Source organism: Paenarthrobacter sp. GQ52, assembly GCF_059759005.1.
Window position 1 is genome coordinate 113,742 of record NZ_JCAXEJ010000008.1, and the last position, 56,925, is coordinate 170,666.

Here is a 56,925-nt window from a genome sequence, read left to right on the forward strand (position 1 = left end):
CGACGGCGGCTTCCACGCCTTCTGCTGCACACCAGGCGAGGAGCCACTCAAGTTCCTCGGGAGTGTCGGTTCCAAACTTGTTGATGGATACAACGGGCGAAATGCCGAACTTCGCAACGTTGCCCACGTGCCTTTTCAAGTTCTCGACGCCTGCTGCCATGGCCTCGACGTTTGGCTCGCTGAGTTTCTCCTTGGGAACCCCGCCCTGCATTTTGAGGGCGCGGATTGTTGCAACCACCACGACGGCGGATGGCGCCACGTCGGCGATGCGCGCCTTGATGTCCATGTACTTCTCAGCGCCGAGGTCTGCGCCGAAGCCGGCTTCAGTGACCACGATGTCCGCAAGCTGCATGGCGGTGACGGTAGCGATCAGGGAATTGCAGCCATGGGCAATGTTCGCGAAGGGTCCGCCGTGCACCAACGCAGGGGTGCCCGCGATGGTTTGGACGAGGTTCGGCTTGATGGCGTCTTTCAGGAGCATTGTCAGTGCACCCTCCACGCCGAGGTCTGAGACGGTGACAGGGGTGCGATCGTAGGTGTACCCGAAGGTGATGCGCCCCAGCCGGGCCCGAAGGTCGTCGAGGTCCGTGGCGAGGCAGAAGACCGCCATGATTTCCGAGGCGACGGTGATGTCGAAGCCGTCCTGCCGAGGTACTCCTTGTATGGGTCCGCCGAGACCAATGACAACTTCCCGTAGCGAGCGGTCGTTCATGTCCAGGACGCGTTTGAACGTCATGCGCCGGGGATCGATTCCGAGTTGATTGCCTTGGAATATGTGGTTGTCCACGAGTGCCATGAGGGCGTTGTTCGCAGACGTGATGGCGTGGAAGTCCCCGGTGAAGTGCAGGTTGATGTCATCCATGGGCAACACCTGGGAGTACCCGCCGCCGGTAGCCCCACCCTTCATGCCCAGGATGGGGCCTAGAGAGGGCTCACGCAGGGCGATCATCACTTTGTGCCCTGCACGGGCCAAGGAGTCTGCGAGTCCCACTGTGGTGGTGGATTTGCCTTCGCCTGCCGGGGTGGGAGACATGGCAGAGACCAGCACCACCTTGCCGGGGGCTTTTCCCTGGGGGAGTACCAGCTTGGCCCGGTTGATTTTGGCCTTGTAGGGCCCATACAGCTCGAGGGCGTCCACATTGATGCCTGCGCGTTCGGCGATGTCTTCAATGGGAAGCATGGTGGCGTGGTGGGCAATTTCAAGATCACTCAGGACCTTGTTTTCAGACATCCTTGTCCTTCGGCTCTGCCCGCAGCGGGGATGCGGCTGCTGGGGTTCTTTCGCTGTGCGCGACAATCTATCAGCCCGGGAGCGGATACGAGCGGAGACTCAGCGCCGGGGAAGCAGCAGGCCGCCGACGGCCTCCCGATAACTTTCCAAGGTGATCGCTGCAGTGCGCTGCCATCCAAAGGACTCGGCGTGGGTGGCAGCGAGCCGGCCCATGTCCTCCCGGGTTTGGACGTCGTCGTAAAGATCCTCAAGGGCGTCGGCCCAGTCGGAGGAGTCGTGTCCGTCCACCAGCAGGCCGGTTCTTCCGTCCGAAATGGCTCGGGAGAGGCCACCAACGTTGGTTGCCACCACGGGCGTACCGCACGCCTGTGCTTCCAACGCCACCAAGCCGAAGGATTCGCTGAAGGACGGCATCACCACCACGTCAGCGGACCGGAACCAACTGGCCAGCTCCGGTGCCACGACAGGCGGCCGGTGAGTGACGACGTCGGCCAGTCCGGCGTCTTCGATGAAGTGCTGGAGGTTGAAGTCCTTGGCGCCGCTAAGGGAACCCAGAATAGTCATTTCCAGATCGATATCAGGCCTGCGTTGGCGCAGGATCCCGGCCGCCTTGACGAAAACCTGCGGGCCCTTGAGTCGCTGGATCCTTCCGGCGAAGAGGATATGGAAGCTGTCGGGCCTGACTCCCCGCAGGGAACGGGACTTCTTCCGGAATGACGGGGTGAACACCTGCAGGTCCACCCCGGGTGGCGCGACGTCGATCCGGTCAAGGTCTGCTCCGTAATGGGAAACCAGTTCGTCCGCCTCGGCAGGAGTGTTGGCAACCAGCCGCGAGGCACCGTCAACAATCCGTTGTTCGCCTTCTTCGCGGCGCCGTGGCTCAGGCCGTTCTCCGGACTCCAGGACGAGATTCTTGACCTTTGCCATGGTGTGCATGGTGTGGACCAGCGGGACACCCCAGAGTTCTGACAACTCAAGCCCTGCCACCCCGGAAACCCAGTAGTGGGAATGGATCGCGTCGTAACGCCCATGGAGCTGTCGGTGGCGGATCTTGTCGATTTCTTCCACCATGTGGTGCAGGAGCGCCGGTAGTTCTTCCTTGGGCAGCTTGCGGCGCGGTCCAGCCATGACGTTATGGACGCAGACGCCCGGCCCGGGATGCTCGACGGCGGGCTGTCCGGTTTTCGTGGAACGGGTGAAGATCTCCACCTCCACACCGGACTCGGCCAGTGCCATGGCCAGGGCGCGGACGTAGACGTTCATTCCGCCGGCATCTCCCGCGCCGGGCTGCTCCATGGGGGAGGTATGCAACGACAGGAACGCCACACGACGGATCAACGGCACCCGGTCCTCCTCACGATCACGGCAATAATCAGCTTTGCCCTGCAGAAAACACTACTCCTGCGCTCGAGTCCCGGGCCGAGCAAGCCCCGCTATGTGGACAAGGCTGCTAGCGTGGCGGCTGTGAGCCAAGAACAAAACTTCCAGATCCGCAAAGCAACGCCTGAAGACTGGCCCGGAATGTGGTCCATCCTGGAGCCTGTGATCCGCAGCGGCGAGACCTTCACCTGGGACCGTGACACCACGGAGGAAGCAGCCAGGACCAAGTGGATCAAGGAAGCTCCCGGTCAAACGTTCGTGGCGGCGCGCCAGGACACGGGCGAGATATTGGGAACGGGGGAGTTCCACGCCAACCAAGCCGGCGGCGGCAGCCATGTTGCCAACGCAGGGTACATGGTGGGGGCCAACAACTCGGGCCAGGGCATCGCCCGGGCGCTCTGTGCCTACTCCCTGACCGAAGCCAAGGCAGCCGGGTTCCTGTCCATGCAGTACAACGCCGTGGTGGAGAGCAACGTCAGGGCTGTGTGGTTGTGGCAATCCATGGGGTTCAAGATTTTGGCCACGGTTCCTGAAGCCTTCAACCACCCGGAGATCGGCTACGTGGGCCTCCACGTCATGTACAGAAAGCTCTAGGCCCACAACTGGCTTAGCCCGGGAAAAGCTGCCTCGTACCCTTCCAGCAGCTGCCGGCCCAGGGGGGCCGAACCTACCAACGGGTGAGCGGCAAAGGCTTGGACGGCGGCCTCGCGCTCGCCGGCGACTACGGCCCGGATGGTCAGCCGCTCAACCTCTTTCACATGCTGCATCAAGGTGAGGAACTGCCCGTCCGGCCGGTCCTGCGGAAGTGGCAACGCGCCGTCGGGCGTTACCTCGCAAGGAACCTCGACGACGGCGTCTGCCGGCAACCCCGGAACGGCCACCTCTGCGGTAGACGCGGCGTGCAACACCGGCGAGTTGGGCACGTTGAGGATCAGCTGGGCGGTCCCGCCCCCGGACAGTGCGCGCATAACGGACAGGGCAACGCGTTCGTAGCCGCCCCCCGCCAGATCAGACTCGTCGCGCTGCTCCCCATGCGTCCGCGCTTCGGCCAAGTAGCCTTCCTCGCGGGAGCGCCGGGCAGCATCCCAGACCTTATAAGGATGTGGGGCCTGAAGAAGCGACGGGTAGAGCGACTGTTGCTGGTCGTGGATGGACGCCCCGCGCGTTTCGCGTTGCTGTCCGATGGCTTCAGTGGCCTGTGACGTTTGGTAGTAGTAGTACAGGTATTCGTTGGGCAGGCAGCCAAGTTGCAGCAGGGTGTGCTGGCCGAACAACCGCCCCTCCTCCATGGTTTCGAGAGCAGCGTGATCGGACAGCAGAGCAGGTAGCAGATCCGTTCCACGAGGAGCCAGCCGGTAAAGCCAGCCGAGGTGGTTCAGCCCGTAGTAGCCAACGCCGTCGAGCGTTCCTTCTTTGAGGGGCGCCCCGGCAGCCCGGGCGGCACGCTGGACCAAACCACCGGCGGAGTCGCAGATGCCGATCACCTTGCGTCCCAAGACGGGAACCAGCGCTTCGGTGACCATGCCGGCAGGATTGGTGAAGTTGATGAGCCACGCGTCGGGGCAATGGCGACGCATCGCCTCAGCGAGCTGCAGCATGTGGGGGATCGAGCGGAGCGCATACGAGATGCCGCCGGCGCCGGTGGTCTCCTGTCCAAGCAACCCCAGCCTCAAGGGAATCTGCTCGTCCGCGATCCTCCCCGCAGTACCGCCTGGGCGGATTGCGGCGAACACCATGTCTGTTCCCGTGAGTGCCTGCTCAAGGTCTGTGGAAACCACGACGGCGGGTGCGGAACCTCTGTCTGCGGGCATGTCGCGGAGTACCGCCTCAATGGCCGCCAGCCGCGAGCCGTCCACGTCAAAAAGGACGAGTTCATCCACCAGCCCGGCGAACGGACCGGCGCACAAAGCCCGGTATACAAGGGGAACCCGGAATCCGCCGCCACCGGCAATCATGAGCCGCATGGTCCGAGTCTATGCAGGCCCGCAAGTCTATGCAGCCCAGTACGTGCAGCGTAGTCTGCCGTGCATGGACGCTAAACCCCAGCGACGCTTCGATCCCCTGGCTGCGCTGCGGTCGGATGGGGACCACCAGTGCGACCTCCTCCTCACTGGAACGGTTTTCCAGGACATCATCTTCACCGGGCTCCCGCACGCGCCGGAACCCGGCACGGAGGTCTGGAGTGAGGGCATGGGCAGCTGCCCCGGTGGTGTAGCCAACCAAGCCATTGCCGCCGCGCGCCTCGGCTTGCGGACCAATCTCGCGGCAACCTTCGGGGACGACGGCTACGGTGACTACAACTGGCAGATCCTGGAAAGCCAGGAACACGTCGACCTTTCGCTCTCGCAGAAGGTTCCCGGCTGGCACTCACCGGTCACGGTATCCATGTGCGTGAACCAGGACCGATCCATGGTGACCCACGGCCACCCCGCCCCGATCAGTTCCTCCGAGCTGATCGGGAAGCCACCCAAGGCGCTCGCCGCCGTCGCTGACCTGGGGGAGGAGCTGGAACCGTGGATGCTCGCAGCGAAGGAGGCCGGAACCAAACTCTTCGGCGTGGTGGGCTGGGACCCTACAGGGGAGTGGTCGGAGCGCCGGCTGAACCAGCTGGGGAACTTCTACGCCTTCCTGCCCAATGCCCCGGAAGCGATGGCGTTTACCGGGAAGGCCGACCCCTGGGCGGCCCTGTACTCCTTGGCTGACCGGGTTCCCGTGGCCGTGGTAACCCTTGGCCCCCAAGGCGCGGTGGCAGTGGATTCGGAAACGGGTGAAGAGGAGTGGGTGCCGTCCCTGCCCGTATCAGCTTCCGATCCCACGGGCGCCGGGGACTGTTTCGGGGCGGCCTTCATTGTGGGATGCCTGGCAGGGTGGAGGTTGGGGGACCGGCTCCGGTTCGCGAACCTTTGCGCCTCCTTGGCGGTCCAGGAAGTGGGCGGCTCACTGGCAGCACCGGGTTGGGGTGACATCGCCGACTGGTGGCAACGGGCGAATGCGAGGAAGGAGCGTCAGTCAAGTCAGTGGTTGAGGCGCTTCGCCTTCCTGGAACCGATCGTCAAGGACATTCCGGCGGAAGCACAGCGTCGGGCCCGGGCGACCATCGCGCATTTGTCGGACGCGCAGTAGCCGTGAGAGCCCCACAGCTAACCGCGCAGTTAACCCGAGTTCACTGACAGCACTAGAATCTCTAGGGTGACTTACGAAGCAGCTGCAGATATCGGTATCGGGTCGAAGGCCTCCATAGCAAAGTCAGCGGTGCTGGAACGCTCCGCCGTGATCGACCTCGACGCCGTGCGGCACAACGTTCGTCAGTTCGTCGGCATCGCCTCCCCGGCCGCTGTGATGGCCGTGGTGAAGGCAGACGCTTATGGCCACGGTGCCGTGCAGGTTGCCCGGGCAGCCCTCGACGCCGGAGCGGCCTGGCTGGGTGTCGCCCACATCTCCGAGGCGCTCGCCCTGCGTGCCGCCGGGGTTGATGCCCCGCTACTCGCCTGGCTGCACACCCGCGAAAGCAACTTCCAAGCGGCAGTGGCCGCCGGCATCGACGTCGGAATTTCCGGTTGGGAACTCGAAGCCGTGGTGGCTGCCGCCCGGGAGCAGGAGCGGCCGGCGCGTGTGCACCTCAAGGTAGACACGGGACTGGGCCGGAACGGCTGCACCATCGCTGACTGGGACCAGTTGTTGGGCCAGGCCATGGAATACCAGGATCAAGGCCTCTTGCGGGTGGTGGGCATCTTCTCCCACCTCGCCGTTGCTGACGAACCCCATCGCCCTGAAACCGATGATCAACTGGCTGTCTTCCGGGAAGCCATCGCCATGGCCGAGGACGCAGGTGTGGATACCGAGGTCCGGCATATTGCCAACACGCCTGCAGCGTTGTCCCGCCCGGATTCACACTTCGACCTCGTCCGAGTGGGCTTGGGCATCTACGGATTGTCGCCCTTCGACGGGGCTACGTCTGCGGAACTTGGCCTGCATCCCGCCATGACGGTCCGGACCCTCCTGTCCAACTGCAAGAAGGTGCCCGAAGGCCAGGGCGTTTCCTACGGACTCAATTACCGGACCAGCCAGGAAAGCACGCTGGGCCTGGTGCCGCTGGGGTATGCAGACGGTGTCCCGCGGATCGCCACGGGAGGTCCTGTGCGGGTGGACGGCATCAACTACCCGGTGGTTGGCAGGATTGCCATGGACCAAATGGTCATTGACCTGGGGCCGCTGTCCCCTGAAGCGGCGGCAAATCTCAAGGGCGCCGAGGCTGTCATGTTCGGCAACGGTGCCGACGGCGGGCCCACCGCCGATGATTGGGCGGCCGCCGCGGGGACCAACAACTACGAAATCGTGACGCGCATCAGCCCCCGGGTTCCGCGCAGTTACGTCAATGAGCTGCCCGCCCGGATCGAAGTCAACAACGCAGCAGATACGGCCGCGCTGTGAGCGAAGCCCAGTGGGAGCGCACGCTGACGGTCACGACGGCGGAGCAGACCCATGCGCTCGCGGCAGCTTTGGGTGGGGTGCTTGAGGCCGGGGATCTTCTGGTCCTGACCGGCGAACTGGGTGCGGGCAAGACGACGTTCACCCAAGGACTTGGCGAGGGCCTGGGAGTCCGTGCCGGCATCATTTCGCCGACGTTTGTCCTGGTACGGATCCACCCCAATCTCGCTGATGGACCCAGGCCCGGGGGCCCGGACCTGGTCCATGTTGACGCTTACCGGCTGGACTCGGCAGCGGAGATTGACGATATCGATCTGGAGAACACCATGGATACAGCGGTCACCGTGGTGGAATGGGGCCGGGACCGGGTGGAACACCTCTCGGACAGCCGCTTGGAGGTTGACCTTCTCAGGTCTGTTGGCGGGGATAACACGGCAGCCACAAAGGACGGCGACGTCATGGACTTTGATACCGATGACGACGACGAACCCCGCACCATTGTTTTCCGTGGATTTGGTCCCCGCTGGGCCGAGGCACCGAAGCTCTTGGAGACCAGCGAAAACGGAGGCTACTGATGCTGATACTGGCCATTGATACCTCAGCGGTTGCCAGTGCGGCCCTGATCTCGGATGATGCCATGGAAAGTGTGGTGGACTCTTTCGCTACGGAGGACACCCGAAGCCACGCGGAAGTGCTGGCTCCCGGGATTGAAAAACTCCTGGCTGGTGCCGGGGTCACCGGCGCGGACATCGATGCGATTGTCACCGGTGTGGGACCTGGCCCGTTCACCGGGCTCCGCTCCGGTATCGCCACCGCCCGCACTCTCGCCTTCGTGTGGGACAAGCCGCTGTATGGGCTCATGAGCCTGGATGCCATCGCCTTGGAAGTGGCGGAGTCCACCGCGGCGACCCCCGAGTTCCTGGTGGCTACGGATGCCCGACGCAAGGAGGTCTACTGGGCTCGATACAGCCTGGCCGACGGCCAGCTTCCGGAGCTCGTGGACGGCCCCCACGTTGGTTTCGCCTCGGAGCTTCCGGACTTGCCGGTGTTCGGCGCGGGGGCAGGCCTCTACGCCGATGTCCTCAAGGCGGATGAAGATTTCGCCACCACCCAGCCGGATGCAGCCTCGTTGGGCCAATTCGCCTTGGCCAAGCTCACGGCCGGGCAGGCTTTGCTTGACTCAACACCCTTGTATTTGCGGGAATCGGACGCCCAGGTGCCTGGCCCAAGGAAGCGTGCACTGTGATGGGAGGGACACTGTGAAACTGTCACCCAAGCTGGAACTCGCAGGAGTTTCCCTGCGCGACATGACCGAGGCCGATGTCCCGGCCGTGGAGACGCTGGAGCGCCGGCTATTCCCCGTGGACGCGTGGCCCTTGCAGATGTTCTTCGACGAGTTGGCCCAGCCTGACACCCGGCGCTACGTGGTGGCAGAGGTTGCAGGGGAGATCGTGGCTTACGCCGGATTGATGTGCATCGAGCCGATCGCGGACGTCCAGACGATCGCCGTCGTGCCTGAATTCGAAGGCAAGGGCATTGGCTCTGCTGTCCTGACAGAACTGATTGACGAAGCGCGGCGCCGCCGTGCCGAGGACGTCCTGCTGGAAGTGCGGGCGGACAATCCCCGCGCCCAGCAACTGTACTTGCGGTTCGGTTTCGAGCAGATCCACGTCCGTCCCCGCTACTACCGGGACGGCACGGACGCCCTGATTATGCGCCTTGAACTGAACAAACCCCAAAAAGGAGCCACAGCGTGAGCGGGCCGAATCCGGAACAGCCAAAGCAGCCGCTGGTGCTTGGCATTGAGTCATCCTGCGACGAGACCGGTGTGGGAATCGTGCGGGGGACCACCCTGCTGACCAACACGGTGTCATCGTCCATGGATGAGCATGTTCGCTTTGGCGGCGTTATCCCGGAGATCGCGTCACGCGCACACTTGGACGCCTTTGTGCCCACCTTGCAGGAGTCGCTCCACGAGGCCGGCGTCACCTTGGATGACATCGATGCCATTGCCGTCACGTCCGGTCCGGGCCTTGCAGGGGCGCTGATGGTGGGTGTTTGCGCTGCCAAAGCCCTTGCCGTTGCCACCGGCAAGCCGCTCTACGCCATCAACCACTTGGTGGCGCACGTTGGCGTGGGGTTGCTGGATAGTGGGGCACCTTCGGAAAGAGCGTCCGACGCCGTTGCTGCCGCCGGCCTGGGTGCCGGAAAGCTACCGGAGAACCTCGGCGCATTGCTGGTATCGGGAGGGCATACGGAAATCCTGCGCATCCGGAGCATCACGGACGACGTGGAGCTGCTGGGTTCAACCATCGACGATGCCGCCGGCGAAGCGTACGACAAAGTGGCCCGCATCCTTGGCCTCGGGTACCCGGGCGGGCCTGCCATCGACAGACTGGCACGCCAGGGCAACTCCAAGTCCATCCGTTTCCCCCGTGGACTCACGCAGCCCAAATACATGGGCACCGCGGAGGAGAAGGGACCGCACCGTTACGACTGGTCCTTCAGCGGCCTGAAAACAGCCGTGGCCCGGTGCGTCGAGCAGTTCGAAGCCCGGGGCGAGGAAGTTCCCGTGGCAGATATCGCGGCAGCGTTCCAGGAGGCCGTGGTGGACGTCATCAGTTCAAAGGCGGTCCTGGCCTGCAAAGAGCACGGCATCACTGACGTCCTGCTGGGTGGGGGCGTTGCAGCGAACTCAAGGCTGCGGGAACTGACTGGGCAGCGCTGTACCTCCGCAGGTATCAAATTGCATGTTCCGCCGCTGGATCTTTGCACGGATAACGGAGCCATGGTTGCCGCGCTCGGAGCGCAGCTGATCATGGCCGGCATTGCTCCCAGCGGAGTTTCCTTCGCGCCGGATTCTTCCATGCCGGTGACTACGGTCTCAGTGCCCGCCTAGCGCTCCTTGGGCTAGTACAGCTAGGCGTCCGGACCCTTGCGCATCTGCTGTACGAGGTCCATGACCACTGCCTGCAGGTCGCCGTTGTGTTCAGCGGCCACCCGGCGCTGTCGTTGGTAGCTTGCTCCGCGCTCGATGATCTTCAGGACGTCCGAGAGTTCTTCGGAGCAACCGAGCTTGGCCGCTACAGGTTCCAGCCTGGCGACGGTTTCAGCGAGGTGCTCTGTGACCAACTGCTCGTTGCCCTCGGCGTCGAGAATGATGATGGCTTCCATGCCGTACCGTGCGGCGCGCCATTTGTTCTCCTGGACATGCCACGGTGGCATGGTGGGGATGCTGCCGCCGGCATCAAGGATGGAGGAGAACTCGTCCACAAGGCATTGGGTCAGCGCAGCAATGGCGCCTACTTCTTCTAGTGTGGCCAAGCCGTCGCAGATGCGCATCTCGATGGTGCCCAGGTTCGACACGGGGCGGATGTCCCAGCGGATTTCGGAGGTCGCGTCAATGACACCTGTGGTGAACATGTCCTGGACGTAGGACTCGTAGGCCTCCCATGTTTCGAACTGGAAGGGCAGCCCGGCGGTGGGAAGCTGCTGGAACATGAGCGCACGTTGGGAAGCGTAGCCGGTTTCTTCGCCGGCCCAGTACGGGCTGGAGGCGGACAACGCCTGGAAGTGCGGGAAGTAGTTGACCAGGCCGTCCAGGATGGGGAGGACCTTGTCCCGGCGGTCGATGCCCACATGGACGTGAACGCCGTAGATCACCATCTGGCGTCCCCACCATTGGGTCCGCTCGATCAGCTTGGCGTAGCGTTCCTTGTCCGTGACGGGCTGGAGCAGGGGAGGGCTGAACGGGTGGCTGCCTGCGCAGAACACCTCCACGCCCATGGGGTCGGTGACTTCACGGACGGCGGCCAGGGATCGGCTGAGGTCTTCCTTGGCATCCTTGACGGTCTCGCAAATGCCGGTGACCAGTTCCACAGTGTTGAGGAGCAGTTCGCGCTTGATATGGGGGTGTTCGTCGTCCTCATTGAGGTCGGGGTGGTTCGCGGCGACGCCCTTCAGGACATCGTTGGCCACTGATACCAATTCCCCGGTGCGTGCATTGACGAGCGCCAACTCCCATTCCACACCCAGTGTCGATTGCCTGGATGGCGCAAAATCAATCTGCACGTAGTCCCCTCATAGTCTGTCTCAGCCGGACACGGTTCCCCGCTGTGGGGCCGCCAGCGGTCGGATCAAGTCTAATGCAGCCGGAACACAGGTGGCTGCTGGGGACTTGCGTAAACAAAGACCGTTATTTGCTAATGATAATGATTCGCAATAGAATCAACGCATGCATCTTACAGTCCTCAGTTCCCTGGACAGCCAATGCCGGGAGTCAGCCGCCGCCAGGCTCGGCCAGACCCACGCCAATTCCGTAGTGGTCCTTCACGATCTTCTGGATGGTTCACTGGTCCTGCGGCGCGTCTATCGGAACGGCCAGTTGTTCGAACGCGAAACCACGGTGTTGGAGCATGGTTGCCTTAGCTGCACCGTCAGGTTGGACGTTGTCCCGACGGCGGAACGCCTCGGCTCATGCGGCTTCGACCACGTTGTCCTGGGCCTCCCACCCGGCGTCGCAGCAGGGATGGCTGTTGCCGGGCTTCGGCGTGGATTGAGCCGCCCGGCGGTGATCGACAACGCCGTCCTGGCCTTGGACCCCGCAGACCTGGACGACCATATCTGGGATCGTCACACGTTGTTTGAATCAGGATTCACGTCCATGCCCACTGATGATCGAACCAGTGGAGAATTTCTGATCGGCGAGTTCGGGCAGGTGGACACCGTGATGGTGCACCCCGGACTGGGTGCCGTGCTGACCGGCGAGCCCCGCGAGGGCTCCGCCCAGTGGCTGCTGGGTGTCGAATTACTCGGCCAGTTGGCGTCCCATGCCGGAGTTGTTGGCGCGGCTGACGACTACCGGCCGGGATGCTTCGACGACGCCGAAGCAGCGGCCCGTAACCGGCCCGGCGTCGTGCGTGTGCCCGTCAGCGAAGCCAAAGGTTCCTTCCGGACGGTGCTCCGGAAAGCGGGTCGACCACTGCATCCTGGGCGCTTCCGTGATGCGCTGCCACAGCTGGCGGCCGGCACGCACTGGATGCGTGGCCGCCTCTGGATCGCATCGGCGCCTAAAACGCGGATCGCCGTCCAGGGAATCGGGCCGCGTGTGTGGCTGGAAAGCACCGGAAAGTGGCTGGCTGACACTGTTGAATCAGCGCCCGGCCTCGCGCGCCCGGGGGAGGCAGGTGCCGACGTCGACTCCCTCCTTGACTGGCACCCCAGCCATGGCGACCGCGGAACTGTGCTGGCCATCACCGGAAGGTCGGAGGACATTGATCCCCAGGAAATCAGCGATCTGCTGGACGGCTGCCAACTAACGGAGGCGGAGATGGAGCAGGATTTCGGCGTCTGGGACGACCCCCTGGAACTCAGCGACGCCCTCTAAACCGAACACCCACACAAAGGAGAAACACCATGAAAGTCAGGAATTCGCTGCGTGCCCTCAAGAAGATCCCCGGCGCCCAGATCGTGCGCAGGCGGGGGCGCACCTTCGTCATCAACAAGAACAACCCGCGGATGAAGGCGCGGCAGGGCTAACAGCACGGCGTTGTTTAATGGGGGAATGCCAATCCTGAACAAAGACATGTCCCTGTGCATTTCGCTTGCGGCCCGGCCCAGCAATATCGGGACCAGGTTCCACAACTATCTGTACGATCTGCTCGGCCTGAACTTTGTCTACAAGGCATTCGCCCCCGCGGACATCACCCTTGCGGTGGCGGGCATCCGCGGCCTCCCGATCCGGGGCGCCGCGGTGTCCATGCCGTACAAAGAAGCCGTCATCCCGCTGGTTGACGTCATGGATCCGTCGGCCAAAGCCATTGATTCGGTGAATACCATCGTCAATAACCACGGTGTCCTCACTGCCTACAACACGGACTACATCGCGATCGCCCGGCTCCTGAAGGACCACCAGGTTCCCAGCAGCCACACGGTGCTGCTCCGCGGTGCCGGCGGCATGGCCAAGGCCGTAGCCGCAGCCCTTCGGGACGCCGGGTTCACCGCTGTAACCATCGTGGCACGCAATGAGGGCACCGGCCGTGCGCTCGCAGACCTCTACGGCTTCGGATGGCAGGACGACGTCAACGGCTCAACCGCGGACCTCATCATCAACGTCACTCCCTTGGGAATGGCAGGTGCGGATGAAACCGCCCAGTCCTTCGATGACGCCACTATTTCCGCTGCCCAGGTGGTGTTCGACGTCGTGGCATTGCCGTCGGAGACGCCGCTCATCACCGCTGCCCGGCGAGCCGACAAGAAGGTGATCACGGGCGCCGAAGTGATCGCTATCCAAGCCGAGGAGCAGTTTGTCCTATACACGGGCGTGCGTCCGAGCGCCGAGCAGGTGCGTGAAGCTTCGGAGTTCTCCCGCCGCTAGCTCTTGTGACACATCAGGCCGTCACTGGCTCCACGACAACAGCCACTCTTTCCTCGCCGATCCGGGTGAGGACCAAGGTGGCTGTTTTCGCATCCTTGCCCTTGATGGGTTTGGCGGGAAGCAGTTGCTTCCGCAGCTCCTCCGGGGTCACTGCCGTGCCGCGCTTCTTGATATCCAGCACCGTGACGCCGTTGTTCTTCACCCATGCCTTGAGCGCCTTGACGTTGTAGGGCATCACTTCAAGCACTTTGTAGGCACGGGCGAACGGGGTGTCATGCAGCTCGGGGGCGCAGATGTAGGCGATGTGCTCGTCCACCAGATGCCCACCGAGGCGTTCTGCGACGTCGGCCACCAGCCCTGCCCGGATCACCGCCCCATCGGGTTCGTAGAGGAAGCCCTCGACAGGTCCGACGGCGGCTACCGGGCCGCCGTCGAAATCCGCACCGCTGGTGATTTCAGCGGCGCCTTGGCTGCCGATAACCAGCGCTGCGCGACGCACGCCGGGGCGGGCCACCGCGTTGAACCATAAGGTCACTTCGGTAACATCGCCGCCCACTGAGACCCATTGGGCCTCGCAGCCTGACGGCACGGAATCATGGGGGATGCCGGGACCCATTTTGACGCCGATTGCGCGGCCGGTGGCTGCCAGGCGTTCAACGAAGGACAGCGGGGGAGAGAACGCTTCAGGGTCCCAGATCCGCTTGGTTCCGGAGGTGGACGTGGTTCGCCGGGCAGGATCCAGCCATACACCGTCGATCCCGTCCAGTTCCACGGACGTGGCATCCGAGTGCACCACAGTGGCGTGCGGGAATGGCATGAGGTTGATCGTGGCGCAGGCGGCAGTGGTTTCATCCATCTCAACGGCGGTCACCGAAATGTCCATGGAAGCCATCGCCATGGAATCGGCACCAAGGCCGCAGCCGAGGTCGGCAACGTGCGGGATGCCCGCCTTCGCGAAACGCTCGGCGTGCCGGGCCGCGACGTTCAAGCGCGTTGCCTGCTCCAGTCCCGCTTGAGTGAAAAGCATCTGCCGGGCGAACTCGCCGAACTTGGCCTCGGCACGTGTCCGCAGGCGGGATTGCGTGAGGACCGCGGCCACGAGTTCGGGGGAGTGGCCCGCTTTCCGGAGCTCGGCATTGACGCTGAACGAGTCGGCTTCCCGGTAAGGCCCCAAGGAGGCAAGAAGTTCCCATCCTTCAGTTGTCAGCAAGGGCGCGATCTGTTCCTGCGGTGCGTGAGGCATGGGATCAAGCCTAACGGCGCGGTGCTTGACAACGTGACCGGCGAATCAGCCCGATAGGGTTGTTTTCATGGAAGACAACGCAGCCCCGCATCACTCCACCATGACAAAGTTCGCTCGTCCGGCCCTGATAGCGGGGGCAGTGATCGCGGTGGTTTGCGTCGGCCTGCTAATCATTATCTTCGCGCTGGATTCCTTCAATGCCGCCACCTACTCCGTCGCCGGCAAGAGCGTTAACGACGCCACCGAGGAAGCGCGGGGCATCCGCGAACTCTACAGCGGCGCCAGAACCGGTGGAATCATCACCTTGGTGATCTCCGGCGTCGTTGCTATTGCCGCTGCCGTAGTGCTGTATCTGAACCGCGGCAACGCTCCGCTGGACGAGGATGACGACGGCGAAGACTACGATCTGGACGACCTCACCGGCCGATGACGGAGGTTCACTCATGACGAAATTCTGGCACTCGCCTTGACCGAGTGCTAACGCTTACATAGAGTCTTGTTAGCACTCTCCCCCGGAGGGTGCTAATCACGCCAAGCGTCTTCCGGCACCGCGACGACGGTTGTACGCTCCGGCACCCTAGTTCTTAGTCCATGAATCAGCTCATGAAAAGGAGAGTCCGAGTGTCGGTCTCGATTAAGCCTCTTGAGGATCGTATTGTTGTTCGCCCGCTCGAAGCAGAGCAGACCACGGCTTCCGGCCTGGTAATTCCGGACTCCGCACAGGAGAAGCCGCAGGAAGGCGAAGTTGTTGCAATCGGCCCCGGCCGCTTCGATGACAACGGCAACCGCGTACCGGTTGACGTAGCTGTTGGCGACGTCGTCATCTACTCCAAGTACGGTGGAACCGAAGTCAAGACCGGCGGCAACGAGTACCTCGTTCTGTCCGCCCGCGACGTCCTTGCGATCGTCGTAAAGTAACTTCCTGGAGCCCCGCACCGCCGCCGCGTTGGAATCATTCCGACCGTCAGCGGTGCGGGTTTTCTGTCTTGAAAGGACACAACCATGGCAAAGCAGCTTGCTTTTAACGATGCTGCCCGCCGGTCTCTTGAGGCCGGTATCGACAAGCTCGCCAACACTGTCAAGGTGACGCTTGGCCCGCGCGGCCGCAACGTCGTGCTGGACAAGAAGTGGGGCGCTCCCACGATCACCAACGACGGTGTGACCATCGCCCGCGAAGTTGAGCTTGACGACCCCTACGAGAACCTTGGCGCACAGCTGGCCAAGGAAGTAGCAACCAAGACCAACGATGTCGCCGGCGACGGCACCACCACGGCCACCGTGCTGGCACAGGCCCTGGTCAAGGAGGGCCTCCGCAACGTTGCTGCCGGCGCCGCTCCTGGCGAGATCAAGCGCGGCATCGAGGTTTCCGTCGAAGCCATCGCAGCCCGCCTCCTGGAGAACGCCCGCGAAGTCGAAGGCACCCAGGTTGCCAGCGTCGCAGCCATCTCCGCGCAGAGCGACGAGGTTGGCGAACTGCTGGCCGAAGCGTTCGGCAAGGTTGGCAAGGATGGTGTCATCACCATTGAAGAATCCTCCACCACCCAGACCGAACTGGTGCTCACCGAGGGCATGCAGTTCGACAAGGGCTACCTTTCCCCGTACTTCGTCACCGACGCAGAGCGCCAGGAAGCAGTTCTTGAAGACGCCCTCATCCTGATCAACCAGGGCAAGATCTCCTCGCTGCAGGACTTCCTGCCGCTGCTGGAAAAGGCCCTGCAGGCCAACAAGCCGCTCTTCATCATTGCTGAAGACATCGAAGGCGAAGCCCTCTCCACGCTGATCGTCAACCGTATCCGCGGCACGCTCAACGTTGTTGCCGTCAAGGCTCCGGGCTTCGGCGACCGCCGCAAGGCCATGCTCCAGGACATCGCGACGCTCACGGGCGCCCAGGTTGTTTCCCCGGACCTCGGCCTGACCCTGGACAGCGTTGGCCTCGAGGTACTTGGTACCGCTCGCCGTATCACGGTGACCAAGGACAACACCACCATCGTTGACGGCGCCGGCACGGCCCAGGACGTTGCCGACCGCGTGGCGCAGCTGCGTGCTGAGCTCACCCGGACGGACTCCGACTGGGACAAGGAAAAGCTGCAGGAACGCCTGGCCAAGCTGGCCGGCGGCATCGGCGTGATCAAGGTTGGCGCAGCCACCGAGGTTGAGCTGAAGGAAAAGAAGCACCGCATCGAGGACGCTGTTTCCTCCACGCGTGCAGCCCTGGAAGAAGGCATTGTTTCCGGTGGCGGTTCCGCTCTCATCCACGCCCTCAAGGCGCTGGACGAGTCCCCGGCCGTCAAGGCCCTGGAGGGTGACGCGGCAGCTGCTGTGGGCATCGTCCGCCGCGCTTTGGTTCAGCCTTTGCGCTGGATCGCCCAGAACGCCGGCTTCGATGGCTTCGTGGTTGTTGCCAAGGTTTCCGAGCTGGAAGCCAACCACGGCTTCAACGCCAAGTCCGGCGAGTACGAGGACCTGATCGCCGCTGGCGTGATCGACCCCGTCAAGGTCACCCGTTCGGCTCTCCGCAACGCCGCTTCCATCGCTGCCCTGGTTCTCACCACCGAGACCCTGGTTGCCGAGAAGCCGGCTGAGGAAGAAGACGCACACGCAGGCCACCAGCACTAAAAGCCTGTTATACAGAAGCCCCGGTCACCTTGACCGGGGCTTCTGTTGTTTCCGGGGTGGTGTCGTGGCCTGTGTCGCTCAGCTATTGTGAGCGCACGACGGCGGCGGTAACCTGACGCTAATACGGCGGCTTGGGTGCGTCAACGGGGCGCATCGACGCCGACGGGTAAGCCATGACGATGCCTGCCACAGCTTTGGACCTGGGACGCTCGGCATTCTCCGAGCACCGCTGGAGCGATGCCTTCGAATTCCTCGCACGCGCCGACACCGCAGGGGGCCTGCCTGCTCAAGACATCGAGTTGGTGGCCTCCGTAGCGATGCTGTTGGGCAAAGACACCGAGGGCGTGGCCTACTTGACCCGGGCGCACGACGAATTCATCACGCTGGGCGACACGGATAGTGCCGCACGCTGCGCAGCGTGGCTGGTGCTGTACTTGATGGATCTCGGTGAGCCCGCCCGCAGCAGCGGCTGGATGTCCCGGGCCAAGCATCTGGTGGAAGGGCTGGATAGCCCTACCGCAGCGGAGGGCTACCTGTTGGTTCCGGAGGCACTTGGTGCCCTGTACGGAGGAGCTCCGGAGGCGAGCTTTGCGATTTTCAGCCGGGCGTTGGAGATCGGCCGGCACTTCCAGGACAAGGACCTCATGGCGCTGGGCCAGCTCGGCGTCGGAACCGCCAGGCTCACCCTCGGATTCCCTGATGAGGGCCTTCAACTTCTTGATGAAGTGATGGTCTCGGTCATCGCGGGCGAAGTTTCGCCCATCCCGTCCGGGATCATCTACTGTGCGGTGATCGGCAACTGCCGTTTGGTGTTGGATGTCCGCCGTGCCCAGGAGTGGACGGCCGCGTTGGAGAAATGGTGCGGGGACAGGCCGGACATGGTCATGTTCAGCGGGCAGTGCCAGTCCCACCGGGCGGAGTTGTTTCTCCTCCATGGCGCATGGGATGACGCCCTTGCCGCGGCGCGGATTGCCCAAGACCGTGCGCGGCGGGGCGATCCGGAAGCCACTTACGGCGCTTGGTACCAGCAAGGGGAAATTCTCCGTCTCAGGGGAAGCCTGGCCGAAGCCGAAGCTGCCTATGCAAGGGCAGGGGAGACGGGTTTCGAGCCTCTTCCCGGTATGGCCCTGATGCGATTGGCCCAGCAGAACGGCCCCCAGGCCCAGTCCATGATGCGTCGGGCAGTGGCAGGGTCGGATCCTGCCAACCGGCGAAGACTTCTTCCGGCTCTTGTTGAGGTGGAACTCGCCTCCGGTGACCTGGCAGCGGCAAGGTCCGCTGCCAACGAATTTGCGTCCCTTGTTGACCCGGAAAAGCGCCCTCTGGAAGCTGCCCTCGCTGCCCACGCGGAGGCGAGCGTGCTCTTGGCTGAAGGCAGCGCGGAAGCTGCCCTGATGGCGGCACGGACGGCATGGAGGCTGTGGTTCTCCCTTGAAGCACCGTATGAGGCAGCCCGTTGCCGCGTGCTCGCGGGCAGGGCCTGCGCGGCGCTGGGCGACCCTGATTCGGCGACCATGGAATTCGAAGCGGCCCGGGCGGAATTCGTGGAGCTGGGTGCCGCTCCCGCGGCCTCAGAAGTAGTGGGCATCAGTGGAGAACGCGATCAAGGCACCAGCTCGCCGCTTACTGTCCGCGAACTGGAGGTCCTGCGTCTGGTGGCGGAGGGCAACGCGAACAAAACCATTGCCCGATCCCTTTACCTCAGCGAAAAGACCGTTGCGCGGCACGTGAGCAATATCCTCACCAAACTCGCTGTGCCATCGCGCGTGGCTGCGAGCCGGTATGCGTTCGATCACCATCTGTTGAGCTAACGCCATCTGTTGAGGTAACGCCCGTTCGCCTGTGCGCATAAGTACCCATGCAGCGTGGGTGGGAATGGGTCATTTTGCCGACGCGGTGGATGGGGCTGGACTCATAGCTTGGCTGTATGAACATTCCACTGCTTGCCGGCACCGTATCCACCGTGCTCTTCGCCGCCAGCATGCTCCCCATGCTTCTGAAGGCCGTGCGCACCAAAGACCTTGAGTCATACAGCGTCGGCAACATCGCCACCACCAACGTGGCCAACGCAGTGCATTCGTTCTATGTCTTTGATCTTCCGGCAGGCCCCGTATGGCTGCTGCACTCCTTCTATGTTGTGGCGTCTGCCCTCATGCTCCTGTGGTGCCTGCGCTACCGGAAGGTTCCTGAAGACACACACAAAGAACCCATCGGAGAACCAGTAATTGAAGGGAAAAAGTCATGAACTGGAGCCAGAACCCAGCAGTAGACACGCTCATAGTAGGAGGTGGACAGGCAGGCTTGGCGATTGGATATTGGCTGGCACAAGAAGGCAGCAGCTTCCTGATAGTGGATGAAAATGCCAGGACGGGAGACTCTTGGCGGCAGCGATGGGATTCCCTGCGGCTGTTCACTCCCGGCAAGTACGACGGCCTTCCCGGGGCGCCGTTCCCCGGCGACAGGTTGAGTTTCCCCACCAAGGATGAGCTGGCTGACTACCTTGAGGACTACAAGCGTCGCTTCGACCTGCCGATCGAACACAATGTGCGTGTCGACGGCCTTGTGAGCGACGGGGATGGATTCCAAGTCACCTCGGGGCAGCGATCATGGCATGCCAGGAACGTGGTTATTGCCACGGGGGGATACCGCGTGCCCAAGACCCCGGCCTTCGCCGGGGAGCTGTCGGCAGACATACTCCAACTCCATTCCCAGGACTACAAGAATCCTTCCCAGCTCCAGCCCGGCCCTGTCCTGGTGGTGGGACTGGGGAACTCAGGGGCGGAGATTGCCCTGGAGGTCAGCGGGAGCCATCCGACCGCTGTGGCGGGAGCCCCCGGTGGCGAGCTCCCCGTGCGCCACGGACGTGCAGCAGCGCGCTTCGTGCTTCCGGTCATCCGTTTCGCGGGCCTGCACGTGCTCACACTCGACACCCCTGTTGGCCGCAAGGTTGCTCCAAAGTTCATGCAGAAGGCTGCGCCGCTGATCCGGACCAGGACCAAGGAACTGCGCGCTGCAGGTGTTGAATTGCTGCCCAGGGTCACCGGTGTCCGGGACAGCTATCCGGAAGTTGGCGGAGACATCCAAACGGTCAAACCCGCCAACGTTATCTGGTGCACGGGCTACCGGGACGACTACTCGTGGGTCCGGGTGCCCGTGGTGGACGGGGCGGGCAGGCTGCTGCAAAAGCGGGGAGTGGTGGCCGACGTTCCAGGTGTGTTCTTCATCGGCCAGGAATTCCTGTTCGCTGCGGCTTCGGCGACCCTTCCGGGTGTCGGACGGGACGCACGCTACCTCGCCCGTCGGGTGGCCGCACCGCGTTCCAGCGGACTGGTGAACGTGTAATGGGTCACGTTAGCGAGGGGCGTGGCCGGCTGCAGTGTTAACGGGAGCAGGGAGTATCAGCACAGGTCACGCACAGGTTCGGGTGGCACAATGTATGGCTGGACCTGTGCTGATGGGGCTTCGGATGGCGGCCAGGGACACCCTTCCACATCGGTTGCGCGACTGAAACCGCGTAATATTGATGCTTTGTGCCAGAGCTTTGAGGAACTGCCTAACGTGACGACGCCAACGATTCCAGCCCCTGCCCACCACGGTAAGCGGGCTGCCGGACCCGTTGCAAAGTCTAAGTTCCGCCCCGAAATTCAGGGCCTTCGATCCCTCGCAGTCCTGATGGTGGTCAGTTACCACATCTGGATCGGCAGGGTCTCCGGAGGCGTTGATGTCTTCCTCCTCATTTCAGCGTTCCTCATGACCCTCCAGTTCACGGGACGTTACAAACAGGGCCGCCCCATGGACCTTGTGCGCCACTGGCTGCACCTGTTCAGGCGGCTGCTGCCCGCCGTCGTCGTTGTTCTGGTGGGCACTCTCGCAGCAACCTTCGTTTTCCTGCCAGCCACGCGTTGGGTTGAAATTGTCCAGCAAACCTGGGCTTCGCTGTTTTACTTTGAGAACCGGCTGCTGCAGGAGCTGGCGGTTGATTACTATGCCACCGACCACAGCATGGCGAGCCCCGTTCAGCACTTCTGGTCCTTGTCCATCCAGGGCCAGGTATTCATTGTGTGGCCCATCATCTTTGCGACGGTTGCGCTGGTGTGCCGCCGCTTTGCCCTCCGCTACCGCGCCACTCTGGTGTATGTTTTCGCCATCATTTTCCTGGTCTCGTTCATCTACTCCGTCATCTTCACAGCCAACAACCAGGCCGTGGCATACTTCGATACCTTTGCCCGTTTGTGGGAGTTCGCCTTGGGCACGCTGGTGGCGTTGGTGCTACCGGGCCTGGACTTCTCCAAACCCGTCCGTGTGATCTTGGGATGGGTGGGGGTGGCAGCGATGCTCACTTGCGGAATCCTGTTGCAGGTACAGACTGCGTTCCCGGGATTCGTCGCCTTGTGGCCCACGCTGGCCGCGGTCGCGGTGATCGCAGCCGGTCAGACCGGGAGCCGTTTCGGGCTGGACCGGATCCTGAGTTCCAAATTCCTGGTCCGGCTCGGTGACAACTCCTACGCCCTATACCTCTGGCACTGGCCCATCCTGGTGATTGCCCTGGCCTGGAGCGGCAGGGGTCAGGCCGGTTGGCTTTCCGGCACGGCCATCATTGTGCTGTCACTCGTTTTGGCGTTCCTGACCACCAAGTTTGTGGAGAAGCCGTTCCGGGAATGGAAATGGCCCGAGATGAAGCGCCGCCGCTCGGTCATCGCAATCGCGACGTGCCTGGCAGTCGTTTCCGCACCCCTGCTCGCTTTCCAGTACAAGCTGGACTTGGACCAGCAAGCTGCAGAGGCGCGAATGGTCTTCGACAATCCCGGGGCAAAGGCACTCCTGCCAACGTACGTGAATGAAGCGGCTCCAAATGCGCTCACTCAGCCCACCGCGGAAAGGATCGGGCGTGACTGGGCCCAACTGCCCGAGGGGTGCTCCGGAGACACGAAACCCGAGTCGCAGTTGCTGCGGGACAACTGCCGGCAGAACGGTGTGGGTTCCGACGCCACCAAGACAGTCCTGGTGGTAGGCAACTCGCACTCCCAGCAGTGGCTTGCCGCCATGGAAGTATTGGCGGAGCAGCATCATTGGCGTCTCTACTCGCTGCTGTACGGGGCGTGCCCCTTCATGACTGAAGACCCCGAGTCGGAGCCTGGCTGTAACGAGTTCAACCGTGAAGTGCGCAGCCACATCCGGGACCATACGCCGGATGCCATCTTCATGGTGGGCACAGCGGCTGTGTCGTCCTTGCCTGACGAAAGACTGACCCACGGCTTTGAGGACCTCGTTCCCGAGGTCACGGCACTGGGCATCCAAATGGTGGCAGTGCGGGACAACCCAAGGTTTACTTACAGCCTGACGGACTGCGCCCTCGCCAAAGGGGTGGACAGCCCTGATTGCCGTCCGCTGAAGTCGGACGTCCTGGCTGAACCCAGTCCTTTTGACGCCGTGGCGGGTAAATACCAGGACCTGATCCTGCTGGATATGACCGACCTTGTGTGCCTGGGGATCTACTGCCCGCCCATCATCGGTAACACCTTCGTGTACCTGGATGACAACCACCTGACCAAAACGTACGTCAAGAGCATGTCGGGCATGCTCGATGAAAGGTGGTTTGCCGCGACAGGGTGGCAACGATGATGGACACACGCGCAAGAACGGCTGCCCCGCCAAGCAAGGAATCCACGACGTCGAAACCCGGCTTCCGCCCGGAAGTCCAGGGCCTGCGTGCCCTGGCAGTGCTCATGGTCGCGGCCTACCATATCTGGCTCGGCAAGGTCTCGGGCGGCGTGGACGTTTTCCTGCTGATCTCGGCTTTCCTGCTGACGCTGTCCTTCACGCGCAGGCTCGAAAGTCATAAGCCACTTCGACTCCTGCGGCATTGGCTGCACGTGTTCAAGCGGTTGCTGCCCGCCGTCGTCGTTGTCTTGCTGGCCGCCCTGGCAGGCACCTGGGCACTCATACCGCAGAGCCGGTGGCCCGATATCCTCACCGAGGCCTGGGCATCCCTCATGTACCGGCAAAACTGGCAGTTGGCCGCTTTCGCGGTGGACTACTACGCCCAGCAGCACGTTCATGCCAGCCCCCTGCAACACTTTTGGTCGCTATCCGTGCAAGGCCAGGTGTTTATTCTGTGGCCGTTGATCTTCGCCGGAGTCGCGCTTCTGCAACCGCAGCTGGCTAAGCTGTCTCCGCAGCGGAAGGCCGCAACCCACAGGCAGTTGCTGTTCATCGCCTTCGGCGCGGTCTTCCTGGCATCACTCGTGTTCTCCATCGAGCAGACCGCCAACAACCAAGCCCACGCTTACTTTGACACCCGTGCACGCCTATGGGAATTCGCGCTGGGTTCCCTTCTCGCCCTGGCGATCCCATACCTGAAACCGGGACGCCGGTTCCGTGTTTTCCTGGGATGGGCAGGAATTGCAGCGATGCTCGCCTGCGGGCTGATGCTCACGGTGGACCGCTCCTTCCCTGGATTCGTAGCCCTTTGGCCCACCCTTGCGGCTGCAGCAGTCATCATCGCGGGTCAGAGCGGTAGCCCCTTCGGTGCCGACCGTCTCCTGGGCTCACGCCCACTGGTCATGGTGGGTGACAACTCGTACGCCCTGTACCTGTGGCACTGGCCGGTTTTGGTGTTCTTCCTCCTGGCCACCGGCACTACCGCGCCCAGCCTCCTCCAAGGCCTGGGAATCATGACGGTTTCCATGCTGTTGGCGGTAGCCACCACAAGGTATGTGGAAGTTCCCCTGCGCCGCTGGAAGTGGCCGGACGTGCGGTCCTGGCGGGCCGCCGTCGTGATTGCCACGTGCGGTGCGCTGTTGGCGTTGCCGGTCACGGTGTGGCAAAGCGCCATCACCGCTGAAGCTGCAGCGATTGCGGATCAGCCCCACGAACTGACGCCGGGTGCTGCCGCGTTGTCCCCGGAGTACGCCGGTGAGCCGAGCGAAGAAGCCCTCATCATCCCCGCGCCCGCAGCCATGAAGGACGAGTGGGCAAACGTCGACGGCAAGTGCACCGGCGACAACGTACCCAGCGATCCGTTGCTGCAGGACTGCCTGCAAAATGAGGAACCGGCGGTGGTCACCAAGAGGATCGTGGTGCTCGGTGATTCCCATTCCCAGCAGTACACGGCTGCTCTTGGCCCGATTGCCAAAAAGCACGGCTGGGAAGTGGTGACGCTGCTTAAAGGTGGCTGCCGGTTCGGTGCCCAGTCGCCGGAGCGCCCCGATTTCTGCAACGAGTTCAACAAGGCAAGTTCCGCCTACGTGATGGAGCACAAGCCCGACGCAGTTTTCACCGTGGCATCCAAGACGCACGTCGATGCTCCATTTGAAACCGAAGTGCCCGGATACCTCGAAGGCATCAAGCCGTTCACGGACCTGGGAATCGATGTGGTGGGTGTCCGGGACAACCCGAGGTTCAGCTTCAATATGCCCGAGTGCGTGCAGAAGAAGGGCAAGGATTCGCCCGACTGCAATGTGCCCCTTGAAGAGTCCTTGGCGGCGTCATCACCTTTGGACGACTATGTAGGCAAGGTGGAGCGGCTCTACCTGATGGATATGAGCGACTTCATCTGCGAGCAAGGGACCTGTCCCGCGGTGGTTGGTAACGTCTACGTGTACAAGGACGACAACCACCTCACCAAGACCTATGTTCAAACCATGATCCCCATGTTTGAACAGCGGCTGCTGGCCGCTACCGGTTGGTCCGCAAGCTAGGTTCCGCGCTCGCCGGCGGTTTCAAACGTACGACGACGGCCTGCCGCCAGTGCTGTTGCTCACAGTCAGGCGTCGCGGAATATGGCGATCGGCGCGGAGGTTCTAGTATTTATCCAATACCTTCTGCACAGGTAACTTTTGCACAGGTACTCTCTGCACAGGCCAGTCCCGTAATGACGGGCTGGTCATCAGTTGCAACCCCTACCAGTTAAGCCCCCGGAACCCAGGTAAGAGGCGCACACTCATGACCCAGCCCGAACACGATCCCTTTGGCTTTGTTGGCCTGACGTACGACGACGTCCTGTTGCTCCCCGGCCACACGGACGTCATCCCGTCCGACGCTGACACGTCCTCCCGCATTTCCAAGCGCATCTCCGTACAGACCCCTTTGCTTTCAGCAGCAATGGACACCGTGACCGAATCCCGCATGGCCATCGCCATGGCCCGGCAGGGTGGTTTGGGCGTGGTTCACCGCAACCTGTCCATCGATGACCAGGCCGAGCACGTAGACCGCGTCAAGCGCAGCGAATCCGGCATGATCACCAACCCGCTGACCATCGGCCCGCAGGCCACGCTGCAGGAGCTGGACGAGCTGTGTTCCCGCTACCGCGTTTCCGGGCTTCCCGTTGTGGACACGGACGGACGCCTGCTGGGTATCGTCACCAACCGCGATACCCGCTTCATTCCCGAATCTGAATTTCCGCTGCGCAGCGTCAGCGATGCCATGACCAAGATGCCGCTCATCACCGGTCATGTGGGTATCAGCCGTGACGAAGCCTCCCACAAGCTGGCCACCAACAAGATCGAGAAGCTCCCGCTCGTTGATGAGCAAGGCCGCCTGATGGGCCTCATCACTACCAAGGACTTCACCAAGGCTGAGCAGTACCCGTTGGCCACCAAGGACGACGAAGGCCGCCTCCGCGTAGGTGCCGCCATCGGATTCTTCGGTGACGGCTGGGAACGCGCCATGAAGCTCGTCGACGCCGGCGTGGACGCACTGTTCGTTGATACCGCCAACGGCCACTCCCAAGGTGTGCTGGACATGATCCGCCGCCTGAAGTCGGATCCCATTGCGGCGCATGTGGACATCATCGGCGGCCAGGCAGCCACTCGTGAAGGTGCCCAGGCACTGATCGACGCCGGTGCTGATGGCATCAAGGTGGGCGTGGGGCCGGGATCCATCTGCACCACCCGCGTCGTCGCCGGCGTGGGCGTGCCGCAGATCACCGCCATCTACGAATCCGCCAAGGCAGCAATCCCCGCCGGTGTTCCCCTGATTGCCGACGGCGGCCTCCAGTACTCGGGCGATATCGGCAAGGCACTGGTTGCCGGAGCCGACACCGTGATGCTGGGCTCCCTCCTCGCCGGCTGTGAAGAGTCCCCGGGCGAGCTCATCTTCGTCAACGGCAAGCAGTTCAAGAGCTACCGTGGCATGGGCTCCCTTGGCGCCATGCAGTCGCGCGGCAAGAACACGTCCTACTCCAAGGACCGCTACTTCCAGGCCGACGTCTCGGGCGACGACAAGCTCATCCCCGAAGGCATCGAAGGCCGCGTTGCCTTCCGCGGTCCGCTGGCCTCCGTGGCTTACCAGTTGGTGGGTGGTCTCCGCCAGACCATGTTCTACACGGGCGCCCCCACCATCCCGGAGCTGAAGGCACGCGGCAAGTTCGTCCGCATCACGCCCGCAGGCCTGAAGGAATCGCACCCGCATGACATTCAGATGACCGTCGAAGCGCCGAACTACGGTTCCCGCTGATCACCCATCTGCTCAACAGCTGTTCCCCGTGGAAGTTTCCACGGGGAACAGCTGTTTAACAGGACGCGACATAAATGTCGGTCCCGAAGAATAGGCTGGGCACATGTCAGAAAAGCCCGCACAATCGCGGCACCCGGAGTCGGTCCGGCTGAACTCGGTCCCACCGGGGGCGCCGCCCCGCAAGCTCGCCTTGCGGCCATACGCGCGCGCCGTTGGGCAGGTCCTCAAGGTGAGCTTCAAAGCTTCACCCGGCGCAGTCATCATGAAGGTGGCAGGGTCCCTGATTTCGGCCACGCTGCCGCTGGTCACCACGTATTTCGCTGCGCTGACCACCACAGCACTGGCGGCCGGGTACGCGGGAGACCCCGACGCCGGTCCCCGGGCCATTCTGTACGTCATCATCACCGCAGCGCTGGGATTGTTCTGGGGCGCCTTCAGCAGCGTTGACCGCTACATCCAGCAGCTGATGAGCTTCAAGGTGGGCGCCATCGTGGGCGACATGATGTACCAGCGCTTCCTCGCACTGGAATTCTGGCGCTATGACGACAAAGAAACGGTGGATCTTTACGACCGCGCCAAGCGGTTCTCCGATTCGTATGCCCGCGTCCTGGACCGGATAGCCGCCATCTTTACACAGTTCGTTTCCGTGGTCCTGGCTATCGGTGCTTTGCTCCTGGTCAGCTGGTGGATCGCAGTCATCGTACTGGTGGCCATCGTGCCCAGCGTCTACCTGCAGTTCAAACTGTCCCGCGAACAGATCGCGCACTGGAATACGCAGGTGGATTCGAGGCGGCAACGCCGGATGATCGAACAAAACCTGCTCCGGCCCCAACACATTGCCGAGATGCGGCTGTACGGGATCGTCGGATACCTCATGGATCTGCGATCGAGGCTGCGGGATGCTGACGAACGCAGGCGCCTGGACTTCCAAAAGCGGTACATTCCCAAGCAGCTTGCCGCCGATTCCCTGCAGTACGGGGCCGAGGTTGTGTCCCTGATCTGGGTTGTTGGCCAGATCATCGCCAGGGCGCAGCCAGTTGGACAGTTCCTGTACGTGCAGCAGATTGTGAGCCGCGCGCTGTCTACCGCCAACAGCCTTGTCTCTTCGCTGAGCTCCATTGACGAGGACCTCGCCAACCTCAAGGACTATGAGCTTTTCATGGCCCTCCCTATCCCAAGCGGGAAAGAAAAGCCGCTGTCGTCGTCGCCCGCAACTGTGGAGCTGCGGGACATCCGGTTCAGCTACACGGGGAGCGACATCGAGGTCATCAAGGGCATCTCCATGACCATCAGGGCAGGTCAGCACATCGCCATTGTGGGGGAGAACGGTGCAGGCAAATCAACGCTGATCCGAATCCTGGCTGGACTGTACCGCCCCGACTCCGGCCAAGTGCTGCTTGACGGCGTGGACCTTGCCGGGATCGACGTCACCAGTTGGCACCGGCACCTTGCAGTGCTGAGCCAGGAGTTCCTGAAATACGAGTTCGCCACCGCGGCGGAGAACATCTATCTCGGCGACGTGGACCAGCCCCGGGACGACGACCGGATCCGGCGGGCGGCCTCGGACGCCGAAGCCATGGAGTTCATCAACAAGTTGCCCAACGGCCTGGAGAACCACGTCAGCAACTGGATGGAGGACCCCCGGGGACGCAAGGGAAGCGGGCTGTCGGGTGGCCAATGGCAGCGCCTGGCCATGGCACGCAACTTCTACCGCGATGCCTCGTTCATGGTCATGGACGAGCCCACGTCAGCCATCGACGCTTTGGCGGAACATCGCATTTTCACCCGGCTTTTCGCAGACCGGAGCAGCACCATCATTGCCATCAGTCACCGCCTGGCCACCATCGAGAAGGCAGATATCGTGTACATGCTGGAGGACGGCCGCATTGCCGAGCAGGGAACCCACAAGGAACTGGTGGCACTGAGGGGACGCTACTTCCGGATGTTCGAATCCCAGCTCTCGGTGGATGAAACCAGCCGGAACACCTAGGGGAAAACGGGGCCTTCGTTTTGGTGGGATAAACTCGAGCAGTGACTTATGAGATTGAGATTGGCCGTGGCAAGCGTGGGCGTCGTGCCTACTCCCTGGATGACATCGCGATCGTCCCGAACCGCCGGACGCGTGACCCGAAGGACGTCTCTGTCTCCTGGCAGATCGACGCCTACAAGTTCGACACCCCCGTTATTGCGGCTCCCATGGACTCCGTCATGTCCCCGGATACTGCCATCGCTTTTGGTCGCCTCGGCGGCTTGGGCGTCCTTGACCTCGAAGGTCTCTGGACGCGCTATGAGGATCCCCAGAAGGTGCTTGACGAGATCGCGGACTTGGCCGACGAGACCAACAGCCCAGCCGTCACGCGTCGCATGCAGGACCTTTACCAGGCACCCATCCAGCCTGAACTCATCAGCTCCCGCTTGGCGGAGATCCGCGCCGCCGGCGTGACTGTTGCAGGGTCCTTGACCCCCCAGCGCACCCAGGAGCACTACAAGACCGTGGTGGCTGCCGGCGTCGACATCTTTGTCATCCGCGGAACCACGGTTTCGGCTGAGCACGTCTCCAAGAATCATGAGCCCCTGAACCTCAAGCAGTTCATCTATGAACTGGATGTTCCGGTGATTGTTGGCGGAGCAGCCGGCTACACGCCTGCCCTGCACCTCATGCGCACCGGCGCTGCCGGCGTCCTGGTCGGTTTCGGCGGCGGAGCAACCACCACCACGCGTCGCGCCCTCGGTATCCACTCACCCATGGCTTCAGCAATCTCCGATGTCGCTGCCGCCCGCCGCGATTACATGGATGAGTCCGGTGGACGTTACGTCCACGTCATTGCCGACGGCGGCATGGGCAGCTCCGGAGACATCGTCAAGGCCATCGCCATGGGTGCCGACGCCGTCATGCTTGGCAGTGCACTCGCTCGCGCCGAAGAGGCACCAGGCCGGGGCTGGCACTGGGGTCCTGAAGCACACCATCTCGAATCTCCCCGCGGCGATCGCGTCAACGTCGGAACGGTTGGTCCGTTGGAAGAGGTCCTCTTCGGACCCGGCCACCACACCAACGGGACGTCGAACCTTATCGGCGCCCTGCGCCGCTCCATGGCGACCACCGGCTATTCGGACCTCAAGGAGTTCCAGCGCGTCGACGTCGTGGTTTCTCCTTACGCAGGCAACTGAAACTAGTCGCTGAAGGCCCGTGTTGGCTCCGATCACCATCGGAGCCAATACGGGCCTTCTTCGTTGGGGCGGTTCTCCCGATCGCTGCTGCACCCGTGCCCTGCCCAAGGAGGCGAGCAACAAGTAGGGTAGGGGACTACCAGCTGTTGCGTTTGAGGAGGGGTCCGATGAGCAATGTCGCAGGCGGTCCGCAGGTGAATTCCCCGGGAGCACTGAGCCCGGAATCCCGTGCCGCATCGATCGAAGTCCTGAAAGCCACTGCCCAGCCGGGCAAAGAGCTCGACATCCTGATTGTTGGCGGCGGAGTAGTAGGAGCCGGTGCAGCGCTGGACGCAGTGACTCGTGGCCTCACGGTAGGCATCGTCGAGGCACGGGATTGGGCGTCCGGAACCTCCTCCCGATCGTCCAAGCTCATCCATGGCGGCCTGCGGTACTTGGAGATGCTGGATTTTGGCCTCGTCCAGGAAGCCCTTCAGGAACGGGGGCTGCTGATCCAGCAGATCGCGCCGCACCTGGTGCGCCCCGTCCCCTTCCTCTACCCGCTGACGCGCCGCATCTGGGAGCGCCCGTACGTCGGTGCGGGCATCATGCTCTACGACACCTTGGGTCTGACGTCCGGCCACAGCCGGGGCGTCCCCATGCACAAGCACCTCTTCCGGCGCGGAACCCTGCGCGCAGCTCCGAGCCTCAAAGAAGATGCCTTCGTCGGATCCATCCGCTACTACGACGCCCAGGTGGATGATGCCCGTCTGGTGGTCAACCTTGTAAGGACTGCGGCGCACTATGGCGCCCACGCAGCGAACCGCGTCCGCGTGGTTGACTTCCTGCGCGAGGGGGAACGCGTGGTCGGTGCCAAGGTGGAAAACCAGGAGGATGGCACAGTCTTCGAGGTCCGGGCCAAGCAGGTGGTCAACGCTACAGGCGTATGGACCGATGAAACCCAGGCAATGGTGACGGACCGTGGGCAACTCAAGGTGCGGGCCTCCAAGGGAATCCACCTTGTGGTGCCGCGCGACCGCTTCCAATCCACGGTCGGGTTGATCCTCCGCACCGAAAAATCTGTGCTCTTTGTGATCCCTTGGGGCAGGCACTGGATCATCGGCACAACAGATACCGATTGGACGTTGGACAAGGCACACCCGGCAGCTTCCAGCAAGGACATCGACTATGTGCTGGAACATGTCAACAAAGTTCTCAAGCGTCCCCTGACCCGCGAGGACGTGGAAGGCGTCTACGCAGGCCTCCGCCCCCTGCTCGCTGGTGACAATGACTCCACTGCCAAACTGTCCAGGGAGCATGTGGTGGCGCACCCCGTGCCCGGACTCGTGGTGGTAGCCGGCGGGAAGTACACAACGTACCGCGTCATGGCCAAAGACGCCGTGGACGAGGCAACCAGGGCCATGGACGAACGTGTTCCCTCCAGCTGCACTGAGACAATTCCGCTCCTGGGCGCCGAGGGATTCAAAGCCGCGTGGAACCGTCGCGGCAGGTCCGCCGAGCAGGCGGGCGTGCATGTGGCACGCGTGGAGCACCTGCTCAACCGTTTCGGATCCATGACCCCCGAAGTCCTGGACATTATCGCTGGACGGCCGGAACTGGGTGAGCCCCTTCCTGGAGCGGATGACTACTTGGCTGCCGAAGTTGTCTATGCAACAACCCACGAGGGCGCGCGCCACGTTGACGACGTTCTGACCCGCCGCACCCGGATCTCCATCGAAGCGTGGGACCGGGGTGTGTCTGCCGCGCCCGTTGTAGCTAAGCTGATGGGAGAAATCCTTGGCTGGAGCGAGACCCAGCGTGAGAGCGAAATCAAGCACTACCTGGCGCGCGTGGAAGCTGAACGACTTAGTCAGCAGCAACCCGATGACGAATCGGCCGATGCCGCGCGCATGGGAGTGGATGACATCGTTCCCCTTCGCTGACCAGCTCAAGGAATTGAGGCCGGGAGGCCACATGGAGGGAACATAACTTGGCTGAACCACTTGACCGTTACGACGCGGAACTGACCACCCCGGATACGGTCATCCTTGAACTTGTTGCCAAAGACAAGATCGATGCCGCAGCGCAACTGGCTCAGAGGCTCCACGCAGCAGGCAGGATCTCCAATCTTGAAGGCTTCCTGGAGCAAGTGCATTCGCGTGAGCACCAGCTTGCCACCGGGCTTCCGGGTGGCATAGGACTGCCGCATGCCCGAAGCGAATTCGTGGACAGGATCTCCATTGCGGTAGGCGTGACCAAGTTTGGCCATGCCTTGGACTTCGGCGCCACTGACGGTCCGGCAACCCTGGTCCTCCTTATTGCCACACCGGCCAGTTCCTTCTCCGACCACCTGGAGGTTCTTGCCACGCTCGCGCGTTCCCTCTCCAAGGAGTCATTCCGGGAGTCCCTGCGCCGGGCACACGATACCGAGGTCATCTCCGAACTCATCAACTCCAGCCTGGTGTTCTTCGACCACTAGAGATTGGGGCGGGCCCTTTCGTGTCGACTTCGTCGCCACGTAGGGATCCTGCTGCCCCACTCTAGCCAACCTCGTTTCGTTGTTCTACAGCCGGACGAAGTACGGTTAAGGGGTGTTGAAAACCGCGTTGAAACCCCGCTGGATCGCAGGACTGGTCTTTGCGCTTCTGTTGTCCGGGGTGTTTGTGCTGCTCAGCCAATGGCAGCTCAGCCGGTCCGCCCAGCACGAGCCCCCCGCTCCGTCCAGCATCGAGGAAGTGAAACCGCTGGTGGACGTTCTCCAGCCGGGCCAGTTCTTCCCCGGCTCTGTCTCGGACCAGATGGTCACCGCTACGGGATCGTACGATCCCGGCAAGCAGGTCCTCGTTGAAGGCCGCCTTTACAACAACCAAAAAGGCTTCTGGATAGTCTCAGCCTTTGCCGTCAACAACGCTCCCACAATCAAGGGCGCAGGCGCCTCGCCCCAGACCTGGATCCCGGTGGCCCGCGGCTGGGTGGCGGACCCCGCCCAAGCCGGCCCGCCGCCGTCGGGAACCATCACGTTGACCGGTCGCCTCATCCCATCCGAAGCGCCGCTTCCAAACGTCGACGCCGGTCCAGACCGGGCGTCTGCAGTCTCAACGGCGGAGCTCATCAACAAGTGGGAAGTCTCCAGCTATCAGGGTTTCGTCGCCGCGACATCCGAGGCCTCAGGCGGAGTGACCATTCCCCTTGACGGTGACGTCAAAGCACTTAATATCCCGCCGCAGCCCCCTGCGGAACAAGTCAACTGGCTAAACCTCTTCTATGCGGTGGAATGGGTTGTCTTTGCCGGGTTCTCGATCTTCATTTGGTGGCGTCTGGTGAAGGACGACTACCGGCGCGACCTCGAAGAAGACGAAGACGAGGATGATGACTTCGACGAAACGGGCCATCCCGAAGCAGCCGCAGAACCCACAAGCCCAGAGCCAGAACATAAGGTGCAGCAATGATTGAGCCAAAACCGGCTATCCAGCCCGAACATTCCGGACCCAAGCCCAAGAAGCGACGCTTCGGCGGCACGGAAGCGCAGATCCGTTCGGCGTTGAAATTCTACAAAGTCATGGCATACCTGACAGGTGCCATGCTGCTCCTGCTATGCGCCGAGTTGATTGCCCGCTACGGCTTTGGTGTCTCGCTCTTTGCGGGCGGCACGAATGCGGTTACGGGCCAACCCTTTGGCTTTGGCTTTGCTGAATCCGAACCCAAGGGCGTCATCGGTGGCTTCAACATCTCCACCTCCGTGCTGATCGTGCACGGTTGGATGTACGTGGTGTATCTGGTTTCAAACTTCCGCCTGTGGTCGCTCATGCGCTGGCCTTTCTCCAAAATGGTCCTTCTGGCGCTGGGCGGAGTCATCCCGCTGCTGTCCTTCATCGTGGAGAAGAAATTCCACGCGCAGGTGGAAGCGGAACTCGCAGCCAACCCGCAGGCGTCCAAGCGCTACTAGGACTTCACGGCGTCCCGGTGTGAGATGCCTAACGGCAGGCCCTGTTTTGGGCCTTGGCCGCCCTGGTCAACGTGCACCGGGGCGGCCCGGCAAAGTAGTCTTGTCTGGTGACTACTCCCACCGCACCCCAAACTTCCCAGAAGCCGGTGCTGGTTGTTGACTACGGTGCCCAGTACGCGCAGCTGATTGCCCGCCGCGTCCGCGAAGCGAATGTGTATTCGGAAATCGTTCCGCATACCTTCACCACCGAGCAGCTTCTGGCCAAGAACCCGGCAGCCATCATTCTCTCCGGAGGGCCTTCCAGCGTCTACGCCGAGGGCGCCCCGTTCGTGGGTGCTGACCTCTTCGAGGCCGGCGTTCCCGTTTTCGGTATCTGCTACGGCTTCCAAGCCATGGCGAATGCCCTGGGTGGCAAGGTGGCCCAGACCGGTTTGCGGGAGTACGGTGCCACCGAAGCACTCCTGGTGGGTGACGCACGCTCCATCCTCGACGGAGTCCCGGCGTCCCAGAACACGTGGATGAGCCACGGCGATTCCGTTCACGAAGCCCCCGAAGGCTTCGAGGTGCTGGCAACTACGGCTGGAGCCCCAGTGGCTGCTTTCGCCAACGATGAGAAGCGCCTTTACGGTGTGCAGTGGCACCCGGAAGTGAAGCACTCCGTCCTTGGACAGCACGTTCTGGAGAACTTCCTGTTCAAGGGCGCGGGCCTGAGCCCCAACTGGACCACGGGCAACATCCTCGAAGAGCAGGTGGACCGTATCCGCCAGCAGATCGGCGACTCGAAGGTCATCTGTGGACTCTCCGGTGGTGTCGACTCTGCAGTGGCTGCCGCTCTCGTCCAGCGTGCTGTCGGCGACCAGCTGACCTGTGTGTTCGTTGACCACGGCCTGCTGCGTGAAGGCGAAGCAGAGCAGGTTGAACGCGACTTCGTGGCCGCAACGGGTGTCAACCTGTACGTTGCCAACGAGCAGGAGCGCTTCCAGTCGGCATTGGCCGGTGTCAGTGATCCCGAGACCAAGCGCAAGATCATTGGCCGGGAGTTCATTCGGGCCTTCGAGGAAGCGGAACGGGCCATCATTGCCCAGGCCGCTGCCGAGGGTGAAAAGATCAAGTTCCTTGTCCAAGGCACGCTGTACCCGGACGTCGTCGAATCCGGCGGTGGCGAGGGTGCTGCCAACATCAAGAGTCACCACAACGTTGGTGGGCTTCCGGAGGACCTGCAGTTTGAGCTGGTCGAGCCACTGCGGGCCCTGTTCAAGGACGAAGTCCGTGCCGTTGGCGCCCAGCTCGGCCTCCCGCAGGAAATCGTCGGCCGCCAGCCGTTCCCCGGTCCCGGCCTGGGAATCCGCATTGTGGGCGAAGTGACCAAGGAACGCCTGGACCTTCTGCGCAAGGCTGATGCCATCGCCCGCGCCGAGCTGACAGCTGCCGGCCTCGACAATGACGTATGGCAGATGCCGGTGGTCCTCCTGGCCGACGTCCGCAGCGTTGGAGTTCAGGGCGACGGCCGGACCTATGGCCACCCGATCGTGCTGCGTCCGGTGTCTTCCGAAGACGCCATGACGGCAGACTGGTCGCGCCTGCCGTATGACCTGCTCGCACGTATCTCCAACAGGATCACCAACGAGGTGGACGGCGTTAACCGCGTGGTACTGGATGTCACCAGCAAGCCACCGGGAACCATCGAGTGGGAATAGCATTCTGAGTGGCCGGCTTCCTTTGGGAGGCCGGCCACTGTGCTTGAACCGGGCAACGTCATCCGGGGTACGTCTTTGCCACAAGAAAATGCTGCCAACTGTGAAATGACGGCGAATTTCACGTTGGAACAGCGTTGCGGAGCGGGCTGAACGAGGATTCCCGCTACCCTCGAACGTATGCCGGTATGGTCCAAGGCGTCTAAAGCTAGTACAGAAAAGAAGGCAGAAGTCGTGTCAGTAGGTCAAGGCCAGGAAGAGGGCTCCGAAGAGCTCCGCAAATGGCTGTCTGGTCTCAAACCCGTCACCGGGGCAGATACGATGCTGCGCTTCGTCAAGACACCCGAAGGCGCGATCGATCTCAGCAATGCCCACCCTTCCGGGCTGGCTCAGTTGCTCGCCGGTCGCAGAACACGGCTGTCCACTCTCATCAGGGACCGCCAACAGTACTTGGTGGCGGCCAGGGCGGCCCGCAACATCCGGTCCAAGATCTTCGAGCTCAGCAACGACCGCGGCATCGAGGCCGGGTACTTGTCCGCCGGGACCGTGGTGTGGACCTCGGCCGTTGGTGGTAAGCCGCAGCGCGTCTCCGCGCCTGTGATGCTCACGTCCATCGTCCTTACAGTCAGGCCGGGCGAAGACGACTTCGAACTTCAGCTCACCGAACAAGCACGCATGAACCCCGCGCTGGTGCGTCACCTGAAGACAGTCCACGGCATCGTTTTCGACGTCAACGCTGTAGCACGCATGGCTTACAACACGGCCCGGCTGGATCCCCAGCCGGTTCTGGACCGGTTGTCCACGCTCATTAAGCCTATCCATGGTGCAGAGGTGGAGTTCAACCTGCTGGTCACTACCCTGGCTGACCTTTCGGGCAACCTGGATGATCCCTGGATCAACATGAACAACCCAACGGTTGCGGCCCTCTCGACCGCAGCCAATGGCGGCGACATTGAGCCGGAGCCTATTAAAGCGGGCAGGTTCCCCAGCTTGGATCTTCGGGACCCGGCCGACGAACTTCTCTTGCTCGACGCCGATACGGACCAGCAGTACGTGGTGGACGCCGTTCGCGCGGGAGACTCCCTGGTTGTCTCCACTCCTCCTGGAAGTGGGCAGACGCAGACGGCAATCAACGCCATCGGTGCCTTGGTCAGCGAAGGCAAGTCCGTGTTGGTGGTAGGAGACAGGCAAGCCAGCCTCGCGGGTCTTTCCGCACACCTTGAATCGTTGGGCCTCGAATCGGTGCTCTTCAGGCCTGGTAACGGGACCACGCCGCAGCAACTCAAGGGTCAGCTGGTCAGGGCCATCATGCGCAATGAGAAAGCGCTTGAACCACAGCTTGGCAACCTTCACCAGACACTGACAGGCCACCGTCATGCCCTGATGGATCATGTTGCCTCGCTGCACAACGTCCGTGAGCGCTGGGGGTGCTCGCCTTATCAAGCGATGCAATCACTCGCCGAGCTGACGTCCATCCATCCGGCACCCTCCACTACTGTGCGCTTGAAGCGAAGCGTCCTGGACAATATCAAGGACCGTGAAGAGCTCGCGGGGCGCCTTCGTCGCGCTGCCGAACTTGGTAGCTTCAGCCGGGCCTCCACTTCCAGCCCTTGGTATGGCGCCCGTTTGGTCACCCGTAAGGAGACCGAGGAAGCCCAGCAGCTCGCACGCTTGGCCGAGGAGAAGCTCCCCGTCCTGCGGGATCGCATGAAGCAGGTTTCCGATCACGCTGAGATTCGTCTGGGCGAAACCTTTACCGAGTGGGGTGCGCAGCTTGAACTGCTGATCGCTGTCCGCGAGAGCTTGGATAAGTTCACTCCGGACATCTTCGACCGGCCGGTGCATGACCTCATCTCAGCCACTGCCAGTTCCGCCTGGCGCCGTGAGCGCAATCTTGAGATGCCTTCCATGCAGCGATCACGCCTGCGCCGGGTCGCCAAGGAATACGTACGCCCCGGTGTCCACATCGCGGACCTCCACAGCTCCCTGGTCCTTGTCCAGGAGCAGCGTGCCCTGTGGGCAGGCTATGCCACAACCCAGCGACACCCGGCGGTGCCATCCGGCCTTGCCGATCTCGGGGCCCTCTACCGCGAACTCGACGCCGAGCTGCGCCGTCTTGGTGATTCGCTCAAGCACACGTCCGATGGCGGTTCGTTGCAGGAGACGCCGTATCTGCAACTGATGGAACGCCTCGAGCGTCTCGTCGCGGACACGGCCACCTTGGAAACCCTTCCTGAGCGAACACTCCTCATCGAGGAAATGCGGGAGCACGGGCTCGGCGAACTGCTTGCCGACCTTGCTGCCCGGGAAGTCCCGGCGTCGTCGGTAGCGGCCGAGCTGGACCTTGCCTGGTGGCAGTCCGCTTTGGAAGCCATGATCAGTGGTGATGACTACCTCGCCATGTCCGACGGTGATTCGTTGCGGCGCCTCGAAGCTGAATATCGCCTGGCCGACCAAGCACATATTGCCAGTGGCGCCGCCCGCCTTCGTTGGCAGCTGGCCCAGAAGTGGCGTCAGGGCCTTCTTGAGCACCCGAGGCAGGCGGAGTTGCTCCGTGCCTTGTTGAAGGACGGCCGTGTGACGTTGCCCGCCTTGAGCGCCCAAGCACCGGATCTTGTGCCTCTGTTGGTTCCTGTGTGGTCCGTCAGCCCTTATTTGCTCACGGGCGTTCTCCCGGCCGAGCAAAAGTTCGACGCCGTGGTGGTCATCGACGCCGAATCCACCTCCCTGCAGGCGGTTCTTCCCGCGATCGCCCGAGCACGACAGGTAGTTGCCTTCGGTGATGCAAAAATCGCCAATGCGCGTACTTTCAGCGTGGCCGTGGAACCTCCGGTTGCCGGGGTTGCCAGCCATGAAAACGTGGACAGTGCATTCAAGGCTCTGGCCCGGGTCCTGCCCACCTGGCAATTGAACTGGGTCTATCGCGCGGTGGACGAGGACTTGATCCTCCAGCTGAGCAAGAACTACTACGACGGCGGTCTGCGACGCCTGCCGGACGGCAATTCGGTCACTGGCCTGGATCGATCGATTCACGTGGAGTACATACCCGACGGCACCGGGCTGCCCGGAGCGGACCATGAGGGCGTTGAGTCTGTCACTGCAGAAGTGAACCGCGTGGTGGACCTTGTCTTCGAACACGCCAGGCTCCGGCCCCGTACTTCCTTGGCAGTGGTGACCGCAAGCCTGCGCCATGCTGCCAGGATCGGCGAGGCCATCAGGCTCCAATTGCCTAACCACACTCTTTTGTCCAGCTTCTTCGGAGCGGGCCCCGAGTCCTTCCGGGTGGTGGACCTTGAGCGCGCCCAGGGGCTGGTGCGTGACCACGTGATCTTCTCGCTGGGCTATGGCCGCACTCCGCACGGCCGTGCGCTCCATTCCTTCGGCCCGTTGTCCACCGAAGGCGGGCGAAACCGTTTTGCCCTGGCAATGACGCGCGCTCGACGCTCCATGCACGTCCTGACGTGCTTCCGGCCTGAGGATCTCGACCTTGATCGCCTGGCCCATGGTGCAGTGGATTTCTATGAACTGCTGGACCGGGAACTCTCCGGTAACAGCAACCTTGGAACACCTGCCTCCCGCGCTGTAGCCAGTGAGCAGGCGCTGGGTGAGGATCCGTTGGTGGCCGATCTTGGCGAACGCCTGCGTGCACGTGGAGCCCGGGTCTGGCATCTTTACGATGGAGTGCTGGATATCGCGGCGGCCGCGGACCCCGTCCACACCATTGGCCGCGAGGGTGCGGAAATCCCCACCCCAGTCGCCATCGAATCGGATGGCACTGAACGGTACCGGCGGATGAGCGTCCGTGAACGGAGCCGGTTGCGGCCGCAGTTGCTTGAGCGTATGGGCTGGCGCTACATGTCGCTTTGGACGATCGAAGTGTTCACGGATCCGTCCTCCTGCGCTGACCGGATCGGTTCGTACCTGGGGCTTGAGAACCACATCGCCCAGTCCGCTTCTGCCCACCATGGCTTCCTGCATTCGGATGGTGAACAATTGAATCCGGGCAATGAAGACCAGAGGGTGGACCAGGGCCCCGCCGTCCATGCAGACGGCGAAGCTCAGGCCGTTGCCCGTGAAGAACATGGCGTCGCCGCGACCAAAGGCTACGCGGAGAATGGGAAAGAAGCACCACTGATGGATCAGGAAACAGGCACAGAAGACCGCGCCGCGCAGGACTCCGGCGAGCCGGTCAACGATGCCACTGAAGAAGCTGCGGATGCCAAGGCCACGGCAGCTAAGACAGCCTCCAACGGAATTCTTCCTACGAAGGCTGCAGAGGATGATCCCCGGCGATGGGGCGACGAGTCCGGCTACGACCATGAGCAGTGGCTGAAGGAACAGAAGCCCCCGCATTGGGGCTGAGCTCCATCCGGCAGCAGACCCACGCACTATGGGCTGACTAAAACAAAGAAGAGCTTGCCTTGCGTTGATGCGCCGGCAAGCTTTTCTGCTTGTTGGGGATCGGCAGCCACCACTACCAAGCCGTCGGTATCACTTGTCCCCAGCCATTCGCCGGGCTTGCCGCCTTGGGCTGATGTCCAGAGAACGGGCACCGGGCCCGCAAGAACCTGGCTTTGCCGGGCCTCGTCATAGGAGCCCGCCGCGGTAAGGACCACTGTAACCAGCTGGCCGGGGGAGAGAAGCTGGATGGATGAGGGATCAGCCATCCTGAGGGGGACCGCTGCCGAGCCCACGGGTGCGCCCGTCAGGAGTCCCGGGCCAAGCAGGCTGGCCTCCGTAGGTATCTGCCCCCTGCGGAGGGGGGAAGCAAGCTGACGGCCAACAAGGGTGCCGATACTATGCACCGATCCGGTAATCGCGAGATCGGACGGCACTCCAACGCTGGTGAAATCAGATTCTGTGAGGCTGCTACCTGTCGGTAGGTCGCGGGCTGCTACCACAATGCTCACGCGCTGCTCAGACGCTGGAGTAAGTTGCTGGACGGCGATGCCGGCAGCCACGCACAGCAGGAGCGCAACGGCCAAGCGGCGGTTGCGTGAAATCCATGATCCAATTCCGCCCCGCTGTCCGACATGACCTCTTGGACGGCGGCTGAACCGTGAGGTGTCTCCGGCCCGGGAACGGGGTGGTCGGGCAGGAGAGCGGTTCAGCGGCGGCCAGTCACCGGCGGCTGCTGCTGCTGAACGCTCGGCGCGGGCGATGAGGGCTCTGCGGGAGGAAGATGACATCCCGCCACGTTAGCCAGTCGCACCGGGCCGCAAACAGCGGTCCGGTGCCTTATGTGGAAAACCTTTTAGCTGGCTGCGGCTGCAGTTGCGGGCGCTGCTGCAGGGGCCGCCGGGGAAGCGGGTGAAGCTGGTGCGGCCGAAACCGTGCTGCCCTTGGCATCGCGGGAATCAGTCCGGTAGAACCCGGAGCCCTTGAAAACGACGCCAACGCTGTTGAACTTCTTGCGAAGCGCGCCCTTGCATTCGGGGCACTCCGTCAAGGAGCTGTCAGAAAAGGACTGGACGATGTCAAAGGCATGGTCACAGTCTTTGCAGGCGTATGCGTATGTGGGCACTGAGTTCCTCCTTCAGGACAAAGTTCAGGTCCTGTGCAGCACCGGCGGAGAATTTCCGCCTTAGCAGTCGCAGGGCCTGAGTGCTAATTCTATCATTGGTCCCTGTCTGGTGTACCAGCGGATGTGCCGGACCTCACTTGCCGGGACAGGGCTGTCAGCCGGGCTCCGGTCCGTCGTGGAGTTGGACGACACCCGACGGGGTCAGCACCTGGCGCACCGGGCGATCAAATGCCTCGGCGGGAATCGAGCCTGAAGGCAACAAATCGTCGTCGTACACCACTGCGATGGTGGGCGGCCGCTGGCCGGCAGCATCGAGGCCTTGGAGAAGCCGGTCGTAGTAGCCACCGCCTTGGCCAATGCGGTTTCCGTCCCGATCCACGGCTGTGGCGGGCATGAAGATCCCTGCAGCTTTGGCAATCACGGTGCTTTCCAAGCGTTCACCTTCCGGTTCGTCTATGGGCGCATAGGCGGACCTGACAAAGGCCGTGGAAGGCGTCCAATACACCCAACTCAGCAACCGGCCCGGCTCGCAAACAGGCAGCAGCACTTGATGCCCGGCCTCGTGCAGGGACTCGATGAGGGGGATAGTGGGCGGCTCGAAGGCGACGCCAAGGTACACAGCAAAGGTGGCGGCGCCGCCGCCGGGGGAGAGCTCCGCTGCCCAGGCTGTCCCATGCCGCGCAAGCGACTCGCCTGCAGTTGCTATGTGCTCCGGAGTGAGTGTCCGCCGGTGCAGCCGCCGACTGCTGCGGATGTCTTCCTTGGATGCCATGCGTGTCCAATCTGAGGTTCTCCCTGCCCGCTGAAGAGCAGGGGCTGTCCGCTACCAAGACGAAATGTGCGTCCCGCCGCGGCGAGGGGTTTAGCCGATGATGTGTTCCTTCCGTTACATTAGTCCGGTGACTCTAGAAAACAACGCTGTCCGTAAGGCCGTCATCCCCGCAGCGGGCCTTGGCACCCGGTTCCTTCCCGCCACCAAGGCGATGCCGAAGGAAATGCTGCCCGTGGTGGACAAGCCCGCCATCCAGTATGTGGTCGAAGAAGCAGTCAAGGTGGGTCTGCACGACGTCCTGATGATCACGGGGCGCAGCAAGCGCGCGCTGGAAGACCATTTTGACCGCGTGCCCGCTCTGGAAGCCACCTTGGCTGAAAAGGGCGACACCGCCAAGCTTGAGGCCATCCAATCCGCCACCAACCTCGGCGACATTCACTACGTCCGCCAGGGTGACCCGAACGGCCTGGGCCACGCAGTCCTTCGTGCAAAGCAGCATGTTGGCTACGAGCCCTTCGCCGTTCTGCTGGGCGATGACCTGATCGATGCCCGCGAGGACCTGCTAAGCGAAATGATCGCTGTCCAGCAGAAGACCGGCGGTTCCGTGGTTGCCCTTATTGAGGTGGAGCCGTCCAAGATCAGTGCTTATGGTTGCGCTGATGTTGAGGACAATGGCGAGGACGGCTACGTGCGCATCAAGCAGCTCGTCGAGAAGCCTTCTCCGGAAGAGGCCCCGTCCAACCTTGCCGTGATCGGGCGCTACGTCCTGCACCCGGCTGTGTTCGACGTCCTGGAGAAGACTGCACCCGGACGCGGTGGAGAGATCCAGCTGACAGACGCCCTCGAGGTTCTCGCTGCCGGCGAGGGCGAAGGCTATGGCGTCTACGGCGTTGTCTTCCGCGGCCGTCGCTACGACACCGGTGACAAGCTCAGCTACCTCAAGGCCTGCATCGAGCTTGCCTGCGAGCGTGAAGACCTCGGTCCTGAGCTTCGCGAGTGGCTGCCCAACTTCACAGCCGCTCTTCCCAAATAAACAAACTCATGATGTACGGCTCCGCGATCTGGCCGGTGACGCTGGAAAGCGGAGACCTGCTGCTTCGGCCTATCCGTTACCGCGACAAGCGGGCATGGTCCGAAGTCCGTTCGCGGAACAGCGAGTGGCTCGCGCCATGGGAGGCGTCCAACCCGGCACCGGGTGGGCGCCTCCCCAGCTACCGCCAAATGGTGGGTTCCTTGAATGAACAAGCCCGTCAGTCAACCGCCCTGCCATTCCTCATTGTTGAGCGAACCGATGGCTTTGGTGAGCCGAAAATCGTCGGGCAACTGACGGTTTCATCGATCGTTTGGGGGTCGGCCATGATGGCCACCCTCGGATATTGGGTTGATAAGGACCGTGCCGGGCACGGCATCGCTCCCACAGCGGTTGCGATGGCCACAGACCACTGTTTCAGGGTGCTGGGACTGCACCGTATGGAAATCAACATCCGCCCCGAGAACTCAGCGAGTTTGCGGGTGGTGGAGAAGCTTGGATTCCGCGACGAGGGGTACAGGGAGCGCTACCTGCACATCAACGGCGAATGGGCTGACCACCGCTCCTTTGCACTGACCTCCGAGGAAGTTCCAGAGGGACTCCTGCGCCGGTGGCTCAGAAGATAAACGGGCAGGTCATCGGCCTTTTTGCCCATATCTCCAATCATTTGCGGACTTGCGGGCGACACACCGGCCGCAATGCCGCCGCACCCGAAGATTTGCTTCTACGGTTTTGAATGTGGACTTCCCTCTCAGCAGCTCAGTGATACTCGTGGTCACTGTTGCGCTGTGGATGGTCTGGGTGGCGCCCTATGTTCTGCGGAACAGGCGGCAACAAGTCCAAACGGCCGGTGTTCCAGCAGAGGCTTTTGATGACGAACCAGACGAAACGCAGGCAGGGGTGGTACTGACTTTGGCACCTCAGCAGGAGAAACCGATGGAGACCATGCATAGCGAAGCACCGGCGTCGCCCCAGGAATCCCGCGCGGCCGAGCCCGGCCTCGGGAAGGTACCCACTACTCCATTCACTATCCGCTATGCCCGGCTAACGCTGGCCCTGGCAGGTCTTGCCCTGCTGGTGACAGCTGCGGTGTCCGGAGTCCTACGAATTCTTGGGATCGGTTCTGTCTGGTTGCCGCTGGTGTCGCTCATCGGTGCGGTGCTCGCCGTCGTAACGTTGCGGAAGCTGGCCCTGCGTGATCTTCGCGAACGCCGGGCCCGTCGTGCTGCTCAGGCCTCGCCCATCCCGACGCCTGCGCGATACCTGCCGAAGGAACCGGCTGTGGAGTCGAAGGAAACCACGGTTTTCGACGCCGAAGCCACCAGCCGTGAAGCTGCTCGCTTATCCGCGGTGGAACTGCGGCAGGCAGCGCTGGCAGTAGCTATTGCCGCGGGAGACAAATCTGCTCAGAATACGAAGGAATCGAAGGGTGCCTCCTGGCAGCCAGTCGAGGTCCCGAAGCCCACTTACGTGGCTGCTGCCAAAGCACCGCGTCCGGCTCCAGAGCCCTTGGATCTGCCCGAAGCACCAAAGCCTGTGGGCAAACCTGTCCTGAAGCAGAACGTTGAACAGGCTGAGGCTGCGGCCGCCGTAGTCGCATCCGCCAAGGGCCACAGTGCTCTGAGCAACTTGGACGATGTCCTGCAGCGTCGACGCGCCTAACCACACATGACAACGCTGTGCGTTGCGGGTGGCACGGGCCAGGTAGGTCATGAGTTTGTCCGACTCGCCCTTTCAGCGGGGTACCAGGTTTCGGTCCTGAGCCGCAATGTGCCGCCTGCCGGGTCAGCGAAGCACCACGACGGCGCCACATACTTTGCGGGCGACGTCACCTCAGGGGATGGCCTGGCAGCCGCGGTGGCGGGTGCCGACGTCGTTATTGATTGCCTTGAAGGGCAGTTCGGCAAAGCCCAAAAGCAGTTCGCCGACGGCGGCGGCAGGCTTCTTGCTGAAGCGCATCTGGCTGGTGTCCCCAAAGCTGTGGCTCTGTCCATCATCAACTGCGATCTGAGCTCCTTTCCCTACTACGCTTCCAAAGCCGCTAAGGAACGGAAGTACGAAGAGTCGCCATTGAAGACCGTGGTGGTCCGGGCAACGCAGTTCCATGGCTTGGTGGCAAGGATTTTCGCGGCCGGTGCAAAGGTAAGGCTGATTCCCACCTTCAAAGCCGTCAGACTCCAGTCGATCGCGCCGGCAGATGTTGCAGCGGCGTTGCTTGAGGTAGCGGTGGGTGAATCGCGGGATAACTCGCATGCCGAGCATCTCGTGGTGACAATTGCGGGCCCGGAAACCCTGGCAATGAGGGAGATGGCAGAGTCATGGAAATCGGTAGTGGGCTCGAGGGGCAGGATTATTGAGCTGCCTTTGCCCGGACCGATGGGCGATTTTCTTCGCGCCGGACATAACCTGAGCTCCGAGCAGCCGTATGGCACGGAGACGTTCGTGTCGTGGTTGGAAAAGCACAGGGAAAGTTTGTAGCCTAAGGTCACTGGCCGGGCAGTTGAGCTTGGTTCAGGGGCTATAGCTCAGTTGGTAGAGCGCTTCGTTCGCATCGAAGAGGTCAGGAGTTCGAATCTCCTTAGCTCCACAGATTTTCTGGCCCTCGGTGGTCCGCAACGCCGAAGAACGTTCCCATCAATCGCTTTAGGGGCAATTCAGCGTGCCGCTGAGGGGCTGCCCGGCCCAGAAGTTGGTGGAGTTGGGAACCTTGTAGTAGCCACGGATCTGGTACGTCCAGGTACCGGACAAGTCACCTATGCTCTGGATGCCCGAACTATAGGAACGTCCGGAGCTCTTGGTCATGTCGCCGGTGAACTGCACGACGCCATCCGGGTCGATGACCTTGAGCTCGTGGTAGTTGGCGAACGGAACAGCCGGGAAGCTGCCGACACTGATTTTGGCCTGGGCGAACCAGAGGAAGAAATCGCAGCTCTTGGTCACGACCACGGTGTTTGCTGCTGGTGCCGGAATACGTGCGGCAGTAAGCGCCATTGCGCCGGCATCGGTGTCGTTGAATTGGGCGTTTGCGGGTGGAACCTGGGCACCCATCATGAGGAGTACCGCGGCCAGGATGATGGCCGGTACTTGCCAGGTGATGCCCTTGTACTGCATGCGTGTGGTCCTCGTTCCCGTAGCGTGGTGATCTCTCCCTCCAAAAGTGTGCCCGGGCGGTCTCAGGAATGGCCTCGGTGAACACTCAAGGTCTGCTCAAGAATGAAAGTACCCCGATGCCGGTTCAACGAGGCGTGGGCTGCCCGGAAGACTGGACCGTGACGCCAAGCAGCGGTCGGTGGAAATGGTGCTCAGTGCGCTCATGCCTGGCGTTCCTTTCTCGTGTTCGTTCTGCTTTTGTTGGGCGGCCTGACTCAAGGCCGGGTGCGCAACGGCCTCAAGACTTGCTCAGGAAATGGCCATGAGACTGGACCAGGAAAGTGGACCGGGGACCGGCCTGAAGGGCAAACGGGCCGGCCCCCGGGGACTTTGGTGGAACCTCTGGGGCTCCTGCTGTTGCTGCGTCTGGCTGACAAGAACTACTGTGCAGGGCCCGGATCAAGAACAAATCCTGCTCTTCCTCAGGAAATCATCAAGACTCCCGCATTGCCCGGATGAGCGGCTACGAGCCGGCTTTAGAGCGGTCGCCGGAACTGGGCGAAGACCCGCACAGGTTCCGGTCGGAAGTCCGATCCCTCGGTAAGCCCCAACGATTCGTAGAAGGCTCGCTGCCGCGGTTCGTCGTCCGTGATGAGGACGGTCTGCCGGACGTGCCGGTATCTCTCTTGGATTTGGCCAAAGAGTGCACGACCAACGCCTGTTCCTTGGAAGCTGGGGTTGACGAGAATGTCTTGGACGTAGGCAATGGTGGCATCGTCGGAAATCGCCCGGGCCAAGCCCAGTAACGCGCCTTCTTCGTCCCTGGCCACCACCACAAAGGACGAACTCCTGATCGCCTGATCAAGCAAGAGTGGGTGGTTGGTGTAGGCGGACCAGCCGACCGATGCGTAGAGAGAAAGCAATTCCGTCTCAGATACCGTGCCATCGGTTGAAAGTGTGAATGCAGGCATTCGACCAGCCTTACACGATTGCGGCGCCTGCGCGTGCAAGTAGGCTGTACCTGTGAGTCAACCGTTGGACGAGGGTCCGTTCTTTCACGGCACCAAAGCCCATCTTCGGGAGGGCGATCTCCTGAGGCCAGGCTTCAGGTCGAACTACCGTCCTGATGTGGTGATGAACCATATTTACTTCACGGCTCTTCGGGACGGTGCGGGGCTGGCTGCCGAGCTGGCGGCCGGCGAAGGGGAACCGCGCGTCTATGCCGTTGAACCCACCGGAGCATTCGAGGACGACCCGAACGTGACCGACAAGAAGTTCCCGGGCAACCCCACCCGATCATTCCGCAGCAGCTCCCCGCTCAAGGTCATTGGTGAAGTGACTGACTGGACTCGCCTGACTCCCCAAGCGCTGCGAGAGTGGCGGGAACGACTGGCGGCAATTGTTGCGGACGAACGCGGCGAAATCATCAACTAGCGGCTTTGCGCGAAGCAAGCGCTCAGGGCAGGTAGTGGCCCCTCCGGAAGCAGCAAAAGACGAGTACCAACTACTCGTGTGCCGGCTTGGCGGCTCGTCTTTACTGGACCCAGCGGATCCCCGCAACGGCCAGTGACCCCCCTCGTTGGCCGGGGCTGCCCAAGGATCCGCGGCAGGGGCCGGACGGCATCACCCAGAAGTGCTGTCCGGCCCTGCGCAAAGGGCCCTGCCATTGTCTCAGGGACAAACCGTGTATATCGTTAACTATCGTTCAGTATCGTTCGCGACATACCGAGGTGAGCCTGATGCATAATTCATTCCCCGCAAACGGATTTATGGGAAACAACCTGGACGGCATGTGGCAAGCCGTGGAGGAGTTCCGGTCACGCTTCGAGAAGCGTTCAGGCACCCGGGCTGGGCGGGGCGAGCTGAGGACAGCCATTCTGGCCCTCCTCGCTGAGCGTCCAATGCACGGTTATCAGATCATCCGTGAAATCGAAGAGCGGAGCGGTGGAAGCTGGAAGCCAAGCGCTGGCTCCGTTTATCCGACCCTGCAGTTGCTGGCAGATGAGGGGTTTGTCAGCACTGAGGAATCAAATGGCCGCAAGATCTACTCCCTCACCGAAGCGGGCCGTGAGGACGTTGCAAGTGCCGAAACAGCAGCGCCTTGGGAGTCCGCCGGCAACACTCCCGGCTTCGGCGCACTGCCCAAGGCTGGGGTCGAGCTTGCTCAGGCGGCGGCCCAGGTGGGGCGCACCGGGACGCCAAAACAGGTGCAGGAAGCTGTGACGGTGCTGGAAGACGCACGCCGTCGGCTGTACTCGATCCTCGCCCAGGACTGAAGGGGTGACGTCGGTTCGACGTAACCGGACGGATCCCTTGGCCGGTGAAGCCCGAGCCCGTTATCGCCGAATCCTGCGTTTTTTCGCATGGCATTTACTGGTCACCTGGTGGTTCGAGTTGTTTCTGCCTCGAGTCGGGCTGCGCCGACTGACTGAGCGCAACCGGGCTCAAAGGATGCGGCGCTTCGCGCAACGCTTCCATGGCCTTGCGGTGGAGCTTGGCGGCCTCATGATCAAGGTGGGCCAGTTCATGTCGTCCAGGCTCGATGTACTCCCGCCGGAGATCACTGCCGAGCTGGAGGGCCTTCAGGACGAAGTTCCGCCGGTCCCGTTCCCGGCCATTCGCGCGCTTGCTGAAGCCGAACTGGGTGCGCCTTTGGAAGCAGTGTTCGCTTCGATCGAGGAGACGCCGATCGCAGCCGCGTCACTCGGCCAGGCCCACCGGGCGAAATTGCTCCCCGGCAACGCCGAAGACACTGGCCTCAGCAGCGTGGTCTTCAAAGTGCAGAGACCGGGCATCGATACCATCGTGGATGTAGATCTCGCTGCCCTGAGGAGAGTGGGTGGCTGGCTTAGCCGCATTCGTATCGTCTCAAACCGTGCCGATGTGCCCGCCCTCATCAAAGAGTTCGCCCAGACCAGTCTGGAGGAAATCGACTACCTGAATGAGGCGGCAAATTCAGAGCGTTTTGCTGCTGACTTCGTCGACGACGCCCGGGTAACCGTGCCGGGGGTGGTGTGGGAACGGACCACGCGCCGCGTGCTCACTTTGGAAGATGTCACAGCCATCAAGATCACTGATGCGGAGTCCCTGCGAATGGCGGGGATCGACCCTGCCTCCGTTGCCCCTGTTTTCGCTTCCGTGATGTTTGACCAGTTGTTCACCAACGGCTTCTTCCATGCCGATCCGCACCCTGGCAATATCTTTGTCACACCCAATGCCGGATCAGCGGAACATCCATGGAAGCTGACGTTCATCGATTTCGGGATGATGGGCGAGGTCCCTGCGAAGACCAGGAGCGGACTGCGTAAACTCCTGATCGCGGCTGCCTCGCGGGATGGAAAGGGCCTCGTCGCCGCCATCAGCGACGTCGGCGTCTTGATGCCCTCGGCTGATACTGCCGAGTTGGAGCGGGCAATGACGCAGCTGTTCGCGCGTTTTGGCGGGATGGGTTTCGCAGAACTTCGCGATGTGGATCCGCGGGAATTCCGTGATTTTGGTGCGGAGTTCGGCAACGTGATCAGATCGCTTCCGTTTCAGTTGCCGGAGAATTTCCTGCTCATCATCCGCGCAATGTCGCTCACGTCGGGGGTATGCAGTTCGCTGGACGCCCGTTTCAATCTTTGGGATTCCGTGGAACCGTATGCGGCACAATTGCTGCGGGATGAGCGCAGCAATCTCGTCAATGACGTCGCTGCACAGGCGTTCGACGCCGCTGCGGTCGCCTTGCGCCTGCCGAAAAGGCTCGACGGGCTGGTCACCAAGCTTGAGGACGGCTCACTGCAGGTATCCAACCGGCGGCTGGAACAACAAATGGCTCGCATTATCGTCTTGCTAAAGCGAGCAGTGGGTGCGCTGATCTTCGGAGCAATGCTGGTGGCTGGATCCGTGATGAGGGCCGACGACCTAGTGCTCGGCAATGTGCTGATGATCGGGTCGGTGGTTCCGCTGCTCTACGGGTTGTGGCCGGGCCGGGGTCATCTGTAAGCCAGCCGTCGTCGTCGTAGAATTGCCCTGTGACTGAGACCCCCACCCCACGTCCCGAGGCCTCCGGCAACATGTCCGGCCCCATCCTGGTGGGGGTGATGCCCGGGCAACATGCCATCGTTGTGGAGCGGGCAGCACAGGTTGCCGCCAGCGCGGGTGTTCCACTGGTCTGCGCCTATGCGGATGTCACGGTGTACCCCGTGGACGGAACAGCGGGCGGTCCGGGCGCCCCGATTGATCCGGATGGGGTTGCCGGAGCCCAAGGCATTCCGGAATCACTGACGGCGACCATTGCCCACCAGCTTGATGGCCTGGACGTCGAGTGGTCCATCGTGCCGCTCGCGGGGGAGCCCGCGCGTGCTCTGGCACGCGAGGCCGGGGATATCGGCGCCTCCATGATCGTGGTGGGTACGCGGGAGCATAAACTGACGGCCGCCCTCAAAGAGCTGACGGCCGGTTCGGTGGCCCGGCATCTGTTCCATCGTCAAGACCTGCCAGTGCTCGTTGTCCCCGTGAACCCCAGGGTCCCGGACGACGATGACGACGACTGAGGCAACAAAGGCACTCCACCGTCAGTGGGGCTTCATCGGCATAGTTGCAGCGGGCGGGGTGTTCGGAGCGCTCGCCCGGTACGGCTTGGGACTGGTGATACCGGCGCCAAATGCTTGGCCGCTTCCCACCCTGGTCATTAATCTCTCCGGCGCGTTGGCACTGGGCGCCCTTCTGGAAGGACTTTCCCGCAGAGGGTCCGACGTCGGTCATCGCCGGGTTTTGCGGCTCGCCTTGGGTACGGGGTTCCTGGGGGCATACACCACCTACAGCACCCTCGCTTTGGACGCAGTTCACTTGTTTACGGTGGGTGAGGCACCTGGAGCTGTCGGATACTTGGCTGTGAGCCTGCTAGGTGGAGCCGCGGCCACGACTGCGGGCATCTGGTTGGGTGCCTGGCACCATCGGCGTGCAACCGGACGCCAACAATGACGGTGGTACTCCTTGCGCTCGCGGGCGGAATCGGCGCAGCTGTCAGGTTCATGGTTGACGGTTTCATGAGGCAGCGCTTCAAGACGGCCCTCCCGTGGGGAACCATCCTGATCAATGTCTCAGGTTCCTTGGCGCTCGGGTTCCTTGCCGGACTGCTGATGCGGGGCCAAGCACCTGAGTCGCTGTTCTTAATCGTGGGAACAGGCTTCCTCGGTGGATACACCACGTTCAGTACGGCAAGCCTGGAGACCATCCGGCTGATTCAAAGTGGCAGGACGGGCCTGGCGCTCATTAACGGCTTGGGATCCATGGCGGCAAGCGTTCTTGCTGCAGCGGCAGGAGTGGGGTTCGGCCTGTTGCTCGCTTGAGCGGTTGATGGCTCCAGCAGTGGCGAAGCTCACCCACAAAAGTGTCATGGCCCGGCTGTAGGATCGAGCCATGGCTAAGAAGACTTTCAATGAGCTGTTGTCCGCCCAGGTCGCCAATGAGTTTGCGGCCTCCCAGCAATACATCGCAGTAGCTGTGTATTTTGATGGCGAAGACTTGCCGCAGCTGGCCCGTCACTTCTATCGCCAGTCCCTCGAAGAGCGCAATCACGCCATGATGATGGTCCAATACATGCTGGACCGCAACGTGCACGTGGAGATCCCGGGTATCGCCCCGGTGCGCAACAACTTCAGCAACGCCAAGGAGCCCATCGCCCTCGCCTTGGAGCAGGAAAAGGAAGTTACCCGGAGCATTGAGGAGATGTTCCGCGTTGCCCGTGCAGAGGGCGATGCTTTGGGTGAGCAGTTCATGCTGTGGTTCCTGAAGGAACAGGTCGAGGAAGTTGCCTCAATGACCACGTTGCTGAACATCACGGAACGTGCCGAGAACCTCTTCGACATCGAGAACTACGTCGCGCGCGAAACCGTAGGCGACGGCGGACACGACACCAGCGCGCCATCGGCCGCCGGCGGGGTCATCTAGGTAGCTGCCTCGGTTAAGTGCCTCAAGGGGCCGCTGGATGCTTAGCTTCCGGCGGCCTCTTCGCTGTCCATGTCCTTGTCCGGATGGGAGCGGCTCAATAAGGACAATCGGCTGGCGATGCGCGCAAGGTGTACCGGCAGGGCAGTGCCGCTAGGCTCAACGTCCCAGTCGAGAGGTCCAGCGCCCACCAGGAACAGCGTGATGTCCTGGTCGTAAAGGACATCCACCACGTTGCTGAACCGCTGCCAAGCAGGCGCGGACGCAGCATCATCGGCCGGCGAGGGAACGTCGTCGATGACCCATGTCCTGAATGTTTCAGCCAAGGCGAGAAAGTCCGATGTCGAGGTCAACCCACCGCACAGTTCCTCAAATCCAACCCACAGGAGATCCGGATCGGAGTTCTTGACCACGATCGGTTGGGTGGTGGGGGTCAAAACGCGGCTTTGCGGGGGCGTTGGCCGGAACAAGCCCAGGCGCCCCAGCTGTCGGGGTGTGCCGGGGGAAATAATGCGGCCTGAGCGGAACGCACCACTATCGGCAGCGGGGTTGGTTCCAGCAACCGGATAGCGACGAAAATCCGAGGCGCCACTGATTTCCACGGTATCCATCATCTCCTTGATCGCCTCGATGGTGGGCAGGAAATGGTCATGCCATAGGGGATTGGGCAGTAAGTCGTCCGTAGAAGCTGTCCATCAGCCAAGTTTTACCGCGGCCGACGGGTCCGTGGAGGTATAGGCTTCGAGGCGGCTTCCGGGGAAGCGCCCGACGGCGGCGGGTTACTTGGGCGCCAAATGCGCCAGTCGCCCGGCTGCTTGCCGCTGGCTGGATTCGAGCTCAAAACCCGACCGCGCGGCGTCGTGCGCCATGCCCTCAACCAAAGTCCTCATGACGTCCCGCGGAGTGCGCGGATCAGGCCTCAGCGGCGGCGTCACAACCAGCCTTTGCGTTTGAAGATGACATACATGAGCAATGCGGCGCCGAACATGAGCCCAACAGCCAGTGGATAGCCAAAGTCCCAATGCAGCTCAGGCATATGGTCGAAGTTCATTCCGTAGACGCCTGCCACGAAGGATGGAGCGAAGAGGATGGCAGCCCACGAGGAGATCTTCTTGACCTGCTCGTTTTGGGCAGCACTGGCCTCGTTCTGGCGGTTGGCGGTCAGCGTGCCGTCAAGGGTGAGGGCGTTCTGGAGGAGATCCCGGAACGAGTTTGCCCTGGAGATCACGCGTTGGACGTGGTCCTCCACGTCCCGGAGGGAGCGCTGCAGCTCGATGTCCACGCCGTACTTTTCGAAGCCCTTCTCCAGGAGCACCATCATGTCCGGCAGGGGATGAATGGCACGCTGGAACTGGATGACTTCGCGGGCGAGCTCATAGATACGGCGGGATACGGCGCTGTCGCCGCTGAAGAGCTGGTCCTCAATCTCGTCAATGTCGTTTTCAAGACCTGCAACCACAGGGGCGTAGTCGTCCACTACTTGGTCCAGGAGAGCGTACAGCACTGCCTCCGGGCCGTGGCGGAGGAGATCCGGGCGTTCCTCCAGCCGCTTGCGCACCCGGGCCACGCCACCGGTTTCGGCATGCCGGATGGTCACCACAAAGTTCGGTCCCGTGAAGACGTGGAGCTCGCCGAACTCCACAGTTTCGGTTTCGTCCAGATACCGCGCCGGACGGAGGACGGTAAACAGATTGTGGTCGTAGCGCTCCAGCTTGGGTCGCTGGTGCGCGGAGACGGCATCTTCCACGGCGAGTTCGTGAAGCCCGAACTCTTCGGCGACGGCGGCCATTTCGCCTTTGGTGGGACGGTAGAGGCCAATCCAAGCCATGCCGCCGTGTTCCGCGAGTGTCTCAAATGTCTGTTCGAGGTTTTGCGGGGTGGCAGTGCGTACGCCGTCTACATATACGGCGTTGTCGATAATGGTCACTGGTTGAACGCTACTGCATGGCCCCGATGATGGCGCCCGCGACGGTCATTGCCACGATGTCGTGGCCGGAGTCGATGAGGGTCACTGCCCATGGGCGCCCGGCGAAGCCGTTATGAATGACATGGCCGCCGGCGCGGAATACCAAGGCAAGGATCAGCGCGAAGAAACCGCCGGCAAGGAAAGTGTTGAGGTCCAGGGCGCTGATGAGGACAGCGACGAGAATGCTGGTCACGGCAGCTGCCACCATCATGGGAACCCAGATGCCTGCGCCGCCTTCAATGTTCTTGAGGTCGTCTTCGGTTTTGCCGATTGCCTGCATCCACTTCCGACCCAGTACAGCCGGCATGTACCAGACGAAGCCGATCACCATGCTTGAAACGAAGGCCAGAAGTACGGCGAGCCAGTTGATCTGGGAGATGTGTGAGAGCCAATCCATGCCTAAAAGCCTAGTGCGTTCAGGCCTCTGGGCTTGCGCTCCGGCCTTCTTGCCTGGACCGTGTTGGTGTTGCAGCCATTCTCCCGATGAGGGGCTCAGTGCGGTACGGGATATGGGTGTGCAGGGCCAACACTGTTTCGGTCCTGATGACTCCCTTGGTACGGAGTACTGACCGCAAAGCTGACTGGAGGTTGTGTGTATCCGTTGCCACCACGCGGCACCACAGATCGCCGCGGCCGGAGATTTCATGGACCTCCAACACTTGGGGGATCAGGCGCAAGGCGCCGATGACGCCGTCGAGTTCCCGGTGGGTGACTTCAATCGTGACGAAAGCGACGACGTCGTAGCCCACCTTTTCGAGGTCCACTTCCCGCCCAGCGGCTTGCAGCACGCCTGAACGGAGAAGGCGCTTGACCCTGCTTTGGGCTGTATTGCGTGCTATGCCCAGTTCGTCGCTTAACTCCGCGATCTGGATGCGGGGGTCTTTGATCAGTTCCAAGAGGATCTTCAGGTCCAGGGGGTCAAGGGTGTTCAAATGGTCACTCCAGCTCACTTGGCTCGTACTACTTTGAGTATTCTGCTCAATTCTTGCATTCTGATAGCCCTCAAAGATCAGTGCTACGGCATTCTATTGCCATCACTACATAGCTGGGCTGCAATTCTCACAAGGAAACAAACAGTCCGGCCACCGAGTCCGAAGGCATGGAAAATGACTGTCTTGAGCGAACTCCGCATGCGTCCGGTTACCGCCGAACGCTGGGGATGGGATGCCTCCACCACTGCCAGGTTGGTCCTGGCCGGGGTTGTAATCTTTACGCTGCTGGTCGGTGCCAACCTGGCTACGCCCTTGTACCCCTTGCTGCAAGCCAGGATCGGCATGTCTTCGCTCGGCGTGACGGTTGCGTTCTCCAGCTACGTTCTCGCACTCGTAGCCGTTCTCATGGTGGCGGGCCATTGGTCGGACCACATCGGGCGGAGGGCAGCGCTGGTGCTCGCTGTCCTCGTCGGTTTGGCGGGAGGCGTCATCTTCGCGAACGCGGACACTCTCATCACCTTGTCCCTGGGCCGGGCGCTGCAAGGCGTGGCGGTTGGACTAGCCACGGGAGCCAGTTCCGCTGCACTGCGCGAATTACTGCCCCAGCGGCCCGACTGGGCGTCCCGCTTTACGTTGCTTTCCTCTGCCGGCGGCGTGGCCGCGGGCCCCGCAATCGGTGGTCTCTTGTCGCTCCTGCCGGACCCGACGCGCACTCCGTACTATGTGCACTCCGCGGTATTGGTAGCTGCCCTCATTCCCTTGTGGCTGCTGAAAGCCAGGCCAGCCATCGCGCCGGCGGAAGGACCGAAGCCACTGAAGGTCCTTGCCCCCCGGAAACCGTCCATATCGCATGATGCGCGCGGAGCATTCTGGATGGCTTCGGCTACCGGGTTCCTGAGTTTCGCGGTGTTCGGTTTCTGCCTGTCCTTGGCGCCCGGGTATTTCGCCAGCGTTGTCCACGCCGATTCCAGGCCGCTGATCGGACTGCTTGCCGGCGTCACTTTGGGCGCTTCAGCCCTGAGCCAACTGCTGGGTGCACGCGGACGTTTCGTTGTCCCCGTGGCGCTTGCCGTACTGGGGGTCTCGGTTGTTTTGGTGGGAGCCGCCGCAGCATGGTCCAGCCCCTGGTTGCTGGTGGCAGCAAGCATCACCGCCGGAGTGGGACAAGGGATTGCTTTTCGACAGGTATTCAACGAAGTGGCCGGGAAAGTGGAAGCCGCCCGCCACGCCCAAGTCATCAGCACCGTCTACGTCATCACTTATCTGGGGAGTGCTGTTCCGGTGATTGGGCTGGGGCTGGCTGTCTCGGCGCTCGGCCTGCAGCCCGCCGTCGTGGGTTTCACTGCTTTGTGCGGCCTGGCTGCCTTGTCGCTTGCGGCGGTGTCCCTTCGAAGCGCCTTGCGTTCCTGAGCTGCTCCGTTTATTCGGGCAGCGGTCCCCGGTTGCCGGGAATGTGCTGGAACACCATGGTGGTTTCCGTGTGACCCACCACGGGATCGGTGGCGAGGTTGTCCAGGAGCCAGTTGCGGAGGTCGTCCGTATTGGCGACGGCGATGTGCAGCAGGTAGTCCACTGAACCGGTGGTGTGGAAAGTGGAAATTACGGCCGGGAGTTTGGGAACCCGCGCCGTAAAGCGGTCGATTTGGTCACGGTCATGGGCGCGGAGGCGAACCGCAATGAGGGCCTGAACAGAACGGCCGATGGCCGGCAGGCTCAAGATCGCTTCAAATCCCTCAATGATTCCCCGTTCGGAGAGCGCCCTGGTGCGCATCAGGGCAGTGGAGGGGGCGATTCCTACAAGTTCAGCCAGCTGCTTGTTGGAGATCCGGGCGTCGTCCACCAACGCGGCGAGGATTCGTTCGTCGATCGCGTCGAGCGGCTCTGCGCTGCCCGGGCTTGACCGAACATTCTTCGTGGGGTTGCTCACGGATCCTCCTGAAATTGCCTCTTGTCCATCCTAATCCGTGAAATCTTCAGGTGACTATCGTTTGGCGGGGCGTCGGCGGGCCCATCTCCGATCAAGCCGTTGGAGAGGCTCACTAAGCAGCATCACCAGCAGCGGCCAGTTTCCTGCGCCCGGAATGACAAGGGCCAGAACAAGCGCCAACAGGAAAAGTCCGGAAACGATGCCGCTCGCTCGAATTCCTGACACCGCATCAGCGT

Annotated in this window: 57 protein-coding genes and 1 tRNA gene (2 of these 58 running past the window's edge); 40 read left to right on the forward strand and 18 right to left on the reverse strand. The window is 62.3% G+C overall.

Features of this window, described 5'->3' with window-relative positions:
* Both AC6CH8_RS12855 and mshA read right to left on the reverse strand, forming a co-directional pair.
* Positions 1–1,231: the 5' portion of a formate--tetrahydrofolate ligase gene (locus AC6CH8_RS12855; RefSeq protein ID WP_498190924.1), read on the reverse strand. 458 nt of this gene lie to the left of the window's left edge; 1,231 of the gene's 1,689 nt are visible here — the first part of the coding sequence; the start codon lies at positions 1,229–1,231; the stop codon falls past the left edge of the window.
* A gap of 99 nt (positions 1,232–1,330) precedes the next feature.
* The gene (mshA, locus tag AC6CH8_RS12860; RefSeq protein WP_498190926.1) at positions 1,331–2,575 is read right to left on the reverse strand and encodes a D-inositol-3-phosphate glycosyltransferase; all 1,245 of its coding nucleotides are present in this window, start codon (positions 2,573–2,575) and stop codon (positions 1,331–1,333) included.
* 111 nt (positions 2,576–2,686) lie between these two features.
* Between mshA and AC6CH8_RS12865 the strand changes: the two genes are divergently transcribed.
* Complete coding sequence (locus tag AC6CH8_RS12865) at positions 2,687–3,205, forward strand: GNAT family N-acetyltransferase (protein ID WP_364307122.1); 519 nt, start codon at positions 2,687–2,689, stop codon at positions 3,203–3,205.
* Here the strand turns inward: AC6CH8_RS12865 and AC6CH8_RS12870 are convergent.
* The gene (locus AC6CH8_RS12870) at positions 3,202–4,575 is read right to left on the reverse strand and encodes a 6-phospho-beta-glucosidase (protein ID WP_498190927.1); all 1,374 of its coding nucleotides are present in this window, start codon (positions 4,573–4,575) and stop codon (positions 3,202–3,204) included. The genes AC6CH8_RS12865 and AC6CH8_RS12870 overlap by 4 nt on opposite strands.
* 64 nt (positions 4,576–4,639) lie before the next feature.
* Here AC6CH8_RS12870 and AC6CH8_RS12875 point away from each other — a divergent pair, with 64 nt between their 5' ends.
* The 6 genes from AC6CH8_RS12875 (at position 4,640) to tsaD (ending at position 9,938) form a co-directional block, all read left to right on the forward strand.
* Positions 4,640–5,734: a carbohydrate kinase family protein gene (locus AC6CH8_RS12875; protein WP_243836821.1), complete on the forward strand. Its 1,095-nt coding sequence runs from the start codon at positions 4,640–4,642 to the stop codon at positions 5,732–5,734.
* 66 nt (positions 5,735–5,800) lie between these two features.
* Positions 5,801–7,042, forward strand: a complete 1,242-nt coding sequence (gene alr / locus AC6CH8_RS12880; RefSeq protein ID WP_498190929.1) for an alanine racemase — start codon at positions 5,801–5,803, stop codon at positions 7,040–7,042.
* Positions 7,039–7,614 (forward strand): tRNA (adenosine(37)-N6)-threonylcarbamoyltransferase complex ATPase subunit type 1 TsaE, encoded by a 576-nt coding sequence (tsaE, locus tag AC6CH8_RS12885; protein WP_498190931.1) that lies wholly within the window; start codon positions 7,039–7,041, stop codon positions 7,612–7,614. The genes alr and tsaE overlap by 4 nt, the downstream gene beginning before the upstream one ends.
* Positions 7,614–8,285 carry a tRNA (adenosine(37)-N6)-threonylcarbamoyltransferase complex dimerization subunit type 1 TsaB gene (gene tsaB, locus AC6CH8_RS12890; RefSeq protein ID WP_420178585.1) on the forward strand — a complete coding sequence of 224 codons (672 nt, stop codon included), beginning with the start codon at positions 7,614–7,616 and terminating at the stop codon, positions 8,283–8,285. The genes tsaE and tsaB overlap by 1 nt, the downstream gene beginning before the upstream one ends.
* Positions 8,286–8,298: 13 nt before the next feature.
* Entirely contained in the window at positions 8,299–8,796 is a 498-nt protein-coding gene (gene rimI, locus AC6CH8_RS12895) for a ribosomal protein S18-alanine N-acetyltransferase (protein ID WP_498190933.1), read from the forward strand.
* A complete protein-coding gene (tsaD, locus tag AC6CH8_RS12900) occupies positions 8,793–9,938 on the forward strand; it encodes a tRNA (adenosine(37)-N6)-threonylcarbamoyltransferase complex transferase subunit TsaD (RefSeq protein ID WP_498190935.1) in 1,146 nt (381 codons plus the stop codon). Before rimI ends, tsaD begins: the two co-directional genes overlap by 4 nt.
* 20 nt (positions 9,939–9,958) lie before the next feature.
* Here the strand turns inward: tsaD and AC6CH8_RS12905 are convergent, their stop codons facing one another.
* On the reverse strand, positions 9,959–11,110 hold the full coding sequence (locus AC6CH8_RS12905) for a glutamate--cysteine ligase (RefSeq protein WP_178997144.1): 1,152 nt from the start codon (positions 11,108–11,110) through the stop codon (positions 9,959–9,961).
* 163 nt (positions 11,111–11,273) lie between these two features.
* Here AC6CH8_RS12905 and AC6CH8_RS12910 point away from each other — a divergent pair, with 163 nt between their 5' ends.
* From AC6CH8_RS12910 to AC6CH8_RS12920, 3 genes are read left to right on the forward strand one after another with little or no spacing between them, the layout of a single operon-like run.
* Positions 11,274–12,425, forward strand: a complete 1,152-nt coding sequence (locus tag AC6CH8_RS12910) for a GTP-binding protein (protein WP_498190936.1) — start codon at positions 11,274–11,276, stop codon at positions 12,423–12,425.
* A gap of 29 nt (positions 12,426–12,454) precedes the next feature.
* A complete protein-coding gene (ykgO, locus tag AC6CH8_RS12915) occupies positions 12,455–12,577 on the forward strand; it encodes a type B 50S ribosomal protein L36 (RefSeq protein WP_011775528.1) in 123 nt (40 codons plus the stop codon).
* 25 nt (positions 12,578–12,602) lie between these two features.
* Entirely contained in the window at positions 12,603–13,415 is an 813-nt protein-coding gene (locus AC6CH8_RS12920) for a shikimate 5-dehydrogenase (protein WP_091468917.1), read from the forward strand.
* 13 nt (positions 13,416–13,428) lie between these two features.
* Here AC6CH8_RS12920 and AC6CH8_RS12925 read toward each other — a convergent pair whose 3' ends face one another.
* Positions 13,429–14,658 (reverse strand): THUMP-like domain-containing protein, encoded by a 1,230-nt coding sequence (locus AC6CH8_RS12925; protein WP_091468914.1) that lies wholly within the window; start codon positions 14,656–14,658, stop codon positions 13,429–13,431.
* Positions 14,659–14,725: 67 nt separating this feature from the next.
* Here AC6CH8_RS12925 and AC6CH8_RS12930 point away from each other — a divergent pair, with 67 nt between their 5' ends.
* From AC6CH8_RS12930 to AC6CH8_RS13010, 17 genes are all read left to right on the forward strand, one after another.
* The gene (locus AC6CH8_RS12930; RefSeq protein ID WP_091468911.1) at positions 14,726–15,088 is read left to right on the forward strand and encodes a hypothetical protein; all 363 of its coding nucleotides are present in this window, start codon (positions 14,726–14,728) and stop codon (positions 15,086–15,088) included.
* A gap of 191 nt (positions 15,089–15,279) precedes the next feature.
* Positions 15,280–15,576, forward strand: coding sequence for a co-chaperone GroES (gene groES, locus AC6CH8_RS12935; protein ID WP_011775524.1), 297 nt, complete (start codon positions 15,280–15,282; stop codon positions 15,574–15,576).
* Between the two features lie 84 nt (positions 15,577–15,660).
* Positions 15,661–17,274, forward strand: a complete 1,614-nt coding sequence (groL, locus tag AC6CH8_RS12940; RefSeq protein ID WP_017200315.1) for a chaperonin GroEL — start codon at positions 15,661–15,663, stop codon at positions 17,272–17,274.
* 173 nt (positions 17,275–17,447) lie between these two features.
* On the forward strand, positions 17,448–19,085 hold the full coding sequence (locus tag AC6CH8_RS12945; protein WP_498190940.1) for a helix-turn-helix transcriptional regulator: 1,638 nt from the start codon (positions 17,448–17,450) through the stop codon (positions 19,083–19,085).
* Positions 19,086–19,201: 116 nt separating this feature from the next.
* Positions 19,202–19,519, forward strand: a complete 318-nt coding sequence (locus tag AC6CH8_RS12950) for a hypothetical protein (protein ID WP_420178579.1) — start codon at positions 19,202–19,204, stop codon at positions 19,517–19,519.
* Complete coding sequence (locus AC6CH8_RS12955; protein WP_498190941.1) at positions 19,516–20,616, forward strand: flavin-containing monooxygenase; 1,101 nt, start codon at positions 19,516–19,518, stop codon at positions 20,614–20,616. The genes AC6CH8_RS12950 and AC6CH8_RS12955 overlap by 4 nt, the downstream gene beginning before the upstream one ends.
* A gap of 216 nt (positions 20,617–20,832) precedes the next feature.
* Positions 20,833–22,896 carry an acyltransferase family protein gene (locus tag AC6CH8_RS12960; protein ID WP_498190943.1) on the forward strand — a complete coding sequence of 688 codons (2,064 nt, stop codon included), beginning with the start codon at positions 20,833–20,835 and terminating at the stop codon, positions 22,894–22,896.
* Complete coding sequence (locus AC6CH8_RS12965) at positions 22,893–24,974, forward strand: acyltransferase family protein (protein ID WP_498190945.1); 2,082 nt, start codon at positions 22,893–22,895, stop codon at positions 24,972–24,974. Before AC6CH8_RS12960 ends, AC6CH8_RS12965 begins: the two co-directional genes overlap by 4 nt.
* Before the next feature lie 244 nt (positions 24,975–25,218).
* Positions 25,219–26,730 carry an IMP dehydrogenase gene (guaB, locus tag AC6CH8_RS12970; protein WP_498190947.1) on the forward strand — a complete coding sequence of 504 codons (1,512 nt, stop codon included), beginning with the start codon at positions 25,219–25,221 and terminating at the stop codon, positions 26,728–26,730.
* A gap of 103 nt (positions 26,731–26,833) precedes the next feature.
* Positions 26,834–28,720, forward strand: a complete 1,887-nt coding sequence (locus AC6CH8_RS12975) for an ABC transporter ATP-binding protein (protein ID WP_178997123.1) — start codon at positions 26,834–26,836, stop codon at positions 28,718–28,720.
* A 41-nt stretch (positions 28,721–28,761) separates the two neighbouring features.
* On the forward strand, positions 28,762–29,898 hold the full coding sequence (locus tag AC6CH8_RS12980; protein WP_091468893.1) for a GuaB3 family IMP dehydrogenase-related protein: 1,137 nt from the start codon (positions 28,762–28,764) through the stop codon (positions 29,896–29,898).
* Between the two features lie 167 nt (positions 29,899–30,065).
* A complete protein-coding gene (locus tag AC6CH8_RS12985; protein WP_179019766.1) occupies positions 30,066–31,820 on the forward strand; it encodes a glycerol-3-phosphate dehydrogenase/oxidase in 1,755 nt (584 codons plus the stop codon).
* Between the two features lie 47 nt (positions 31,821–31,867).
* Positions 31,868–32,356, forward strand: a complete 489-nt coding sequence (locus AC6CH8_RS12990; protein WP_498190950.1) for a PTS sugar transporter subunit IIA — start codon at positions 31,868–31,870, stop codon at positions 32,354–32,356.
* A gap of 112 nt (positions 32,357–32,468) precedes the next feature.
* On the forward strand, positions 32,469–33,326 hold the full coding sequence (locus tag AC6CH8_RS12995) for an SURF1 family protein (RefSeq protein ID WP_498190951.1): 858 nt from the start codon (positions 32,469–32,471) through the stop codon (positions 33,324–33,326).
* A complete protein-coding gene (locus tag AC6CH8_RS13000) occupies positions 33,323–33,823 on the forward strand; it encodes a DUF3817 domain-containing protein (RefSeq protein ID WP_054809347.1) in 501 nt (166 codons plus the stop codon). Before AC6CH8_RS12995 ends, AC6CH8_RS13000 begins: the two co-directional genes overlap by 4 nt.
* Positions 33,824–33,930: 107 nt before the next feature.
* Positions 33,931–35,520, forward strand: coding sequence for a glutamine-hydrolyzing GMP synthase (gene guaA / locus AC6CH8_RS13005; protein WP_091468881.1), 1,590 nt, complete (start codon positions 33,931–33,933; stop codon positions 35,518–35,520).
* A gap of 177 nt (positions 35,521–35,697) precedes the next feature.
* On the forward strand, positions 35,698–39,879 hold the full coding sequence (locus tag AC6CH8_RS13010) for an AAA family ATPase (protein WP_420178574.1): 4,182 nt from the start codon (positions 35,698–35,700) through the stop codon (positions 39,877–39,879).
* 26 nt (positions 39,880–39,905) lie between these two features.
* On the opposite strand, the gene cpaB is transcribed toward AC6CH8_RS13010, so the two are convergent.
* The 3 genes from cpaB to AC6CH8_RS13025 all read right to left on the reverse strand — a co-directional run bounded on the left by cpaB (position 39,906) and on the right by AC6CH8_RS13025 (position 41,813).
* The gene (gene cpaB / locus AC6CH8_RS13015) at positions 39,906–40,706 is read right to left on the reverse strand and encodes a Flp pilus assembly protein CpaB (RefSeq protein ID WP_498190954.1); all 801 of its coding nucleotides are present in this window, start codon (positions 40,704–40,706) and stop codon (positions 39,906–39,908) included.
* Between the two features lie 65 nt (positions 40,707–40,771).
* A complete protein-coding gene (locus tag AC6CH8_RS13020; protein WP_091468874.1) occupies positions 40,772–41,041 on the reverse strand; it encodes an FmdB family zinc ribbon protein in 270 nt (89 codons plus the stop codon).
* Positions 41,042–41,195: 154 nt separating this feature from the next.
* Complete coding sequence (locus AC6CH8_RS13025) at positions 41,196–41,813, reverse strand: 5-formyltetrahydrofolate cyclo-ligase (RefSeq protein WP_498190956.1); 618 nt, start codon at positions 41,811–41,813, stop codon at positions 41,196–41,198.
* A 97-nt stretch (positions 41,814–41,910) separates the two neighbouring features.
* Here AC6CH8_RS13025 and galU point away from each other — a divergent pair, with 97 nt between their 5' ends.
* The 5 genes from galU (at position 41,911) to AC6CH8_RS13050 (ending at position 45,430) form a co-directional block, all read left to right on the forward strand.
* The gene (gene galU, locus AC6CH8_RS13030) at positions 41,911–42,846 is read left to right on the forward strand and encodes a UTP--glucose-1-phosphate uridylyltransferase GalU (RefSeq protein ID WP_178997109.1); all 936 of its coding nucleotides are present in this window, start codon (positions 41,911–41,913) and stop codon (positions 42,844–42,846) included.
* An 11-nt stretch (positions 42,847–42,857) separates the two neighbouring features.
* Positions 42,858–43,469, forward strand: coding sequence for a GNAT family N-acetyltransferase (locus AC6CH8_RS13035; protein ID WP_498190998.1), 612 nt, complete (start codon positions 42,858–42,860; stop codon positions 43,467–43,469).
* Between the two features lie 145 nt (positions 43,470–43,614).
* Positions 43,615–44,505 carry a hypothetical protein gene (locus AC6CH8_RS13040; protein ID WP_498191000.1) on the forward strand — a complete coding sequence of 297 codons (891 nt, stop codon included), beginning with the start codon at positions 43,615–43,617 and terminating at the stop codon, positions 44,503–44,505.
* Positions 44,506–44,511: 6 nt separating this feature from the next.
* On the forward strand, positions 44,512–45,321 hold the full coding sequence (locus AC6CH8_RS13045) for an SDR family oxidoreductase (RefSeq protein WP_498190958.1): 810 nt from the start codon (positions 44,512–44,514) through the stop codon (positions 45,319–45,321).
* A gap of 36 nt (positions 45,322–45,357) precedes the next feature.
* Positions 45,358–45,430: transfer RNA gene (locus AC6CH8_RS13050), tRNA-Ala, on the forward strand.
* 56 nt (positions 45,431–45,486) lie between these two features.
* Here the strand turns inward: AC6CH8_RS13050 and AC6CH8_RS13055 are convergent.
* Positions 45,487–45,954 (reverse strand): SipW-dependent-type signal peptide-containing protein, encoded by a 468-nt coding sequence (locus AC6CH8_RS13055; protein WP_498190959.1) that lies wholly within the window; start codon positions 45,952–45,954, stop codon positions 45,487–45,489.
* Positions 45,955–46,469: 515 nt separating this feature from the next.
* Positions 46,470–46,904 carry a GNAT family N-acetyltransferase gene (locus AC6CH8_RS13060; protein ID WP_498190961.1) on the reverse strand — a complete coding sequence of 145 codons (435 nt, stop codon included), beginning with the start codon at positions 46,902–46,904 and terminating at the stop codon, positions 46,470–46,472.
* Positions 46,905–46,956: 52 nt separating this feature from the next.
* On the opposite strand from AC6CH8_RS13060, the gene arr reads away from it, so the two are divergent.
* From arr to AC6CH8_RS13095, 7 genes are all read left to right on the forward strand, one after another.
* Positions 46,957–47,367, forward strand: a complete 411-nt coding sequence (arr, locus tag AC6CH8_RS13065; protein WP_498190962.1) for an NAD(+)--rifampin ADP-ribosyltransferase — start codon at positions 46,957–46,959, stop codon at positions 47,365–47,367.
* A 305-nt stretch (positions 47,368–47,672) separates the two neighbouring features.
* Positions 47,673–48,209, forward strand: a complete 537-nt coding sequence (locus AC6CH8_RS13070) for a PadR family transcriptional regulator (protein ID WP_091468858.1) — start codon at positions 47,673–47,675, stop codon at positions 48,207–48,209.
* 4 nt (positions 48,210–48,213) lie between these two features.
* Positions 48,214–49,917 (forward strand): ABC1 kinase family protein, encoded by a 1,704-nt coding sequence (locus AC6CH8_RS13075; RefSeq protein ID WP_498190964.1) that lies wholly within the window; start codon positions 48,214–48,216, stop codon positions 49,915–49,917.
* 29 nt (positions 49,918–49,946) lie between these two features.
* Positions 49,947–50,468, forward strand: a complete 522-nt coding sequence (locus tag AC6CH8_RS13080) for a universal stress protein (RefSeq protein ID WP_498190966.1) — start codon at positions 49,947–49,949, stop codon at positions 50,466–50,468.
* Positions 50,455–50,898: a fluoride efflux transporter FluC gene (locus AC6CH8_RS13085; RefSeq protein WP_498190968.1), complete on the forward strand. Its 444-nt coding sequence runs from the start codon at positions 50,455–50,457 to the stop codon at positions 50,896–50,898. The genes AC6CH8_RS13080 and AC6CH8_RS13085 overlap by 14 nt, the downstream gene beginning before the upstream one ends.
* Entirely contained in the window at positions 50,895–51,266 is a 372-nt protein-coding gene (gene crcB / locus AC6CH8_RS13090) for a fluoride efflux transporter CrcB (protein ID WP_091468848.1), read from the forward strand. The genes AC6CH8_RS13085 and crcB overlap by 4 nt, the downstream gene beginning before the upstream one ends.
* Positions 51,267–51,336: 70 nt before the next feature.
* A complete protein-coding gene (locus AC6CH8_RS13095) occupies positions 51,337–51,867 on the forward strand; it encodes a ferritin (RefSeq protein ID WP_091468845.1) in 531 nt (176 codons plus the stop codon).
* Between the two features lie 41 nt (positions 51,868–51,908).
* On the opposite strand, the gene zapE (AC6CH8_RS13100) is transcribed toward AC6CH8_RS13095, so the two are convergent.
* From zapE (AC6CH8_RS13100) to AC6CH8_RS13125, 6 genes are read right to left on the reverse strand one after another with little or no spacing between them, the layout of a single operon-like run.
* The gene (gene zapE, locus AC6CH8_RS13100) at positions 51,909–52,475 is read right to left on the reverse strand and encodes an AFG1/ZapE family ATPase (protein WP_498190971.1); all 567 of its coding nucleotides are present in this window, start codon (positions 52,473–52,475) and stop codon (positions 51,909–51,911) included.
* Positions 52,476–52,512: 37 nt separating this feature from the next.
* A complete protein-coding gene (zapE, locus tag AC6CH8_RS13105) occupies positions 52,513–52,695 on the reverse strand; it encodes an AFG1/ZapE family ATPase (RefSeq protein WP_498191001.1) in 183 nt (60 codons plus the stop codon).
* Positions 52,644–52,799, reverse strand: coding sequence for a hypothetical protein (locus AC6CH8_RS13110; protein WP_498190972.1), 156 nt, complete (start codon positions 52,797–52,799; stop codon positions 52,644–52,646). Before AC6CH8_RS13110 ends, zapE (AC6CH8_RS13105) begins: the two co-directional genes overlap by 52 nt.
* Positions 52,796–53,791, reverse strand: coding sequence for a magnesium/cobalt transporter CorA (corA, locus tag AC6CH8_RS13115; RefSeq protein WP_498190974.1), 996 nt, complete (start codon positions 53,789–53,791; stop codon positions 52,796–52,798). The genes AC6CH8_RS13110 and corA overlap by 4 nt, the downstream gene beginning before the upstream one ends.
* Before the next feature lie 10 nt (positions 53,792–53,801).
* Complete coding sequence (locus tag AC6CH8_RS13120) at positions 53,802–54,227, reverse strand: DUF1761 domain-containing protein (RefSeq protein ID WP_364307047.1); 426 nt, start codon at positions 54,225–54,227, stop codon at positions 53,802–53,804.
* Positions 54,228–54,246: 19 nt separating this feature from the next.
* Positions 54,247–54,762 carry an Lrp/AsnC family transcriptional regulator gene (locus AC6CH8_RS13125; RefSeq protein WP_091468835.1) on the reverse strand — a complete coding sequence of 172 codons (516 nt, stop codon included), beginning with the start codon at positions 54,760–54,762 and terminating at the stop codon, positions 54,247–54,249.
* 174 nt (positions 54,763–54,936) lie between these two features.
* Here AC6CH8_RS13125 and AC6CH8_RS13130 point away from each other — a divergent pair, with 174 nt between their 5' ends.
* Positions 54,937–56,172 (forward strand): MFS transporter, encoded by a 1,236-nt coding sequence (locus AC6CH8_RS13130; protein WP_091468834.1) that lies wholly within the window; start codon positions 54,937–54,939, stop codon positions 56,170–56,172.
* A gap of 10 nt (positions 56,173–56,182) precedes the next feature.
* Here AC6CH8_RS13130 and AC6CH8_RS13135 read toward each other — a convergent pair whose 3' ends face one another.
* Entirely contained in the window at positions 56,183–56,689 is a 507-nt protein-coding gene (locus AC6CH8_RS13135; RefSeq protein ID WP_364307051.1) for an Lrp/AsnC family transcriptional regulator, read from the reverse strand.
* Between the two features lie 54 nt (positions 56,690–56,743).
* Positions 56,744–56,925 carry the 3' portion of a TMEM175 family protein gene (locus tag AC6CH8_RS13140; protein ID WP_091468831.1) on the reverse strand. 460 nt of this gene lie beyond the right edge of the window, so the window shows 182 of its 642 coding nt (coding positions 461–642); the start codon falls outside the window, past its right edge — the gene reads right to left on this strand; it ends in the stop codon at positions 56,744–56,746.

What these genes read in the sequence shown, in the direction of transcription:
- AC6CH8_RS12870 (WP_498190927.1), bottom strand. Translation starts at nt 4,575, where the DNA reads ATGCGGCTCATGATTGCCGGTGGCGGCGGATTCCGGGTTCCCCTTGTA.
- AC6CH8_RS12875 (WP_243836821.1), top strand. Translation starts at nt 4,640, where the DNA reads ATGGACGCTAAACCCCAGCGACGCTTCGATCCCCTGGCTGCGCTGCGG.
- tsaB (WP_420178585.1), top strand. Translation starts at nt 7,614, where the DNA reads ATGCTGATACTGGCCATTGATACCTCAGCGGTTGCCAGTGCGGCCCTG.
- AC6CH8_RS12910 (WP_498190936.1), top strand. Translation starts at nt 11,274, where the DNA reads ATGCATCTTACAGTCCTCAGTTCCCTGGACAGCCAATGCCGGGAGTCA.
- ykgO (WP_011775528.1), top strand. Translation starts at nt 12,455, where the DNA reads ATGAAAGTCAGGAATTCGCTGCGTGCCCTCAAGAAGATCCCCGGCGCC.
- AC6CH8_RS12920 (WP_091468917.1), top strand. Translation starts at nt 12,603, where the DNA reads ATGCCAATCCTGAACAAAGACATGTCCCTGTGCATTTCGCTTGCGGCC.
- AC6CH8_RS12925 (WP_091468914.1), bottom strand. Translation starts at nt 14,658, where the DNA reads ATGCCTCACGCACCGCAGGAACAGATCGCGCCCTTGCTGACAACTGAA.
- AC6CH8_RS12930 (WP_091468911.1), top strand. Translation starts at nt 14,726, where the DNA reads ATGGAAGACAACGCAGCCCCGCATCACTCCACCATGACAAAGTTCGCT.
- groL (WP_017200315.1), top strand. Translation starts at nt 15,661, where the DNA reads ATGGCAAAGCAGCTTGCTTTTAACGATGCTGCCCGCCGGTCTCTTGAG.
- AC6CH8_RS12945 (WP_498190940.1), top strand. Translation starts at nt 17,448, where the DNA reads ATGACGATGCCTGCCACAGCTTTGGACCTGGGACGCTCGGCATTCTCC.
- AC6CH8_RS12950 (WP_420178579.1), top strand. Translation starts at nt 19,202, where the DNA reads ATGAACATTCCACTGCTTGCCGGCACCGTATCCACCGTGCTCTTCGCC.
- AC6CH8_RS12955 (WP_498190941.1), top strand. Translation starts at nt 19,516, where the DNA reads ATGAACTGGAGCCAGAACCCAGCAGTAGACACGCTCATAGTAGGAGGT.
- AC6CH8_RS12965 (WP_498190945.1), top strand. Translation starts at nt 22,893, where the DNA reads ATGATGGACACACGCGCAAGAACGGCTGCCCCGCCAAGCAAGGAATCC.
- guaB (WP_498190947.1), top strand. Translation starts at nt 25,219, where the DNA reads ATGACCCAGCCCGAACACGATCCCTTTGGCTTTGTTGGCCTGACGTAC.
- AC6CH8_RS12975 (WP_178997123.1), top strand. Translation starts at nt 26,834, where the DNA reads ATGTCAGAAAAGCCCGCACAATCGCGGCACCCGGAGTCGGTCCGGCTG.
- AC6CH8_RS12985 (WP_179019766.1), top strand. Translation starts at nt 30,066, where the DNA reads ATGAGCAATGTCGCAGGCGGTCCGCAGGTGAATTCCCCGGGAGCACTG.
- AC6CH8_RS13000 (WP_054809347.1), top strand. Translation starts at nt 33,323, where the DNA reads ATGATTGAGCCAAAACCGGCTATCCAGCCCGAACATTCCGGACCCAAG.
- AC6CH8_RS13010 (WP_420178574.1), top strand. Translation starts at nt 35,698, where the DNA reads ATGCCGGTATGGTCCAAGGCGTCTAAAGCTAGTACAGAAAAGAAGGCA.
- cpaB (WP_498190954.1), bottom strand. Translation starts at nt 40,706, where the DNA reads ATGTCATCTTCCTCCCGCAGAGCCCTCATCGCCCGCGCCGAGCGTTCA.
- AC6CH8_RS13025 (WP_498190956.1), bottom strand. Translation starts at nt 41,813, where the DNA reads ATGGCATCCAAGGAAGACATCCGCAGCAGTCGGCGGCTGCACCGGCGG.
- galU (WP_178997109.1), top strand. Translation starts at nt 41,911, where the DNA reads ATGATGTGTTCCTTCCGTTACATTAGTCCGGTGACTCTAGAAAACAAC.
- AC6CH8_RS13035 (WP_498190998.1), top strand. Translation starts at nt 42,858, where the DNA reads ATGTACGGCTCCGCGATCTGGCCGGTGACGCTGGAAAGCGGAGACCTG.
- AC6CH8_RS13045 (WP_498190958.1), top strand. Translation starts at nt 44,512, where the DNA reads ATGACAACGCTGTGCGTTGCGGGTGGCACGGGCCAGGTAGGTCATGAG.
- AC6CH8_RS13055 (WP_498190959.1), bottom strand. Translation starts at nt 45,954, where the DNA reads ATGCAGTACAAGGGCATCACCTGGCAAGTACCGGCCATCATCCTGGCC.
- AC6CH8_RS13060 (WP_498190961.1), bottom strand. Translation starts at nt 46,904, where the DNA reads ATGCCTGCATTCACACTTTCAACCGATGGCACGGTATCTGAGACGGAA.
- AC6CH8_RS13070 (WP_091468858.1), top strand. Translation starts at nt 47,673, where the DNA reads ATGCATAATTCATTCCCCGCAAACGGATTTATGGGAAACAACCTGGAC.
- AC6CH8_RS13085 (WP_498190968.1), top strand. Translation starts at nt 50,455, where the DNA reads ATGACGACGACTGAGGCAACAAAGGCACTCCACCGTCAGTGGGGCTTC.
- crcB (WP_091468848.1), top strand. Translation starts at nt 50,895, where the DNA reads ATGACGGTGGTACTCCTTGCGCTCGCGGGCGGAATCGGCGCAGCTGTC.
- AC6CH8_RS13095 (WP_091468845.1), top strand. Translation starts at nt 51,337, where the DNA reads ATGGCTAAGAAGACTTTCAATGAGCTGTTGTCCGCCCAGGTCGCCAAT.
- zapE (WP_498190971.1), bottom strand. Translation starts at nt 52,475, where the DNA reads ATGGATACCGTGGAAATCAGTGGCGCCTCGGATTTTCGTCGCTATCCG.
- AC6CH8_RS13120 (WP_364307047.1), bottom strand. Translation starts at nt 54,227, where the DNA reads ATGGATTGGCTCTCACACATCTCCCAGATCAACTGGCTCGCCGTACTT.
- AC6CH8_RS13130 (WP_091468834.1), top strand. Translation starts at nt 54,937, where the DNA reads ATGACTGTCTTGAGCGAACTCCGCATGCGTCCGGTTACCGCCGAACGC.